Annotated in this window: 51 protein-coding genes and 4 pseudogenes (1 of these 55 only partly in view); 27 read left to right on the forward strand and 28 right to left on the reverse strand. The window is 71.4% G+C overall.

What is annotated here, in order from left to right:
* Positions 1-10: 10 nt before the first annotated feature.
* From ACFYXK_RS28255 to ACFYXK_RS28275, 5 genes are all read left to right on the forward strand, one after another.
* Positions 11-1,627 carry an MFS transporter gene (locus ACFYXK_RS28255; protein WP_389413661.1) on the forward strand — a complete coding sequence of 539 codons (1,617 nt, stop codon included), beginning with the start codon at positions 11-13 and terminating at the stop codon, positions 1,625-1,627.
* Between the two features lie 244 nt (positions 1,628-1,871).
* A complete protein-coding gene (locus tag ACFYXK_RS28260) occupies positions 1,872-4,160 on the forward strand; it encodes a nitrate- and nitrite sensing domain-containing protein (protein ID WP_389413662.1) in 2,289 nt (762 codons plus the stop codon).
* A complete protein-coding gene (locus ACFYXK_RS28265) occupies positions 4,157-4,579 on the forward strand; it encodes a roadblock/LC7 domain-containing protein (RefSeq protein WP_389413663.1) in 423 nt (140 codons plus the stop codon). Before ACFYXK_RS28260 ends, ACFYXK_RS28265 begins: the two co-directional genes overlap by 4 nt.
* On the forward strand, positions 4,519-4,950 hold the full coding sequence (locus ACFYXK_RS28270; RefSeq protein ID WP_389413664.1) for a DUF742 domain-containing protein: 432 nt from the start codon (positions 4,519-4,521) through the stop codon (positions 4,948-4,950). Before ACFYXK_RS28265 ends, ACFYXK_RS28270 begins: the two co-directional genes overlap by 61 nt.
* Positions 4,937-5,536, forward strand: a complete 600-nt coding sequence (locus ACFYXK_RS28275) for an ATP/GTP-binding protein (RefSeq protein WP_389413665.1) — start codon at positions 4,937-4,939, stop codon at positions 5,534-5,536. The genes ACFYXK_RS28270 and ACFYXK_RS28275 overlap by 14 nt, the downstream gene beginning before the upstream one ends.
* Positions 5,537-5,582: 46 nt before the next feature.
* On the opposite strand, the gene ACFYXK_RS28280 is transcribed toward ACFYXK_RS28275, so the two are convergent.
* Positions 5,583-6,410, reverse strand: coding sequence for an alpha/beta fold hydrolase (locus ACFYXK_RS28280; protein WP_389413666.1), 828 nt, complete (start codon positions 6,408-6,410; stop codon positions 5,583-5,585).
* 78 nt (positions 6,411-6,488) lie between these two features.
* Here ACFYXK_RS28280 and ACFYXK_RS28285 point away from each other — a divergent pair, with 78 nt between their 5' ends.
* Positions 6,489-7,091, forward strand: a complete 603-nt coding sequence (locus tag ACFYXK_RS28285) for a sigma-70 family RNA polymerase sigma factor (protein WP_389413667.1) — start codon at positions 6,489-6,491, stop codon at positions 7,089-7,091.
* A 19-nt stretch (positions 7,092-7,110) separates the two neighbouring features.
* On the opposite strand, the gene ACFYXK_RS28290 is transcribed toward ACFYXK_RS28285, so the two are convergent.
* Positions 7,111-9,534 (reverse strand): SpoIIE family protein phosphatase, encoded by a 2,424-nt coding sequence (locus ACFYXK_RS28290; RefSeq protein ID WP_389413668.1) that lies wholly within the window; start codon positions 9,532-9,534, stop codon positions 7,111-7,113.
* On the reverse strand, positions 9,531-13,550 hold the full coding sequence (locus ACFYXK_RS28295; RefSeq protein WP_389413669.1) for a HAMP domain-containing protein: 4,020 nt from the start codon (positions 13,548-13,550) through the stop codon (positions 9,531-9,533). Before ACFYXK_RS28295 ends, ACFYXK_RS28290 begins: the two co-directional genes overlap by 4 nt.
* Before the next feature lie 324 nt (positions 13,551-13,874).
* Here ACFYXK_RS28295 and ACFYXK_RS28300 point away from each other — a divergent pair, with 324 nt between their 5' ends.
* A complete protein-coding gene (locus tag ACFYXK_RS28300; protein ID WP_389413670.1) occupies positions 13,875-14,252 on the forward strand; it encodes an ATP-binding protein in 378 nt (125 codons plus the stop codon).
* Between the two features lie 41 nt (positions 14,253-14,293).
* Here the strand turns inward: ACFYXK_RS28300 and ACFYXK_RS28305 are convergent, their stop codons facing one another.
* Entirely contained in the window at positions 14,294-14,641 is a 348-nt protein-coding gene (locus ACFYXK_RS28305) for an STAS domain-containing protein (RefSeq protein WP_389413671.1), read from the reverse strand.
* Between the two features lie 223 nt (positions 14,642-14,864).
* On the opposite strand from ACFYXK_RS28305, the gene ACFYXK_RS28310 reads away from it, so the two are divergent.
* The 7 genes and pseudogenes from ACFYXK_RS28310 (at position 14,865) to ACFYXK_RS28340 (ending at position 20,666) form a co-directional block, all read left to right on the forward strand.
* Positions 14,865-15,791: a SigB/SigF/SigG family RNA polymerase sigma factor gene (locus tag ACFYXK_RS28310; protein WP_389413672.1), complete on the forward strand. Its 927-nt coding sequence runs from the start codon at positions 14,865-14,867 to the stop codon at positions 15,789-15,791.
* A 9-nt stretch (positions 15,792-15,800) separates the two neighbouring features.
* Positions 15,801-16,235, forward strand: coding sequence for an STAS domain-containing protein (locus tag ACFYXK_RS28315; RefSeq protein ID WP_389413673.1), 435 nt, complete (start codon positions 15,801-15,803; stop codon positions 16,233-16,235).
* Complete coding sequence (locus tag ACFYXK_RS28320; RefSeq protein ID WP_389413674.1) at positions 16,232-17,179, forward strand: anti-sigma factor RsbA family regulatory protein; 948 nt, start codon at positions 16,232-16,234, stop codon at positions 17,177-17,179. Before ACFYXK_RS28315 ends, ACFYXK_RS28320 begins: the two co-directional genes overlap by 4 nt.
* 157 nt (positions 17,180-17,336) lie before the next feature.
* Positions 17,337-17,801, forward strand: coding sequence for an ATP-binding protein (locus tag ACFYXK_RS28325; protein ID WP_389413675.1), 465 nt, complete (start codon positions 17,337-17,339; stop codon positions 17,799-17,801).
* Positions 17,802-17,909: 108 nt separating this feature from the next.
* On the forward strand, positions 17,910-18,032 hold the full coding sequence (locus ACFYXK_RS28330; protein WP_389413676.1) for a hypothetical protein: 123 nt from the start codon (positions 17,910-17,912) through the stop codon (positions 18,030-18,032).
* 28 nt (positions 18,033-18,060) lie between these two features.
* Positions 18,061-18,680, forward strand: a pseudogene (locus tag ACFYXK_RS28335) (NAD(P)/FAD-dependent oxidoreductase); the annotation flags it as partial.
* A 132-nt stretch (positions 18,681-18,812) separates the two neighbouring features.
* On the forward strand, positions 18,813-20,666 hold the full coding sequence (locus ACFYXK_RS28340) for a SpoIIE family protein phosphatase (protein WP_389413677.1): 1,854 nt from the start codon (positions 18,813-18,815) through the stop codon (positions 20,664-20,666).
* Here the strand turns inward: ACFYXK_RS28340 and ACFYXK_RS28345 are convergent.
* A pseudogene (locus ACFYXK_RS28345) lies at positions 20,663-20,875 on the reverse strand (iron-containing redox enzyme family protein); the annotation flags it as partial. The gene ACFYXK_RS28340 and the pseudogene ACFYXK_RS28345 sit on opposite strands and share 4 nt — an antisense overlap.
* Before the next feature lie 281 nt (positions 20,876-21,156).
* Between ACFYXK_RS28345 and ACFYXK_RS28350 the strand changes: the two are divergent.
* The gene (locus ACFYXK_RS28350; RefSeq protein WP_389413710.1) at positions 21,157-21,885 is read left to right on the forward strand and encodes a VOC family protein; all 729 of its coding nucleotides are present in this window, start codon (positions 21,157-21,159) and stop codon (positions 21,883-21,885) included.
* On the opposite strand, the gene ACFYXK_RS28355 is transcribed toward ACFYXK_RS28350, so the two are convergent.
* Positions 21,867-22,121: a hypothetical protein gene (locus ACFYXK_RS28355; protein WP_389413678.1), complete on the reverse strand. Its 255-nt coding sequence runs from the start codon at positions 22,119-22,121 to the stop codon at positions 21,867-21,869. The two genes, ACFYXK_RS28350 and ACFYXK_RS28355, sit on opposite strands and share 19 nt — an antisense overlap.
* Positions 22,122-22,218: 97 nt before the next feature.
* Positions 22,219-22,722 carry a hemerythrin domain-containing protein gene (locus ACFYXK_RS28360; protein WP_389413679.1) on the reverse strand — a complete coding sequence of 168 codons (504 nt, stop codon included), beginning with the start codon at positions 22,720-22,722 and terminating at the stop codon, positions 22,219-22,221.
* Positions 22,723-22,902: 180 nt separating this feature from the next.
* Between ACFYXK_RS28360 and ACFYXK_RS28365 the strand changes: the two genes are divergently transcribed.
* The gene (locus tag ACFYXK_RS28365; protein WP_389413680.1) at positions 22,903-23,445 is read left to right on the forward strand and encodes a hypothetical protein; all 543 of its coding nucleotides are present in this window, start codon (positions 22,903-22,905) and stop codon (positions 23,443-23,445) included.
* Position 23,446: 1 nt separating this feature from the next.
* Positions 23,447-23,929 carry a hypothetical protein gene (locus ACFYXK_RS28370; RefSeq protein WP_389413681.1) on the forward strand — a complete coding sequence of 161 codons (483 nt, stop codon included), beginning with the start codon at positions 23,447-23,449 and terminating at the stop codon, positions 23,927-23,929.
* An 89-nt stretch (positions 23,930-24,018) separates the two neighbouring features.
* Here the strand turns inward: ACFYXK_RS28370 and ACFYXK_RS28375 are convergent, their stop codons facing one another.
* Positions 24,019-24,198 (reverse strand): CsbD family protein, encoded by a 180-nt coding sequence (locus ACFYXK_RS28375; RefSeq protein WP_389413682.1) that lies wholly within the window; start codon positions 24,196-24,198, stop codon positions 24,019-24,021.
* A 259-nt stretch (positions 24,199-24,457) separates the two neighbouring features.
* Between ACFYXK_RS28375 and ACFYXK_RS28380 the strand changes: the two genes are divergently transcribed.
* Both ACFYXK_RS28380 and ACFYXK_RS28385 read left to right on the forward strand, forming a co-directional pair.
* Entirely contained in the window at positions 24,458-26,893 is a 2,436-nt protein-coding gene (locus tag ACFYXK_RS28380; protein WP_389413683.1) for a SpoIIE family protein phosphatase, read from the forward strand.
* 175 nt (positions 26,894-27,068) lie between these two features.
* Positions 27,069-27,431: an STAS domain-containing protein gene (locus ACFYXK_RS28385; protein ID WP_389413684.1), complete on the forward strand. Its 363-nt coding sequence runs from the start codon at positions 27,069-27,071 to the stop codon at positions 27,429-27,431.
* Positions 27,432-27,504: 73 nt separating this feature from the next.
* On the opposite strand, the gene ACFYXK_RS28390 is transcribed toward ACFYXK_RS28385, so the two are convergent.
* Together ACFYXK_RS28390 and ACFYXK_RS28395 are read right to left on the reverse strand one after the other, a co-directional pair.
* On the reverse strand, positions 27,505-27,879 hold the full coding sequence (locus ACFYXK_RS28390) for a PRC-barrel domain containing protein (RefSeq protein WP_389413685.1): 375 nt from the start codon (positions 27,877-27,879) through the stop codon (positions 27,505-27,507).
* 162 nt (positions 27,880-28,041) lie between these two features.
* On the reverse strand, positions 28,042-28,197 hold the full coding sequence (locus ACFYXK_RS28395) for a DUF6131 family protein (RefSeq protein ID WP_383517336.1): 156 nt from the start codon (positions 28,195-28,197) through the stop codon (positions 28,042-28,044).
* 202 nt (positions 28,198-28,399) lie between these two features.
* On the opposite strand from ACFYXK_RS28395, the pseudogene ACFYXK_RS28400 reads away from it, so the two are divergent.
* A pseudogene (locus ACFYXK_RS28400) lies at positions 28,400-28,627 on the forward strand (DUF4230 domain-containing protein); the annotation flags it as partial.
* Positions 28,628-28,721: 94 nt separating this feature from the next.
* Here the strand turns inward: ACFYXK_RS28400 and ACFYXK_RS28405 are convergent.
* Both ACFYXK_RS28405 and ACFYXK_RS28410 read right to left on the reverse strand, forming a co-directional pair.
* Positions 28,722-29,078, reverse strand: a pseudogene (locus ACFYXK_RS28405) (VOC family protein); the annotation flags it as partial.
* Entirely contained in the window at positions 28,990-29,610 is a 621-nt protein-coding gene (locus tag ACFYXK_RS28410) for an RICIN domain-containing protein (RefSeq protein ID WP_389413686.1), read from the reverse strand. The pseudogene ACFYXK_RS28405 and the gene ACFYXK_RS28410, both read right to left, overlap by 89 nt.
* A gap of 295 nt (positions 29,611-29,905) precedes the next feature.
* Between ACFYXK_RS28410 and ACFYXK_RS28415 the strand changes: the two genes are divergently transcribed.
* The gene (locus ACFYXK_RS28415; RefSeq protein ID WP_266671714.1) at positions 29,906-30,946 is read left to right on the forward strand and encodes a vWA domain-containing protein; all 1,041 of its coding nucleotides are present in this window, start codon (positions 29,906-29,908) and stop codon (positions 30,944-30,946) included.
* A gap of 71 nt (positions 30,947-31,017) precedes the next feature.
* Here ACFYXK_RS28415 and ACFYXK_RS28420 read toward each other — a convergent pair whose 3' ends face one another.
* Positions 31,018-32,358 (reverse strand): lipase family protein, encoded by a 1,341-nt coding sequence (locus ACFYXK_RS28420; RefSeq protein WP_389413687.1) that lies wholly within the window; start codon positions 32,356-32,358, stop codon positions 31,018-31,020.
* 243 nt (positions 32,359-32,601) lie between these two features.
* Here ACFYXK_RS28420 and ACFYXK_RS28425 point away from each other — a divergent pair, with 243 nt between their 5' ends.
* The 3 genes from ACFYXK_RS28425 (at position 32,602) to ACFYXK_RS28435 (ending at position 35,523) form a co-directional block, all read left to right on the forward strand.
* Entirely contained in the window at positions 32,602-33,876 is a 1,275-nt protein-coding gene (locus ACFYXK_RS28425; protein WP_389413688.1) for a PucR family transcriptional regulator, read from the forward strand.
* 85 nt (positions 33,877-33,961) lie between these two features.
* Positions 33,962-34,486, forward strand: a complete 525-nt coding sequence (locus tag ACFYXK_RS28430) for a VOC family protein (RefSeq protein ID WP_389413689.1) — start codon at positions 33,962-33,964, stop codon at positions 34,484-34,486.
* 185 nt (positions 34,487-34,671) lie between these two features.
* Positions 34,672-35,523 (forward strand): aminoglycoside phosphotransferase family protein, encoded by an 852-nt coding sequence (locus ACFYXK_RS28435; RefSeq protein ID WP_389413690.1) that lies wholly within the window; start codon positions 34,672-34,674, stop codon positions 35,521-35,523.
* An 858-nt stretch (positions 35,524-36,381) separates the two neighbouring features.
* On the opposite strand, the gene ACFYXK_RS28440 is transcribed toward ACFYXK_RS28435, so the two are convergent.
* Complete coding sequence (locus ACFYXK_RS28440; protein ID WP_389413691.1) at positions 36,382-37,020, reverse strand: SRPBCC family protein; 639 nt, start codon at positions 37,018-37,020, stop codon at positions 36,382-36,384.
* Positions 37,021-37,278: 258 nt separating this feature from the next.
* Between ACFYXK_RS28440 and ACFYXK_RS28445 the strand changes: the two genes are divergently transcribed.
* Positions 37,279-37,884, forward strand: a complete 606-nt coding sequence (locus ACFYXK_RS28445) for a hypothetical protein (RefSeq protein WP_389413692.1) — start codon at positions 37,279-37,281, stop codon at positions 37,882-37,884.
* 306 nt (positions 37,885-38,190) lie between these two features.
* The gene (locus tag ACFYXK_RS28450; protein WP_389413693.1) at positions 38,191-40,020 is read left to right on the forward strand and encodes a glycoside hydrolase family 15 protein; all 1,830 of its coding nucleotides are present in this window, start codon (positions 38,191-38,193) and stop codon (positions 40,018-40,020) included.
* Here ACFYXK_RS28450 and ACFYXK_RS28455 read toward each other — a convergent pair.
* From ACFYXK_RS28455 to ACFYXK_RS28515, 13 genes are all read right to left on the reverse strand, one after another.
* Positions 40,013-42,244, reverse strand: coding sequence for a sulfatase-like hydrolase/transferase (locus tag ACFYXK_RS28455; RefSeq protein ID WP_389413694.1), 2,232 nt, complete (start codon positions 42,242-42,244; stop codon positions 40,013-40,015). The two genes, ACFYXK_RS28450 and ACFYXK_RS28455, sit on opposite strands and share 8 nt — an antisense overlap.
* Positions 42,245-42,320: 76 nt before the next feature.
* Positions 42,321-43,463, reverse strand: a complete 1,143-nt coding sequence (locus tag ACFYXK_RS28460; protein WP_389413695.1) for an LLM class flavin-dependent oxidoreductase — start codon at positions 43,461-43,463, stop codon at positions 42,321-42,323.
* Between the two features lie 10 nt (positions 43,464-43,473).
* Positions 43,474-44,520, reverse strand: coding sequence for an LLM class flavin-dependent oxidoreductase (locus ACFYXK_RS28465; protein ID WP_389413696.1), 1,047 nt, complete (start codon positions 44,518-44,520; stop codon positions 43,474-43,476).
* Positions 44,517-45,896: an NtaA/DmoA family FMN-dependent monooxygenase gene (locus tag ACFYXK_RS28470; RefSeq protein WP_389413697.1), complete on the reverse strand. Its 1,380-nt coding sequence runs from the start codon at positions 45,894-45,896 to the stop codon at positions 44,517-44,519. Before ACFYXK_RS28470 ends, ACFYXK_RS28465 begins: the two co-directional genes overlap by 4 nt.
* Before the next feature lie 23 nt (positions 45,897-45,919).
* Positions 45,920-47,152 (reverse strand): LLM class flavin-dependent oxidoreductase, encoded by a 1,233-nt coding sequence (locus ACFYXK_RS28475; protein WP_389413698.1) that lies wholly within the window; start codon positions 47,150-47,152, stop codon positions 45,920-45,922.
* 152 nt (positions 47,153-47,304) lie between these two features.
* Complete coding sequence (locus tag ACFYXK_RS28480; protein WP_389413699.1) at positions 47,305-48,114, reverse strand: GNAT family N-acetyltransferase; 810 nt, start codon at positions 48,112-48,114, stop codon at positions 47,305-47,307.
* Positions 48,115-48,157: 43 nt separating this feature from the next.
* The gene (locus ACFYXK_RS28485) at positions 48,158-49,174 is read right to left on the reverse strand and encodes an ABC transporter substrate-binding protein (protein ID WP_389413700.1); all 1,017 of its coding nucleotides are present in this window, start codon (positions 49,172-49,174) and stop codon (positions 48,158-48,160) included.
* 53 nt (positions 49,175-49,227) lie between these two features.
* Positions 49,228-50,004, reverse strand: coding sequence for an amino acid ABC transporter ATP-binding protein (locus ACFYXK_RS28490; protein ID WP_266671684.1), 777 nt, complete (start codon positions 50,002-50,004; stop codon positions 49,228-49,230).
* On the reverse strand, positions 50,001-51,005 hold the full coding sequence (locus tag ACFYXK_RS28495) for an amino acid ABC transporter permease (protein ID WP_389413701.1): 1,005 nt from the start codon (positions 51,003-51,005) through the stop codon (positions 50,001-50,003). The genes ACFYXK_RS28490 and ACFYXK_RS28495 overlap by 4 nt, the downstream gene beginning before the upstream one ends.
* Before the next feature lie 159 nt (positions 51,006-51,164).
* Positions 51,165-52,274: an aryl-sulfate sulfotransferase gene (locus ACFYXK_RS28500; RefSeq protein ID WP_389413702.1), complete on the reverse strand. Its 1,110-nt coding sequence runs from the start codon at positions 52,272-52,274 to the stop codon at positions 51,165-51,167.
* Positions 52,275-52,298: 24 nt separating this feature from the next.
* A complete protein-coding gene (locus ACFYXK_RS28505) occupies positions 52,299-53,294 on the reverse strand; it encodes an ABC transporter substrate-binding protein (protein WP_389413703.1) in 996 nt (331 codons plus the stop codon).
* Between the two features lie 52 nt (positions 53,295-53,346).
* Complete coding sequence (locus tag ACFYXK_RS28510) at positions 53,347-54,063, reverse strand: ABC transporter ATP-binding protein (protein ID WP_389413704.1); 717 nt, start codon at positions 54,061-54,063, stop codon at positions 53,347-53,349.
* Positions 54,060-54,839, reverse strand: coding sequence for an ABC transporter permease (locus ACFYXK_RS28515; RefSeq protein ID WP_389413705.1), 780 nt, complete (start codon positions 54,837-54,839; stop codon positions 54,060-54,062). Before ACFYXK_RS28515 ends, ACFYXK_RS28510 begins: the two co-directional genes overlap by 4 nt.
* Before the next feature lie 136 nt (positions 54,840-54,975).
* Between ACFYXK_RS28515 and ACFYXK_RS28520 the strand changes: the two genes are divergently transcribed.
* On the forward strand, positions 54,976-55,545 hold the full coding sequence (locus ACFYXK_RS28520) for a helix-turn-helix domain-containing protein (protein ID WP_389413706.1): 570 nt from the start codon (positions 54,976-54,978) through the stop codon (positions 55,543-55,545).
* Between the two features lie 50 nt (positions 55,546-55,595).
* Here the strand turns inward: ACFYXK_RS28520 and ACFYXK_RS28525 are convergent, their stop codons facing one another.
* Positions 55,596-55,598, reverse strand: partial view of a winged helix-turn-helix domain-containing protein gene (locus ACFYXK_RS28525; RefSeq protein ID WP_389413707.1) — the final stretch only. It continues 549 nt past the right edge of the window; the window shows 3 of its 552 coding nt (coding positions 550-552); its start codon lies beyond the right edge, outside the window; the stop codon is at positions 55,596-55,598.

Here is a 55,598-nt window from a genome sequence, read left to right on the forward strand (position 1 = left end):
GGAGGTCTTCATGTCGGAAAGCGGCGCGCCTCGGGTCGACGCTCCGCGCGAGGCCCCGGCCCGCGCGTCGCTCGTCCTGGCGTCCCTGATCATCGTTGCCGCGGTGGCCAACCTGAACCTGTCGGTGGCCAACGTGGCCCTGCCCGCGATCGGGAAGGCCTTCGACTCGTCACAGACCACGCTGAACATGATCGCCGTGGGGTACTCCCTCGGCCTGGCCGCATCGGTGCTCTACCTCGGGGCGGTCGGCGACCGTCACGGGCGCAAGATGCTGCTGCTCCTCGGCATCGCGCTCTCCATCCCCGCCTGTCTGCTCGCCGCTTACGCGCCGAACGACACCGTCCTCGTGGCGGCCCGGGTCCTCGGAGGACTCTCGGCCGGCATGGCCTACCCGACCACCCTCGCGCTCATCACCGCCCTGTGGGCGGGGCCGGGGCGCACGAAGTCGATCGCGCTGTGGTCGGCTCTGGGCGGAGGCATCTCCATGCTCGGGCCGGTGGCCGCGGGCGCGCTGCTCCAACACTTCTACTGGGGGTCGGTGTTCCTGATCACCCTGCCCCTCGCCCTGGTCGCGCTGGTCATGGCTCTGCTGTTCATCCCCGCACACGCCAACGAGTCGACCGAACCGGTGGACAACCTCGGCGGCATCCTGTCCGTCCTCATGGTCGCGGGACTCATTCTGGCCATCAATTTCGCCGCCGTCCCCAACCAGGAGGCGCTGGTCGTAGGGCTCGCTGTGATCGCCCTCGCTGCCGGAGCGGCGTTCTTCTGGCGTCAGCGCCGGGCTCCCAACCCGTTGTACGACCTCCACATCGCCGGCCGGCGAACCTTCTGGGTCGCTGCCTGCGCGGGAATCATCGTGTTCGGCTCCCTGATGGGGTCGGCGTTCGTCAGCCAGCAGTACCTGCAGAACGTGCTCGAGTACGACGCCGTCGCAGCGGGGGCCGCCATCCTGCCCCTCGTCGTGATGATGGTCATCGTGGCACCGCGGTCCGCGAAGCTGGTCGAGTCACACGGCGCCCGCACGACTCTGCTGATCGGGTATGTGTTCCTCTTCCTCGCCTTCGGCTGGATGCTGCTGTTCTGGGGCGAGCACAGCAGCTACTGGCAGATCGGCCTTGCCTACGTGTTCACCGGCATCGGCGTCGGCTTCGCCGGGACGCCCGCGTCGCACTCGCTGACAGGGTCGGTGCCCGTGCGCAGGGCAGGTATGGCCTCGGGCACCGCGGACCTGCAACGGGATCTCGGTGGGGCCATCATGCAGTCCATCATGGGCGTGCTGCTCACCGCCGGCTACGCCTCGGCCTTCAGCTCGGCGATCGCCGCGTCTCCCGAGAGCAAGGACGTGTCGGACCAGGTCCAGGGCGAGCTGACGAAGTCGTTCGCGTCCGCCGAGCAGGTCGCCCAGCAGCACCCCCAGTACGCCGACCAGATCGTCGCGGCGTCGCGCCAGGCGTTCCTCGACGGCGACGACTGGGCGTACACCGCCGGCCTCACCGCGATCGCACTGGGGGCGCTGCTGGTCTTCTTCATGTTCCCGCGCCCGGACGCCGAGCAGGAGCTCCTTCGCCGCTACCACGCCGAGGACTCCGAGTCCGCCGCCGGGGGGACATCTCGGCGCCGGTGAGGTATCGGCCCCTTACCACGCATCAGCAGGGAAGTAAGCTCTCCGTTTATTCGGACTGGCTGGATATGATCGGCACCCTCACCCCACGGGGCCGCGTCGGCAGTTCCCCCATGCCCTCTCCCGAGGACTGTGCTCAACCGTCCGTGGTCCCCCGTTCTGCCGCTCCCGAGGACCGATGCCTCCGATGGAACCCGAAGGTCCACCGAGCCCGCCGCCGCCGGCCGTTCGGCGCCGCCGCCGCACCGTGCGCCTCCGTACGATGCTGGTCTGCCTGGCCGTCGTCCCGACCGTGGCGATGGCCGCCCAGGTGACCGTGACCGCCCAGCGGTTGCTGGCCCAGTCCGAGCACCTGCGCGCCGACGTGGAAGCCGGCGAGCGCATCGGCGTACCCCTGGTCGGGCTCATGACCCAGCTGCAGGCGGAGCGTGCGATGACGGCGGCGCGGTGGGCGGGCGGCTCCGTCCCCGACGAGGGCCTGCGCGAGCAGCGGGCGGCAACGGACCGTGCGGCGGCCGAGTTCCGGCGGGTCTCGGGCATCGGCGACAGCGGCGGTGCGCAGCCTTCGGGGCAGACCGGCGGCCATCTCGACGAGGTGGGCGTCCGGCTCGACCAGCTGACCGCGTACCGCAAGCGCGCCGATGCCCACAGCGGCAGCGCCGAACAGGTGGTCGGCTACTACACCGGTACGGTCGGAGACATCATCCGTGCGTACCAGGATGAATTCAGCCACGCGGAGGACGCCGAACTCTCCCAGGAGAGCAGGCCCGCCGTCGCCCTGTACTCCGCGGCCGAGATGGTCGCGCGCGAGGACGCGCTCCTCGCGCTCGCCGGGCCGTCCAAGGAGCTGGCCTCCACCGGTTTCTCGGAGCTGCTCGAAGCCGTCGGCACCCACCGGTACCTGTACGACACCTGGATCGTGCCGTACCTGTCACCCGCGGAACAGGACTCGTACGACAAGCTCACCGCCTCGGATGCCTGGCGCACCAAGATCCGCATTGAGAACGCCGTGGTCAGCAACCACCAGGACACCGCGTCCGGGGCGAAGCTGCCGGCCGATGTCGGCGGCTGGCGTGCCGCGCACGAAGCGTTCGCGCCGCAGTTGGCCGCACTCAACGCGGACCGGTCGCGAAGCGTGCTCGCGCACGCCGAAGCGAAGGCCTCCGACCTGGAGACCGAGGTGTACTGGCTGGTCGGGGGCAGCGGCGGCGCCCTGCTGCTGGTCACCGGGGTCGTGGTCCTCACCACGCGGTCGGTGCTGCGCAGGCTGAACCGCCTGCACACCCGTACGGTCGCCATCGCCGAGCAGACACTGCCCGAGGTGGTGGCCCGGCTCCAGCGCGGGCAGGCCGTCGACGCCGAGGCGCTGCCGACCGTGGGCGGGCACCAGGACGAGGTCGGGCGGATCAGCGACGCCTTCGCCCGGGTCGTCGCCGTGTCCGTCGAGGGACACCGGGAGCTCGCGGCCGAACGGCACGGTTTCGGCCTGTTCGCCTCGGGCATCGCCTCACGCACCGGAAACCTCGTCAGCCGCCAGCTGAGCCTGACCGAGGACATCCAGGACGCCTTCGGCCACGACGAAGCGCTCCTGGCCCAGTTGATGCGGTCCGACCAGTTGACGGTGGGAATGCGGCGCCAGATCGAGAACCTGCTCATCCTCGCCGGTGGCGAGATCCCGGACCCGCACACCGAACCCATGCGCCTCGCCGACTTGCTGCGAGAAGCTGCCGCAGAGGTCGAGGACTTCCGGCGGATCGAGCGCCAGGCGCTGGACGAGGCGAGCGTGCAGCCGCACGTGATCAGTCAGATCAGCCACCTGCTGGCGGAGCTGCTGGACAACGCGACCCGGTTCTCGCCGCCGCGGTCGAAGGTGGTCGTACGCGCCGAACTGGCGGCGGACGGGCTGTCGATCGAGATCGAGGACCGCGGACCGCGTGTGGCGGCCGCCGGGTACGAGGAGATGAACCGGCGACTGCACACGGCGCCGCCGTACTCCGTCCTCGCGGAGAACGCGCACCGGCTGGGCCTCTTCGTGGTGGGCCACCTGGCCGACCAGCTCCAGGCCCGGGTCACGCTGCGGCGCTCGGTGTACGGGGGGACGGCGGCCGTGGTGATCCTGCCGAGCGAGCTGCTCGCGCCGACCGAAAGGAAGGCCGAACGGAAGGGCGAGCGGGTGCCGGTGCCTGCGGCGGAGCCCGGGCCGGCCACCGACCGGGATCCGGAGCCGGCCGCCGTGCTCACGCCCGTACCGGGGCCCGCCCCCGAGGTCCGGCCGGTCCCCGCCCCCATGCCCGTACGGCTGCCGACCGGGCGGGCGCTGCCCGCTCGCTCCGGATCCGGCGGCGGCGGCGCGCGGCCGGCCCTGCCCGAGCGCGTCCCGCAGACCCACCTCACCCGGCAACTCCGCGTGCCCCACGCCCCGGAGCCGGACGCGGACCGGGACTCGGCGACACCCGAAGAGGTGGCCGACGCCTGGGCGGACTATGAAGAGGGGACCCAGAAAGTGGAAGCAGAGCTCAGACAGGATCAGCCATGACCACGACAACCAACGACATGATCTACAGCGTCCTGGACAACAACCTGAGCAGGATCGCCGGCATCCAGGGAGCCGTCCTCCTGTCCAACGACGGGATCAAGCTCAGTGCCTACCTGCTGGAGCGGGACCAGGCGGAGCGCATCGCGGCCGCGTCCTCCGGTATCGCCGCCACGATGAAGGCGATATCGAGGGAGGTCGGCGGCGGCGGGGTCATCCGCCAGCTGGTGGAGATGAACGACCGCTACCTCTGCATCGTCGGATGCGGTGAGGGCAGCACGCTCATCGTGGTGACCTCCCGCAAGGCACGGCTCGGAGAGCTGGGGGGCGAGGCGGTGCGCACCGCCCAGGCGCTCGGCGAATGGCTGGGCACCCCCGAGCGCACGCCGGCGCCGACGTCGACACCGGCGCCGACCTCGTAATGCCGGACGAGCCGCAGCGCCGAAGCCTCCGCCGGACCCGGCTGTACGCCTTGACCGACGGGCGTACGGCCGCCGCTCCGCAGACCGTCCTCACCATGGACACCACGATCGTGGGGGCGGTCACCGAGGACGAGGCCCTCAGCGGCCTGCCCACCGAATGGCGGACCATCCTGGCCCTGTGCGCGCCGTCGGGCGGACTGGCGGTCGCCGAGATCGCCGCGCGGATGCACATGCGCCTCACCCCGATGACGCTTCTGCTCGGCGAACTCGCGGACCGCGGGCTCATCCACCACCGCCCGCCCCTGGAGGGCGCCGAGACCACCAATGTCCACCTGCTCATGAAAATCAGGGACAACCTTGCCCGGATATGACACCTCAGATGCTCCCGTCCAGGAGGCGTCCCCTGTCAAGATCCTCATTGCCGGTGGATTCGGAGTCGGCAAGACGACTCTGGTCGAGGCGGTCTCCGAGATCGAGCCGCTGCGGACGGAGGAGCGCCTCACGAGCGCGGGAGTCGGGGTCGACGACCTCGACGGCATCGAGTCCAAGACACTGACCACCGTGGCGATGGACTTCGGCCGGATCACCCTCGCCGACGCCGGAGTCGTCCTCTACCTGTTCGGCACACCCGGCCAGGAGCGGTTCTGGTTCATGTGGGACGACCTGCTGAACGGGGCCCTGGGGGCACTCGTACTCGTCGACACGCGGCGTCTGGACCGCGGCTTCCCGGCCATCGACTTCTTCGAGAGCCGGGGCCTGCCGTTCGTGATCGCCGCGAACTGCTTCCACGGCGAGCAGCCGTACACCGCCGAGGAGATCGCCGCCGCACTGCACCTGCGCGACCCGGCCACGCCCGTCCTCCTGCTCGACGCCCGCTCCCGTACGGACGCCCGCGACGCCCTGCTGACCCTGCTCGACGTGGTCATCGCCGAGGCGCGGACCGCGGCGAGCGCCTGATCGGGCATCAGGAGAGGCGCCTGCGGCAGCGGGCGCGAACAGGTCCTCAGCCGAGGAATGCCGCAGCCGTCGCCACGAAACGGTCGGCGTCGTCGACCCAGGGATAGTGGCCTGCTCCTGACTGCAGGACGAGCGTGGCATCGGGGAACAGCGCCGCGAACCGGGCCATCGCGGCAGGCGGGCTGTTCAGGTCGAACTCCCCCGCGAGCAGCAGGACAGGGGTCTGCCAGGCGCCGAGGGCGGCACGCGTCGGCTCCGGAGCGAAGGCCCCCTCCGCCCCGAAGAGAGCGACGGCCTCGTCATTGCCCGGCCGGGCGGTCGCCTGGTGCCGGTGCGCCTCGGTGTCCCACCGGCCGTAGAAGAAGGGGTTGATGGCGTCCCAGTCGGTGCCCGTGCCCTGGGTGATCGCCTCCAGGGCACTGAACGCCGCCGGGAACCAGGGCTCGTTCTGCCGGCGCTGCGCGAGCTCTCGCCTCATGTCCCCGGGGATGGGCAGGCCGACCGCTCGGGTACCTGGGGTGATCAGGGCGAGCTTGCGGACCCGCTCCGGGTGCCGGACCGCGTACTGGATCACCAGGTTCGCACCGGCGGAGTGGCCGAGCAGATCCATCCGGGGGAGGCCGAGGTGTTCACGCAGGGCCTCGACATCGTCGACGAGGCGGTCGCAGCGGTAGGAGGAGGCGTCCTCGGGAATCGCGGACCGGCCGGTGCCGCGAAGGTCGAGGACGATGAGGCGGCGGTGTGCGGACAGGCCGCCGAGGTCGCCGAGGTAGAGGGAGTCCGCGGGACCGCCCGGGATGCAGACGAGGGGGTCCCCTTCGCCGTGGGTGCGGTAGGCGAGCCGGGTTCCGTCGGGCGCGGTGAAAGTAGGCATGACACTGGATCATGCCAACCACAACCAAGTTGTACAACCGGGTTATGAAGGCGGGGTGGCTTCGTGTATAACCGAGTCATGGAAGGCGAAGTGACCACACATCAGCAGCCCGAGGCCCTCACCGAGCAACAGGCCGAGCGGATGCTCGCCGTCATGAACGAGGTCATTCGCGCCGGCGAGGAGATGCGCAGGCTGCGCGCCGAGATGATCAAGGTGTTCCTCGGCTTCGGCTGGACCCAGGACAAAATCGCCCGGCTCACGGACATGAGCCAGCCCGCCGTCTCCAAGCAGGTGACGAAGGCCAAGGCCGACGCACCTGAGGCTCCGATGGGACTCGCCCTCGACCAGTACGACGTCCCCTGGCTGGAGGGACGCCTGTGGGGCCTTGCCGAGGAGATCTCCGAGACCCTCGACACGGCCCGCTGCACGCGCTACGTCCACGCCCTCGCCCGAGGGAAGAAGCGCCTCACACCCCAGAACGTCGACGAGTTGCGGCGCCTCGTCGAAGAGGACCTGAAGCTCCACCCCCAGGAGTGCCCGAGCGCCTTCCGGCATGCGTACGACGAGATCAGCCGTGCCCTCGACGTTCCCGCCAAGGCCGCCGCCTCCCCCGCGCCGGCCTCGGTGCGCCGCGCCCTCGCCTGTCAGGTCCAGCGCGACCGGCTCAGGAACGCCACCTGACCCGACCCGGCCGCGGACGTCAGCCGACCTGGATGCCGATCAGGCACGTGTCGTCGTCCGTGTCGGACCGGCTCTCGGCGAGGAGCCGGTCCAGCTGCCCGTCGAGATCCCCGGCTCCGGCGCCCGCCGCGTTCACGAGATGGCGGAGCGAGTCCTGCACCGAGGAGTCCCGACGCTCCACCAACCCGTCCGTGAACATCAGCAGGGTGTCATCCGGTTCGAGCTGCACCTCCCGCTCGACGTACGTGACGTCGGGCAGGGCTCCGAGGAGCAGGCCCTCGATGAGGGGGAAGGCGTCGGCCTCTCCCCCGCGGACGAGTACGGGCGGCAGATGGCCCGCGCGCGCCCAGCGCATCACCCTGGTGTTCGGGTCGAAGAGGCCGCAGACGGCGGTGGCCGTCACGTGCTTGGCCAGGTGATGGGTGACCGTGTTCAGCCAGGACAGCAGCTGGGCAGGGCCCGCACCCGTCACGGCCAGGCCGCGCAGGGCGTTGCGCAGCACGACCATGCCGGTGGCCGCCTCGATGCCGTGACCGGCGACGTCACCCACGGACAGCATGATCAGCCCGGAGGGCAGCACCACGGTGTCGTACCAGTCGCCGCCGACGAGCGACTCGGTCTCCGCCGGCCGGTAGCGGACGGCGACCCGCAGGCCCGGGGCCTCGACGGCCTGCGGGGTGGGGGGCATGATGGCGTGCTGGAGCTGGAGGGCCAGCCGGTTGCGTTCGGCGGACTCGGCCTCGGTGTGGGCGAGCTGGTCCCTGGTCGCGGCCAGCGCGACCTCGGTCCAGTGCTGGGCGGAGATGTCCTGGTAGGCGCCGCGCACGGCGTACAGCCGCTGGTCCGCGTCGAGGACGGGCTCGGCAACGACCCGGATGTGACGGGTGATTCCGTCGGGCCGCTGGAGGCGGAGATTGACCGACGCGGGACGGCGGTGGCGGAGCACCGCCCGCAGGAAGCGGCCGAGGGCGGCGGAGTCGTCCGGGTGGGCGTAGCCCGGCAGCTCCTGGAGCCGTACCGGGGGCGCGGTGGCCGGGAGTCCGTGCAGCGCGTAGAGCTGCGCGTTCCACGTGGTCTCTCCGGTGGCCAGGTTCTCCTCGAAACCGCCGATCCGGCCCAGGCGCTGGGCGTGCTGGAGGAGGTTGGCCAGCCGGGCCGTCTCGTCCTCGATCCGCCAGATGAGCAGGACGGCGGCGCCGTGACGGCTGACGCTGATGTCGGCGACCGAGGTGAGCGGGATCTGGTCGACGAGCGCGGTCAGGCTCATGCGTTCGGCTCTGAACGGCTCGCCCGTCGCGTGCACGCGCTCGATGATGTCGAACAGCCCGCTCTCCCCGGCGGCCGTCGGATAGGCCTCCAGCAGCAGGGCGCCGTTGACGTCGCCGCGCGGCCGTCCGACCGGGTCGACGAACCGGCTGCCGGCGTGCCGGATCCGGAAGTCGCTGAGGCGGCCCTCGGGATCGAGGACCGGGGTGAGCACCACGGCGGGGTCCTGGAGTCCCTCGGCGAGGTCGATGAGCTCCGCGACGTCCGGGAGCACCGTCTCGGTGGTCGTGAGGTCGCGCGGGGGCGAGGCGTCCATGGTGTGGGCGCACAGGTCGGCGAGGGCCTCGACCTGGCGCTCGATCTGCGGTGGCTGCGGTGCCAGGGGCTGCGGCCAGCAGATCTCGAGGACGCCGTGGATCCGTCCGCCCGTGCCCGTGGGTACGGCCATCCGTCCGCCGTCGGGCCACTGGAGGTGGCCGATCGAGGGCAGCCCTTCGCGTGTGAGGCTGGCGAGGGTGACCAGTCGGCGCTCCTGCAGGGCCAGGCGGGCGACGGTGGACACCCCCGGGGGTACGTGGCGCCAGCGGTCGGCCTCCCCGGGGCGGAATCCGGCGTGACCGGCGAGGGCCAGCGAGCCGTCGGGCACCGCGGTCCACACGGCGACGGCGACCGCTCCCAGCGGGCCCAGGGCGTTCGTCAGGAGGGACTCGGCCACTGCCTGGGTGTCGGCGGCTGCGGCGAGCACGCCGCTCTCGGCGGTGCGCAGCCGGACCGACACCGCGGAGTGCTGCTCTGCCGGGTCGCCGGCCGCACCGGCGCGCTCGACGAACTCGGCGGCGATCTCGCTGACGTGGTCCCGGGACGCCTGGTTGACGATGTCGGCGGCGAGTTCGAGGGGGGACATCCCGCTGTCGCGGCACAGTACGTCGAGCTGCCGTGCCGCCGCGGCCGGGGTGCAGTGCAGTTGCCCTATCAGAATGCCCTTGGCCAGTTCGATCAGGGCCCGGCCGTCGGCGGCCGCCTGCGCCTCCAGCACCTCCCGGCGCAGCCGTTCGACCGTGGCGACGAGGCGCCCCAACGGGGTCGGCGCCTGGTGCGGGACGGCGCGCGCGGGCCGGTCGCCGACCGGCGCGCGCTGCGGGCGCACATCGTCGTGCTGCTGCGTGTCGCCGGTCATCGCGTGAGCCAGTGCCGGACGCGGGCGATGAGGTCGTCGGCATCCACCGGCTTGGTCACGTAGTCGCTGGCTCCCGCGGCGAGGCTCTTCTCCCGGTCCCCGGGCATCGCCTTGGCGGTGACCGCGATGATGGGCAGGCCCTTGTACGCCGGCATCCGCCGGATCTCCGCGGTGGCGGCGTAGCCGTCGAGTTCGGGCATCATCACGTCCATCAGGATGAGGTCGACACCCGTGTTGTGGGTGAGGGCGTCGATGCCCTTGCGGCCGTCCTCGGCGTGGAGCACGTGCATGCCGTGCAGTTCCAGGATCCCGCTGAGGGCGAAGAGGTTGCGTGCGTCGTCGTCGACGACGAGGACGGTGCGTCCGGCCAGGTCGCCGTCGAGCACGTGGGCGGGCTGCTGCCGCTCCGTGGCGCCGTGTCCGGGGGGCAGCACGTCCCCCGGCTGCTCGGCGGAGAGGTGGAGCGCGATGCGTTCCCGCAGCTCGTCCAGACTGGACAGCAGTTCCACGTGGCGTGATGCGGACCGTTCCCGCAGGGTCTCCTCCTGGCCCGTTCTGACCCGGGGGTTGTTGTGGACGAGGACGGGGAGCGAGGAGAGGGCCGGGTCCCCGTCGAGCGCGTCGAGGAAGTGCAGCGCTTCGCCGTCGGGCATGTCGAGTTCCAGGACGACGCAGTGGAAGGGGTCGGACGCCAGGGCGGCGGCGGCCTCGCGCGAGCTCGTGGCGTTGACCACCTGGATCCCGCCGCGCTCCTCCGCCGCCTCATGGCGGGGCGCGAAGTCCCGGGCGGCGCTTTCGGCGACGAGGGAGAGCAGCCCGTTCGGCCGTTCCTCCATGACCAGCAGGCGGCGGGCCCGCCGCTGCGCCGGGAGCGCGGGCGTGCCCGGGCGGCCCGGAGCGGCCGCCCCGGACGTGCCGCCGGGCGGGAGCGGCACAGGAGCGTCGGTACGGGGGGCGTCCTCGTAGTCGGCGCGGCTGACCGGCAGGTAGAGGGTGAAGGTACTGCCCTGGCCGGGTGTGCTTTCCGCGACCACGGCCCCGCCGAGGAGCTGGGCGATCTCGCGGCTGATGGACAGGCCGAGGCCGGTCCCGCCGTACTTGCGGCTGGTGGTGCCGTCGGCCTGCTGGAAGGCCCCGAAGACGGACTCCAGCTGCTGCTCGGGGATGCCGATGCCCGTGTCCCGAACGCGGAAGGCCAGTATGGGCCCGCGTCGGGGAAGACCGGCGGGGATCTCGGTGGCCGTCGCCGGTTCGACACGGAGCTCGACGCCGCCGCGCTCGGTGAACTTGACGGCGTTGGACAGCAGGTTGCGCAGGACCTGGCGCAGCCGCGAGTCGTCGGTGAGCAGGTCGTCGGGGGCGCCCGGGGCGGTGGTGACGGTGAAGTCGAGGCTCTTTTGCGTGGTCATCGGCCGGAAGGTGGCATCGACGTACTCGAGCAGCTGGGGCAGGTCCACCCGCTCGGGATTGACGTCCATCTTTCCGGCCTCGACCTTCGACAGGTCGAGGATGTCGTTGATCAGCTGGAGCAGGTCCGAACCGGCCGAGTGGATGATGCCCGCGTACTCGACCTGCTTGGGGGTGAGGTTGCGCGCGGGGTTCTGTGCCAGCAACTGGGCCAGGATGAGGAGGCTGTTGAGCGGGGTGCGCAGTTCGTGGCTCATGTTGGCCAGGAACTCGGACTTGTAGGTGGAAGCCAGTGACAACTGCTGTGCGCGGGTCTCCAGTTCCTGCCGGGCCTGCTCGATCTCCAGGTTCTTGGCCTCGATGTAGCTGTTCTGGCTGGCGAGGAGGGCGGCCTTCTCCTCCAGCTCCGCGTTGGAGCGCTGGAGTTCCTCCTGCTGGACCTGGAGTTCCTCCGAGCGCGCCCGGAGTTCGCCGGCCAGCCGCTGGGACTCGCCGAGGAGCTCGTCGGTCCTGGCGTTGGCGACGATCGTGTTGACGTTGGCGCCGATGGTCTCCATCAACTGGGTGAGGAAGTCGCGGTGTACGGGCGTGAAGGCGCTGAAGGAGGCGAGTTCGATCACCCCCAGGACCTGGTCGTCCACCACGATCGGCAGGATGATCAGGCTGCCCGGGGTGGTGTGGCCCAGCCCGGAGGAGATGACGTAGTCGCCGGGGACCTGGTCGGTGGCGATGATGCGGTGGCTGCGGGCCGCCTGCCCGACGAGGGACTCGCCGAGGGTGAACCGGGTGCCCACCTCGGCGTCCGCGGGACGGCCGTAGGAACCGACGAGGGTGAGCACGGTACCGCCGGGGCGGTCCTCGGCGAGGTAGAAGGCGCCGTACTGGGCGGCCACGAGCGGCGTCAGTTCGTCCATGACGAGTTCGGCGACGGCGGCGAGGTCCCGGTGGCCCTGCATCAGGCCCGAGATGCGGGCCAGGTTGGACTTGAGCCAGTCCTGCTCCTGGTTGGCCCGGGTGCTCTCGCGCAGCGAGCCGACCATGGAGTTGATGTTGTCCTTGAGTTCGGCGACCTCGCCCGAGGCGTCGACCGTGATCGAGCGGGTCAGGTCGCCCTCGGCGACCGCGCTGGCGACCTCGGCGATGGCCCGGACCTGGCGGGTCAGGTTGCCGGCCAGCTCGTTGACGTTCTCCGTCAGGCGCTTCCAGGTGCCGGAGACGCCCTCGACCTCGGCCTGCCCGCCGAGCCGGCCCTCGCTGCCGACCTCGCGGGCGACCCGGGTGACCTCGGCGGCGAAGGCGGAGAGCTGGTCGACCATCGTGTTGATCGTGGTCTTCAGCTCCAGGATCTCCCCGCGGGCGTCCACGTCGATCTTCTTGGACAGGTCGCCGTTGGCGACGGCCGTCGTGACGAGGGCGATGTTGCGGACCTGGCCCGTGAGGTTGTTCGCCATGGAGTTGACGTTGTCGGTGAGGTCCTTCCAGGTGCCCGCGACATTGGGCACCTGTGCCTGGCCGCCGAGCCGGCCCTCGGTGCCGACCTCGCGCGCCACCCGCGTCACCTCGTCGGCGAACGCGGACAGCGTGTCGACCATGGTGTTGATGACGCCGGCCAGCGCGGCGACCTCGCCCTTCGCCTCCACCACGATCTTCTGCGAGAGGTCCCCGCGGGCGACGGCGGTGGCCACCTGGGCGATGGACCGCACCTGTCCGGTGAGGTTGGAGGCCATGACGTTGACGTTGTCGGTGAGGTCCTTCCAGGTGCCGGAGACCCCGCGTACGGTGGCCTGGCCGCCCAGGTTGCCCTCGGTCCCCACCTCGCGCGCCACACGTGTGACCTCGTCGGCGAACGCGGAGAGCTGGTCGACCATCGTGTTGATGGTCTCCTTCAGCTCGAGGATCTCCCCGCGCGCGTCCACCCGGATCTTCTGCGTCAGATCGCCCTGGGCCACGGCGGTGGTGACCTCGGCGATCGAGCGCACCTGGGCGGTCAGGTTGTCGGCCATGACGTTGACCGATTCCGTCAGGTCCTTCCACGTACCGGAGACGCCCTTGACGTCCGCCTGACCGCCGAGCCTGCCCTCGGTGCCGACCTCACGGGCCACCCGCGTGACCTCCCCGGCGAACCCCGAGAGCTGGTCGACCATCGTGTTGATGGTCTCCTTCAGTTCCAGGATCTCCCCGCGTGCGGTGACGGTGATCTTCTGTGAGAGGTCGCCCTTGGCCACGGCGGTGGCGACCTGCGCGATGGAACGCACCTGGGCGGTGAGGTTTCCGGCCATGAAGTTGACCGAATCCGTGAGGTCCAGCCAGGCGCCCCCGACTCCCGGTACGTCGGCCTGGCCGCCCAGTGTCCCCTCGGTGCCCACCTCGCGGGCCACCCGCGTCACCTCGGAGGTGAACAGCGACAGCTGGTCGGCCATCCCGTTGAAGACGGTGGCGATCTCCCCGAGCAACCCGTCGGCCGTATCCGGCAGCCGGGTACGGAAATCCCCGTCCCGCACGGCTGTCAGTCCGGCCAGCAGCAGGCGCAGCTCCGGTTCGCCGATCCCGCCCTCGCCCGGCAGCCCCGACGACCTGCCCAGTGATTCCGTGACCGTCCGCTCAGCCATCCGCCAACCTCACTCTAGGAAACGACCGTGCCGGCGCGCGGGACAGGAACTCGGCACGCGAGCGCACCGGATCCCGTGGCCCGGGCGCAGGTTCCGCTTTCGCCGCGCGGCCGGCCGATGAAGGCTATCGCCGCCGAACGGACCACTAGGCACGGACGACCAGTCTGAAGCAGCGATTCCGCACAGTGGTGCGCAAGCCGCGGGGTGTTTGCGAAAGCGGCGGGTAGACGAACCGGTGACGAACAACACATCGGACGAAGTGGGGTGAGGGCATTGGCGGTCAAGGCAGTGGGCTGGGCACGTTCGTTTCCGATTTCGAGGGGGGTGCGGGCGGCACGGCAGTGGACCGCCGTGCACCTGGCGTCGCTGCCGTGGAACAACTGGGCTGCGGACACGGTGCATTCGGTGCTCCTCAGCGTCTCCGAGCTCGTCACGAACGCCCACCTGCACGCGGCCGGCACGGCTCATCTCGTCCTCACGTGGGACGGTGTGTGCCTCCATGTGAGCGTCGCCGACTCCGATCCCCGCCTGCCCAGCCCGCGGGAGAGCGATGCCGAGGCCGATGCCGGCGCCACGTCCGGCCGGGGGCTGGGCATCGTCACCACACTGGCCGACTCCTGGAACGTCCACTCATGCCACGGCGGCAAGGCGATCACGGCCTGCTTCCGCCCCCGCGGCGGACCCGGCCCCCACGCCGGCTGACGACCGCCCGGGCCGAGCCGCTCCGCGCCGAGCCGTGCCGGTCACGACTCGCCGAGGGCGTCCTCGACGGTCGGGTACAGGGAGAGGACCGTATCGGCGCCGGTCAGGGCGAACAAACGGCGCAGCTGCTCGCAGGGGGCGGCGATCCGCAGCGTGGTGAGGTGGTGCAGCCGCAGCAGCAGGTTCAGGAACGACGAGTCGCCGAAGGTGACGGAGCCAGCGTCCAGCACCACCAGCCGGTGCTGATCCGCTGCAGAGACGAGCGCCTCCTCGAGCGGGGCCAGCGTGTCCTGGTCGAGTTCCCCTTGCGCGGCCACCACCCACCCGGCCCCGGCCGGGTAGCTCTCGCCGACCACGCCTTCGTGGTACGCGTCCCGTGCTCCGGTCATGTCCGCCTCCCCGTGTCGTCGCCAGTACGGCCTCCGCAAGGGAGTATGCCTGCTCACCGACCGTACGGGGGACGCCGAGACCGCGGCACGCGCACAGGTGGCCGAGACCGCCTCCCCGGCCGGGAGGCGGATCCGAGAGATGCGACAAGGTCCTGTGTAAGACCGCGAAGTCCGGGCAGGAGCGCCCAGGCAGCCGTCAGTCAATCGGGAGGGAACGGCCACCATGTCTCGCTCGGCCACCGCCGTAAGCCCCATGCCTGCAACAGACGCGCAGATCACGCCCGCTCCGGTCGGCGTCGTGGGAGCCCCCTCGCAGGACGTGGACCTGTTCCACGTGGAGAACGCCCGCGAGATGGCGCCCGCCGACGCACGCGAACTCTCGAAGGTCTTCTTCGCGAGGCTCCGCTCCTTGGAAGAGGGCACGCGCGAGTACCAGTACGCCCGCAACACGCTGATCGAGATGAACCTCTCCCTCGTGCAGTTCGCGGCGCGGCGTTTCCGCACCCGCGCGCTGGGCGGCAGTCTGGACATGGACGACATCATCCAGGTGGGGACCATCGGCCTCATCAAGGCCATCGACCGCTACGACCCGGAGCGCGGGGTCGAGTTCTCCACCCTCGCCCTCCCCTACATCACCGGTGAGATCAAGCGGTACTTCCGCGACACCACCTGGGCCGTCCACGTCCCCCGCCGACTCCAGGAACTGCGTACGGAGCTCGCCAAGGCCCGGGAGGCGCTGACCGAGGTCCTGGGCCGGGCACCGACGGTCAAGGAGGTCGCCCAGCACCTCGAACTCACCGAGGAACAGGTCATCGACGGGCTGGTCGCCGCGAACGGCTACACGAGCGGCTCCCTGGACACCGCCGCCGCCGAAGGCGACGAGCCGTCGACGACGAGCCGGACGACTCGGCCGCTGGCGGACCAGCTCGGTGAACTCGACCCCGCCATGGAACTCTTCGAGGAGTTCCACACCCTCGCACCCCTGCTGGAGCAGCTGGACGACCGCGACCGGCTGATCCTGCAACTGCGCTTCGGCCAGGAGAAGACCCAGGCGGAGATCGGCGCCGAACTCGGCATCACACAGATGCAGGTCTCGCGTCTGCTGTCGCGGACCCTGACCCGGCTGCGTGCCGGAATGCTCCCGGCGTAGGCAGCCGGCATGCCCTCCCCCGGCCGGCACGACCGGTCCGTCCCGCCCGACGGTGCCCACGCGCTCTACGACGACGTGGTGTGGGCGGACGCGGTCGTGCGGTGTGCGACCACAGGGACGAGCCCGGATGCGGCGCCGACGCTGACCGCCCGGCCGCTGCGCGACCGCCCCGGCGCCCTGCTGAGCGGCAGCTGCGACCTCGACACACGGCCGATCCTCCGCGCGGCGCTCGGCGTCGTCACCCGGATCCCCGGCCCGGTCGTCCATCTCGATCTCTCCGCCGTGGCCTTCCTCGACACGGCGGCGGTCGCCGCGCTGTTGCAGGCCGCCGCCACCGTGACCGGGCAGGGGCGCCGCCTGCTGCTCCACCACCCGCCGTACTCGCTCCGCAAGGTAGTGGAACTGTTCCCGGACGAATGTGCCGCGCTGGAGGTCGCAGCATGATCAACCTTCCTGCGCCCGCAGCCCCCGGGGCCTTCGTCCACCCCGCCCTCTTCTACCAGGGGCAGGAGGAGTACCTGGCAGGGGTGGGAGGGTTCGTACGTGCCGCCCTCGCGGCCGACGAGCCGGTGCTCGTGGCCGTACCCGGCCCACGGCTGAGCGCTCTGCGCGAGAGCTTCGGCGCCGGCACGGCCGAGGTCACCTGGACGGACATGACGCAGTTGGGCCGCAACCCCGGCCGGATCCTGGCCGCCTTGCAGGATTTCGCCGACCGGCACGCGGGCCGCCCGGCCCGGATCGTGGGCGAGCCGATCTGGCCCGGCCGCTCGGAGGCCGAGGTGCTCGAGGCCACGCGCCACGAGGCCCTGATCAACACCGCCTTCGCGGGGCGGCGGGCCACCGTCCTGTGCCCCTACGACGTCCTGGGCCTGCCGGCCTCGGTGGTGTCCGATGCCCGGCGTACACATCCCACCTTGATCGAGAAGGGCAAGGACCTGCTCAGCCCGGACTACGCGGACGCCCCGTCGGTCTGCGCCGACTGCGATCACCCCCTGCCCGAACCCGACGGCGGTGCGCCCTGGCTCGAGTACGCCCACGGGGACCTGGGCGAGGTGCGCGACCACACAGAGGCCTGGGCCCGGGGCACGGCCCTGAGCGCGGCGCGGCGCGGCGATCTGATCCTCGCGGTCAGCGAGGCCGCCGCCAACTCCCTGTCCCACGGGGGCGGGAGGGGGGCGCTCCGGCTGTGGAGCACCGGCGCCGGGATCGTGGCCGACATCCGCGACGGCGGTCACCTGGCCGACCCGCTGGCGGGGCGTCGCCGGCCCTCCCTGGCGTCGGCCAACGGCGGCCGCGGTCTGTGGATGATCCATCAGCTGTGCGATCTGGTCGAGATCCGCGCCTCGTCCAGTGGGCTCACTCTGAGACTGCACATGGCCACCCTTTGAAGCCGGAGCTCCCCTAGACTGTCGCGGGCACGCGCGTTGTCCCGGGTCCCGGGAGAGCGTACGGAAGGTGCAGGACACCGACCGTGAAGAGGCCGGCGGGACCGCAACGGTGCCCGCGAACAGAGACCAGCATCAACGGCGGGGGTGAGAGTCCACAGTGGAAACCATCGGACCGGAGACCGGCGATCCACTGCGTACCGGGCTCTCCGTTGCCGGGCAGCGCCGCCGGCTCGCCCTGTCCGGCGTCCGCGGCCACGTGGCCAAGGGCCGCGACTTCACGCGCCGGGCCTTGCAGGACTGGGGCTGGGACGGGAACGCGACCGCCGAGGACGCCCTGCTCCTGGTGTCCGAACTGCTGACCAACGCGTCGCTGCACGCGGGTGGTTGCATCGAACTCGCGCTCACGGCCGGTGAGGTCCTGCGGATCGAGGTCTTCGACGGCACGACGACGCTCCCCCGCCGCCACCCCTCCCCGCAACGGGGCCTCCCGGGCGGCCACGGCCTGTACATAGTGGAGCGCCTCTCCGATCGGTGGGGCACCGCCACCCACGAGAACGGCAAGGCCGTCTGGGCGGAGATCGAGGCGTCCCGGCTGACCTCGGGCAGGTCCACGGGCCGGTGATCCGGCCGGGTCCGTCCTGAACCTCGACGCGGTCGCACGGACCGGCCGCCCCGCACCTGCATCCCCGTACGGGCGCGTGATCGCGGCACACGCGGGCAGGCGCGCGGTATGACCTCGAATCCGCTCGGCTCCCTGGCCCTGGCCCCGACGCCCGGCCCCGCCTGGTTCCACCTGGCGGTCATCGCCTTCGCCCTCCTCGTCCTGGTCCACACCCTGGCCCGGCACCGATAGGAATGCCCGCTCCGGGGCAGATGCGCAGGTCGAGGTGTCGCTCGGCGTCTCCGTCTCCAAGGCCGGGCCGGACGAGGTGACGCTGACCGACGGCCGCGTCCTGCGCAGCCGCACTCCGATCTGGACCGCAGGGGTGACCGCCAGTCCCCTCATCGACCGGCCTTCCGGGAGTCCTCGCGCTCGGCGACGCGGCAGCGGTGCCCGACCTCGCCGCGGGCGGGGAAGGGGCGGTTTGCCCGCCCACCGCGCAGCACGCCCAGCGGCAGGGGCGCAGGGCAGCCGACAACCCCATTGCCGCCTTGCGCCACCAGCCGCTCCTGCCGTACCGGCACCAGGACCCGGGACTGGTGGTGGACCTGGGCGGACGTGACGCCGTCTCCAAGCCGCTCGGCATCGAGCTGCACGGCCTGCCCGCGCAGGCGGTGGCGCGGGCGTACCACTGGGCGGCGCTGCGCACCGATGTGGCGAGGACGAGGGTACTGACGAACTGGATCCTCACCGCGGTGGCGGGCGACGAACTTCGTCCGGACGGGGTTCCAGGCCTGGAGGCCGTCGTCCTCGCGGGAGTTCGAGCACACCGATGCGTACCTGACGCCCGAGCAGGTCCGCGAGCACACGGCCTCGCTGCGCGCGGGACGCCTTCCGTAGGGGCCGGGTTGCTCCCCTGCCGATCGACCGCCGGAGTGATCTCGGCGGCCCGTTCGGCAGATGACCGGCGGTACGATCCTCCCTGTCCTACGATTCCGTTGAGGACTTCGGGACCGTGGGACCGGAGGGCAGATGCCGGAGCAGGGCCGGGAATCCGGAGCGGACCCGGGCAGCGCACAGCGCCGGGCCATGAGGCTGGCCGGTCTCTCGGCGGCTTCCGATGCCGGGATGGACCGGTTCGCCCGGCTGGTTTCACGACTGCTCCGCGTGCCGGTGGCCTTCGTTTCCCTGGTCGAGGACGACCGGCAGATCCTGCCCGGGCTGATCGGCCTGCCGGAGCCCTGGGAGCAGAGGCGGGCGCTGCCGCCGTCGCATTCGCTCTGCCGCTACGTGGTGGCCTCCGGGCAGCCCCTCGTCGTGCCCGACACCCGCGCCGACGAGCGGTTCCGTACCACCCCGTCCATCGCGGACCTCGGGCTCGTCGCGTATGCCGGAATGCCGCTGACCGACGCCGACGGGCTCGTCCTGGGCTCCCTGTGCGCCCTCGACCGCGAGCCCCGTACCTGGGGTGACGGCGAGCTGTCCGACCTCGAGGATCTGGCTGCCGCCTGCTCCGCCGAGCTGTGCCTGCGCATCCTGTCGGCGCAGAGCCGGTCCGCGCAGAAGGTACTGGAGACCGCGCGGGCCGCCGCCGAGCGCGCCCGGAGCGACGCACAGCGCCTGGAGCAGGAAGCCCAGGCCGGGCTGGACCATGCCGAGCTGCTGCTCAGGGCGTCGGAGGAGCTGGCCCAGACGTCCGGGCTGGAGGACGTCCGGCGACGGCTGCGGGACCTGTTCGGCGGCGCCGGCAAGCCCTCGTACGTCGGCCTGCTGGTCGCCGACAAGGACGAACTGCACCGGATTCCCGACCCGGACGTCGCCCACTCGGCGGAACGGGAGGTCCTCACCCTGTCGGTGGACGCGGCGTTCCCGAGCACCCGGGCCATGCGGGAACGGCGGCCGATCTTCGTACCCGACCGCGAGGCGCTCGTCGCCGACTACAGCCCCGGGGCGGTCGGCTTCGCCGACCGCATGGGCTTCACCACCGTGCTGTGCCTGCCGCTCTGGGGCAGCCACGCCCTGCTGGGCGTCCTCGCGATCTGCTGGGCCAAGCGGCACGAGGTGGGCGTCACCGAGCGTGCCACGCTCACCGCCGCCTCCGGTTACATCGCGCAGGCGGTGGAGCGCGCCCTGTACCTGGACGAGCGGATTTCCGTCGCCCGCCAGCTCCAGGAGGCGCTGCTCACCGATCTTCCCGTAGCCAACGGCATGGAGATCAGCGCCCTGTACCAGCCGTCCGCGGACGGCGACATGATCGGCGGGGACTGGTACGACGCCTACCACCTGCCGCCCGCCTCATCCGGCGAGCCCGCCGCACTGATGGTCACGGTGGGCGACATCACCGGCCACGACATGCACGCCGCCACCGTGATGGGCCAGATCCGCAGCATGCTGCGACAGGCCACCCTCGACCACCCCCCGTACAGCCCCGCCACAGCTCTGAACGCCCTCGATGCAGCGTGCTCGGTCCTGCCCATCGAGACCGGCGGCACCATGGTCCATGCCCGCCTCGACCTCGCCGACGGCGGTCCCGGCTGGACGCTGACCTGGTCCAACGCCGGCCACCCGGCACCACTGCTCCGTACCCCCGACGGCCGGGTGACCGCCCTGGCGGAGCACGACATCCTCCTCCACCCGGCGCTCGGGCCGTTCCGCCGCACCGAGCACCGGCGTGGCCTTCCTCCGGGCTCCACGGTCTTGCTCTACACCGACGGGCTCATCGAGCGCCGTGGCCAGGACATCGACGACTCCGTTGCACGACTCGTCGCCCTGTTCGCCCGCCACGGCGACCGTCCGCTGGCCGATCTGCTCCGCCTGATCAGCAGCAGGCTGGCGGACCCGGATCCCGGAGACGACGTCGTCGTGCTGGCACTGCGCGTTCCGTGACGGCGCGGCCGGCGCGCGGTGGAGAACTCGTCGTACTCGATGGCCACCATCGCGGCCTTGGCACGACCGGTGAGCCGGGGGACGACCCAGGCGTGGGGGTCCGCCTCCTTGCGGTGTTAGAGCGAGCGCAGGGCCGCGTACTCGGGCAACTGCCAGAGCTCACCGTCGCTTTCCAGGCGGTGGCTGAGGCTGTCGCAGGGGTCCACGGGCCCGTCGCCGAGGAAGATCTCGACCGGCGCCTCGACGAGGACGGGGCCCTGCGGGTCCACGGACACCCGGCGTACGGGCGGCGCGGTGAAGATCCGGCACCCGGACGCCCCGGCCCGCCGTCGACTGCGGCGCGCGCGGGTGCCCCGCTTGCCGGGCCGTGGCCTCCCGACGGAACTACGGTGAGGGTGTCCCGTACCAGGCGATCAGCGAACGAGGCAGGCTGGAAGCTGTGTCCACGTCAAGCCATGAGGTCCGTGGGGCACCCTGCTGGGTGAGCCTGCTGACCCAGGACCCCGACTCCGCGCAACGGTTCTACGGTGCCGTGCTGGGCTGGACCTTCCACCGGACCCGGCTCGGCGAGGGGCTCTCCCTCGCGTTCCGCGGGGGCGCTCCGGTCGCCGGGATCGGGACTCTCGCCGAGGGCCCGTCGCTGCCCGCCGCCTGGACTCCGTACTTCGCCGTCGACGACGCCGATGTGACCGCCGCACGCATCCGTGAGCGCGGCGCCACCGTGGCGGTGGGCCCGCTGTCCTTCGGAACGGGCCGTGCCGCCCTGGCCGCGGACCCCGCAGGGGCGGTCTTCGGACTCTGGCAGGGCCAGGTCATCCGGGGCTGGAGGGTGGGCCGCGGCACCGCCCCCGCCTGGCTGGAACTCCGTACGCGCGACGCTTTCGCAGCCGCCATCTTCTACGGGGAGGTCCTGGACTGGGCCGCGCAACCCCCCGGGTGCTGCGTGGTGGCCTACGAGCAGGAAAACGTCGTCCTGCGCCACGGCAACGACGTCGTCGCGCAGATCAGCAGCGGTGCGGTGGACGAGGATCCCGACCCGCAGATCCGTCCGCGCTGGCACGTCCACTTCCGGGTCGGCGAGCTGGAAGCCGCCGTGGCGGCGGCGACCGGCGCCGGCGGGAGGATCATGTCCGCGGTCGAGACCTCCGGCGCGGGCCGATGGGTCGCCCTCAGCGATCCGGAGGGCGCCTTGTTCACCGTCTACGCCCCGCTGGACTGACCCCGCGGGTCCTCGCCACCCGACGGTCGCGGGCCGTCCGGGCGCGCCTGCTCCTCGCGGCCGATGCCCGGGCGCTGCCGCTTGGCCGCATGACCCCCGGCATCCGCGTCACCCTTGCCCGAACGCCGTACCACGGCGTTCTCCGCCTGCTCCCGGGCCTCGCGGTCTCCGCTCTCCCCCACCGCCTCCGACGGGGTGGTACGCGGGTGGCCCCGGGACTTCTCGTGAGCCGTCATCTCGTCCTCCTTCGGTGGTGCCGGCCGTCTGCGGTCGAGGGCGGGGTCGGCGGCTTCGCCTGAGCCCCGATCAGGCCCCGACGCCGCCGCGTTGCCGTCATCCCCCTACGACGGCGCGCACGTTCGCGATGCTGCCGCAGTCGGCTTCGAGCTGCCGCTGCCGCTCCTGCAGGAACGCCGCCCCGAGCTCGGCCCTCCGCTCGTCCGGCACGTTCTCCCGGGCGCCGTTGAGGATCGTCCGCTCCTCCTCGTCCAGGTGGTGGGAGACCGCCTTGACCAGGTCCTCCAGGCGCGCGTCCCACTCGTCGGAACCGACCTCGGGCACCTCGAGCAGCGCCAGGAGCGCCTCGTTGCCCTCGGCGTGCTCCTCGCTGCCGTGCTCCACTTCCTCGTTGTCGACGTCCTTGAACCTCTTCAGCGCGCCGTACACCTCGGACTCCTCGGCCTCCCCGTGCGCGATGAGGAGGGCGGAGAGCTTCTTGAGGGCGTCCGCCCGGTCCGCCTCCACACTGCGCATCCGGCGAAAGAGGTCCTCCATCGTCCGGTGGTCCTTGAGGATCACCGCGACGACGTCCTGGTTCTGCTGCTTGTCCGCGGCCATGCCGGGTACCTCCTGCTCTCGATCTGCCTGCTCTCGCTCTCGCTCTCTCGCTTCGGCGCCTGCTCGTTGGCGGTGAGTTCAAACCCGGCTGCCGTGGTCGGCGCCGCCCGTACGTGTTTCCACTGCGTCCGCCGGGGCAGCCGCGTGAAGAGGGAAGAGCCCCCGGAACGGAGGCCGGAGATGTCAACCAATTCGCTGATAGCCGTCATCGTCGTGGCGGTGGTCGTCGTGCTCGCGCTCACGGCGCTGCTGTGGACGCTGGCCCGGCGGCGCCACCTGCGCGAACAGTTCGGGCCGGAGTACGACCGCACCGTCGAGGAGCGGGGTGACAAGCGCTCCGCCGAACGGGATCTGCGCGCCCGGGAAGAGCGGCACGACCGGCTCGACATCAAGGAGCTGTCGCCCGAGCGCCGACACCAGTACGCGGACGAGTGGACGCGTGTGCAGCAGCAGTTCGTGGACCGGCCGGAGGGTTCCGTGACACAGGCCGACGAGCTCCTGACCCGGCTGATGGGTGAGCGCGGCTATCCCACCGAGGGGTACGACGGGCAGTTGCGCGACCTGTCGGTGGAACACGGGCGCACGCTCGAGGAGTACCGGGCCGCCCATGCCGTGAAGGTGCGCAGCGGTGCGGGAGAGGCCACGACAGAGGAGCTGCGCGGGGCGATGGTGCACTACCGCGCCCTGTTCGAGGAGCTGCTCTCCGACCAGAGGAGCCGATGACATGCGTGACGACGAGGAGAAGGCGGGACGGGAGTCCGAGCCCGTCCTGACGACGGAAGACCTCGCACGTCCGGCGCCGCGCCGTGACCGGGACGCGGCCGTCTACCCGGGCGAGGCCACCGGCGGTCAGAACGACGCGACGCAGGTGGCGGCTGACCAGCCTGCCGGTGGGCAGGAGCAGGAGCCGGAGCCGGGTCGCGAACCCGAGGGCGAGGAGGAACCGCTGCTGGGCGCAGCGGAGGCCGAGCGGTACCGCACCACGTGGAGCGAGATCCAGGGCCGGTTCGTCGACGACCCCCGGGAGGCGGTCCGGTCGGCGGACGCCTTGGTGGCGGAGGTCATGCAGAGGTTCGCGGGAACCCTCTCCGAACACCGGAGCGGGCTCGAGAAGCAGTGGGACCGCGGGGAGCAGGTGGCCACCGAGGACCTGAGGCAGGCCCTGCGGGCCTACCGTTCGCTGGTCAACCGGTTGCTCGCCACCTGAGCCGCACCTCAGGGCCCCCGCCGGGCCACTGCCCGGCGGGGGCCCTCTGCGTGGATCGCAAGCCGTACGAGACCGGGGCGGGCAGCAGGTCAGGACCTGCCCGTGGCCTTCTTCGCCTTGTCCGAGGCCTTCGACGTCATCTCCTCGGCCTTGCCGCTCATCCGCTCGGCCGCCCCTTCCGCCTGCATGCCCTTGTCGTCCATGGCGCTGCCGGCGGTCTCCTTGATCTTGCCCTTGACCTGCTTGGCCTTCGCCTTTGACTTGCTCACGGGGTTGTTCCTTTCCTCGAGGGGATACCGCCCGCCCACCCTGCTTCCGTGTCAGGCGTCCCGCAATCCGTGCCGGAGCGCCCGGCATCAGGCGTCCGGCGGTCCGGGATGCCGTGCCGAATGCCGTGCAGACGGGGCCGAGGCCGGCCGGCCCGCGGGCCGGCGGCCAGGGTCGGGGCGCCGCGTTGCACACCCGTACGGGCTCGTCCACCCGGGTGCTGCGAGGCCGCGCCGTGCACGGCCGTGCCATGCTCGAGGCATGAAGGGCGACGCCGCGGGTGAGGGCGCCGCACCCGAGGTGCTGGCGCTCGCCAAGGTGGTGGCCAGGCTGCGGTCGGAGATCGTGGACCTGGAAGGCGTCGCCGCGACCACGGCCGTGGTCGAACGGGCCAAGGGCGTGCTGATGGCCCGGGCGGGGGTGTCCGCCGACACGGCCTACGAGATGCTCCTCGGCCGGGCCGGTGAGCGGGGCTGCACCCTGTTGGAGGAGTGCTGGATCGTCCTGGGGCGGATGCACTCGCAGCCGCCGCCCGGGCGCGCACCGTCCGACCCGCCCGCAGCCCCCGCGGCGGTCGTCGCGGGCAACGAGCCGGCCGCGCGGGCCTCCGGCGCCCCACGCCATCTCGTGGGCGGCTCGGCGCTGCGCCCGCTCCTGGCCCGGCTCGCCGACGGCCTGGCGACGGCCCGCGGGGGTGACGACGTCGCGGAGCTGCTGCGGACCGTGCTCGGCGGGGACGCCGGCGTGGATGCGGTCATGATCTACTCGCTGGCCTCCGCCGGAAGCCTGGAGCTGACCGGTCGCGCCGGCATCGACGAGGAGCTCGCCGAGCAGTGGCACCACATCCCCCCGCTCAGCGGCGTCGCCGCCCACGAGGCCATCGCCGGGCGCCGGGCCCTGTGGCTGGAGGACCCGGCCGAGGACGCCCGCCGCTACCTGCTCATCGCGGAGCCGCCGGACCGGTGGCCCTCGCGCGCCTGGCTCCCCGTACCCGCCGACGGGCCCCCGGCGGCCGCCATCGGCTTCCTGCGCACGGAGCCGGGCCCCTTCGCGCCCGACACCCGGGCGCTGCTGCGGCGGGCCGCCCGGTTGTGCGCGGGCCCGCTGGGGGTGGCGGACCGGCCCCGCGACGCCCACGCCGACGCCGAGGGGACCCCGGGCGCCATCGAGGTGGCGTCCGTCCAGCGCATGCTGGACGCGCTGGCCGGACCCGCGATCCTGCTCACCCCGCTGCGCTCGGAGGCGGGCCGGGTGGAGGACTACCGCATCGACGCGGCGGCGCCCGAGTCGGTGGACGTGGCCGGGCGGCGCGGCAAGGAACTCGTGGGCCGCCGGATCCTGGAGACGTACCCGACCATCGCGGGCACCTCACTGTGGGACGGCTACCTGGAGACCCTCACCACGGGAACCAGGTACGAGGGAGAGCCCTTCACCTACGAAGAGGTGATCGCAGGCGTCCCGCAGCGGTCCGTCTACTCGGTCCGGGCATCCAGGCTGGGAGACCGCCTGGTCGTCTCATGGATCCGCCACGACACCGGCGAGCGCGAGGCTCGGCGGCTCGCCGACATGCAGCGGCTGGGCAACCTCGGCTGGGCGGGCTGGAACCTGACGACGGACACCGTCACCTGGTCCGATCAGGTCTACGAAATCTTCGACCGCGATCCCCGGGACGGGCCGATGACACTGGAGGAACTGCCACGGCACCTCTTGCCCGACGACGTGCCAAGACTGGGCTCGGCCGTCGAGCGGCTGCTGAGCGACGGGGAGGCCCTCGACCAGCAGTTCCGCATCGCCACCGAGTACGGCGTGCGGCACCTGCGGATCGTCGCCGAGGCCCAGACGGATGCCGACGGCACCCCGGTCGAGGTGCACGGCTTCTTCCAGGACCTCAGCGCGCAGCGCGGCGCCGAACTCGCGCTGCTCGAGAGCGAGCGCGCCGTCCTCCTCCAGCGCGGCATGCTCCAGGCAGAACGGGCGCTCGCCGCACGTCTCCAGGAGACCCTGCTGCCGATTCCCGAGCAGTCCCTGGAGCTGGCCGGCCTGTGCATCGACGTCGCCTACGTACCCGCAGACCGGGGAGTCAACGTCAGCGGCGACTGGTACAGCGCCATCGAACTACCGGATGGAAGTGCCCTGTTCGTCGTCGGGGACGTGGCCGGCCACGGTCTGGCGGCCGTCGGAACCATGGCCCAGCTGCGGTTCACCACGAAGGGCATGACGATCACGGGCTCGCCCCTGCCCGACGTCCTGCGCCGGCTCAACACGCTGCTGCTCCATACCGCTTCGGATCCGTCCGGCGGCGCCAGCGCCACCATGGTCATGGCCCGTTACCAGCCCTGGGACCGGCGCCTGATCTGGGTGCGGGCGGGTCACCTGCCCCCCTTGCTGGTCCGCGGCGACCGGGCGAGCTTCCTCGAGCAGCCTCCGGGCACGCTCCTCGGCGCCACGTTCGACAGCTCCTACGGGCAGGCCGTCATCGACCTGATGCCCGGCGACCACCTGCTGCTCTACACCGACGGACTCGTGGAGGAACCGGGCGAGGACCTCGGCGTCGGACTGGACCGGCTCGCGGCGACCACCCTGCGGCTCCTGCGGGAAGGGCGCGGCGAAGCCCTCGCCCGTACGCTCGCCGCGCTGTGCCCGGGCAACCGCGACGACATCTGCGTCCTGGACATCCACGTCCCGGACGACCCGTGATCCGGCGCACCCGGGCGCGCCCGGGGCCTTGAGCCGCCTGCACCCGCGTGCGCCCCGTGGCTTGGGCGACGGGCAACGGGGTAGGCGCAGTACACCCCCGAAAATCCCGGACGGGAGACGCCATGACAACCTCAGCGGTTCATCTGAGCGGCCAGGCAGAGGGGGTGTGCACGTGATGTCCACGGCGAGCGGAGGGCGTTTCACCGTCGAGGCGCAGTCCCTCCCCGGGGCAACGGTCCTGGTCACGGCGGGGGAACTCGACCACGACACCGCCGAGCCCCTGCGGCAGGCACTCGACGCGACGTGGCAGGACGGCGGGAGGCTGCTGGTCGACCTGAGCCGGCTGGACTTCTGCGACTCCACGGGATTGAACGTGCTGTTGCACGGCCGACTCGCGATCCGGCAGGCCGGTGGCAGCCTCGAACTGGTCGGGCTGCACCCGCCGGTCGCACGCATGTTCCACATCACCGGTGCGGACCGGCTGTTCCGGGTCCACACCGATGTGGAAGCCGCGCTGGCACACCCCCGGCCCACGTAGCGGAGGAGCAGCCGTGGAACCGGCGGTCGGCGGGCCCGGACTCCCCGAGTCCGGGCCCACCGGCCGCAGGCGGTCAGGCGAGCGGGGCGCCGAAGGGGCCTCCCCTGCCCGTGCCGTAGTAGGTGCCCAGTTCCTCTCGGTACCGGGCGTCACCGAGGTGCTCGTCCCGGTGGAACTCGGGGGCGTCCTTGATCTGGCCCTTGGTCCGGTCGATGAACACCTTCCGCTCCTCCGGGTCGATGCTGACGACGGTGCTCGCCGGCATCAGGACCTCCTTGCCGAAGATCCAGACCCCGGTGTCCACCACCAGGTAGGCGTCACCGACCTCGTCGGAGTGCTTGTCCACCTTGCCGATGCCGCCGTCGGTCGCCTCGACCTTGTAACCGGTCAGATCGGTACCGGCCAGGTGGCCCGAGGTCGACTTGTAACTCCACACGTGCTCAGTCACGCGAAAACAACTCCTCCGGTAAACAGGTGAACAGAGGACTGCAAGGAAATTCCGTGCTGCCGCCCTCCCCTTTCTCCGTTCGTCGTGCCGGGCGGTCTTCGCTCTCCGCCCGAACTTCGCCTGCCCCGCTCCCGCTGCTTCATTCGCGGGGCCACACAGCGGCTACCAGTAGTGGCGGCGGCCGCCGACCGCGTGCCCGACGGAGCCCAGGACCCACAGCACCGCGCCCACCACGAGCAGGATGACCCCGATGGTCCACAGGATGGAGATTCCGGTCAGGAATCCGATGAGGAGGAGGATGAGCCCGGCGAAAAGCATGGTTGCCCCATTCTCGTGTTGGGAATTCTGCGGAGCGGTTGAATCTGCCGCAGTGCCTCGGCTGGCGTGTACCCGAGAACCTCGCCCTCATCGATGCGGGAAGGGATTTCGTGCTGGAGCCGCGTCCACGGGTATCCGCGCGAGTATGGGATCCTCTTCGGATCGGCCGGGCGGCTCGCGGCGCCCGTGGTGGGGGCGGATCGCCGTCGGCAATTTCCAGGTGGTCGTCGACCTGGAGAAGGACGCGGCGTTCCTGCCGGATGCCATCCGTGGAACCCACACCCTGTACGTGGGCGCCGGCACGGTCAGCGGCTACGTCGACCTGGGCGCACTGGGCGAGCGGGGCCTGCTGGACCGGATCGGCGATCTGTTCTCCGACAACCCGGCCGGTGAGCAGGCCGTACAGAAGCTCGCCGCGCAGCACATCGGGCTTCCGCGAAGTGACGGTCATGTACGGCTGATGCGGTGGGGGTTGGACCCGAGGAGGTCGTACGGCCTCGGGCCGTCGCCGCCGGGTCGGTGTACCGGCGCAGCGTCGTGCGGCTGTCCGGCCGGGTGCCGTCCTCCTCCGCCGCCACGGGGCGTGCCCCGAGGGCCACGGCCTCGCGCTCGGCTTCGTCGAGGGAGTCCGCCGCCACCAGGATCCGGAGATGGACCCGTTGGGAATCTTCCGGCGGCGGCCAGCTCGGCGGCAGATGATCCGGATCGCGGCGGACCCCGAGCACCACGCCGGACCGGCCGGCGACGAGGATCAGTTCTCCGTTGTCGCCGGCCGGTCCAGTGGCCCGTCCGTCAGTCCGTCCAGACGTCCCACCACTGCTGCGACTGGAAGTTCTTCTGCCACAGTTGGATGCGGGCACCGTTGCCGAGGACGTTCGCATCGCGGTCCATGACGATGTTCCCGCCGCTGTAGAAGCGGGCGTTGTAGAGGGCGCGGTCGCCCGACGGGTGGGACCAGCTCTGCTGCGGGCTGTTGTTGCAGTCCCAGATCTGCACCTTGGTGCCGTTGCGGCCGCCGCCGTTGAGGTCTGCGTCCAGGCACTTGCCGGGGAAGCGGTAGCTCTCCAGGGCGCCGTTGTTCCAGAGGTACCAACGCTGCTGGGTGGTGCCGTTGCACTGCCAGATCTGGACGACCGTGCCGTTGCCGCCGCCGTTCGCGTCCACGTCCAGGCACTGGGTCGTGGGGCGTTTGGCGAAGTCGTTGGTGATCCGCACGGGCTGGTTCAGCAGTCGCTGAGGTGCGGCGGCCGTCACGCCCTGCGGCTGTGCGGTCCAGTGGACGGGCCGGGGGGCGGCTTGGGCCGGGGCGGCATCGGCGCTGATGGCGTCGGCACCGGCGGTTCCGGTCAGGGCGGTGGCGAAGGCCACGGCGGTGACCACGGCGACCGCGGCCGATCGGGCGATGCGGGGCATGTTCCCTCCAGGTTCCCGGGTGCAGAAGGACCGTGCGGCGGCACGACGAGGACGCACCCGGTGTGGGTGCTGGTCCGTCAGATGCCGGGAGACAGCTCAACACAGCCCGGTCCGTCCGCGTCAGAGCGCCGATCCGGCCACGGGGGCCTCGGACCCTCCGAGCCGTCTCGTCGCGGCCCGCGTCGGGCCCGTCGATCGCCGATCGTCGGTGGTCGACGGCGCCCGGAGCCCAAGATCGATTGTCAGTGGTGGGTGGGAGGATCGAAGCATCAAGTCGGAAACAGGGGGAGCGGCCATGTCCGGAAACCAGAACTACATCAACCACGTTGCTCTCGTGCTGGATGCCAGTTCGTCCATGTCACAGCTGAGTCGCAAGGTCGTCGAAGTCGCCGACCAGCAGATTGCCTACCTGGCCCGCCGATCGCAGGAACTGGACCAGGAAACCCGCGTCACCGTGTACGTCTTCTCGGACAAGGTGGAGTGCGTCATCTACGACAAGGACGTGCTGCGCATGCCGTCCCTGAAGCAGCTGTACCGCGTCGGTGGAATGACGGCTCTGCTGGCGGCCACGCTGAAGTCACAGCGGGAGCTGGCGCAGACGGCCCAACTGTACGGCGACCACAGCTTCCTGACGTTCGTACTGACCGACGGCCAGGAGAACGCGAGTCATCGCTGCCCCGACGCCCCTGCCCGGGACCCGCGTGCACTGGTGCGGGCAATGGCCACGATGATCGAAACGCAGGAGGACAACTGGACCCTGGCCGTCCTCGTACCGGACCAGATGGGCAAGCGCGAGGCCATGCAGTGCGGCTTCCCGAAGGACAACATCGCCATCTGGGACGCCACGAGCACGCAGGGTCTGGAGGAGGCCGGGCAGGTCATCCGGGAGGCCACCGAGAAATTCATGGTGGGCCGCGCCAAGGGCATCCGGGGCTCGCGAGCGGTGTTCTCCACGGGTGCAGAGGCAGTGAACAAAGACCGCATCAAGGAAGCCGGTCTCACCCCGGTGGACCTGTCGCAGTACCAGCTGATTCCCGTGGCCCGCGAAGCGGCGATCCGGGACTGGGTCATCGAGTGCGGGCACACGTACCGTACCGGCTGCGCCTACTACCAGCTGAGCAAGTCGGAGAAGATCCAGGCGCGAAAGCAGATCGCGGTGCTGGAGAAGAAGACGGACCGCGTCTACACGGGACCGGAGGCCCGGGCGCTGCTCGGCCTGCCCGACACGGAAGTGCGCGTCAAGCCGGACCACAACGACGACTTCACGATCTTCGTTCAGAGCACCAGCGTCAACCGGAAGCTGGTGTCGAACACACGACTGCTGCTCATGACCTGACGGTCCGGCGCGTGCGGCACCCGGGCGAGGTCCTGCCGCGCGGATTCGGCGCGGCAGGACCTCGCGCGGCGTCAGGACAGCGACGCCGGCTCCTCCGGCGCCAGTGAATTTCCCGTGGGGATGCGGCCGCAGTCGGACGGGGCCGGCCTGCCGGCGAAGCGGTCACCCAGCCAGCCCAGCGCGGCAGGCGCCCAGGCCACGGACGCGCCCGTGTGGCTGAACAGCTCGTACTGGCTGTACTTGACGGCGGAGTTGCCGGTGGCGCAGTACTGCCGGGCGAGCGACCGCACGTCACCGGAGACCATGACGCCGTCGCCAATGCCGATTCCCGGGTGGTTGCCGAAGGTCCCTTCCAGGACGCCCGCGTTGCCCTGGGCGATGAATCCGGGGATGGCGGGGGTGGCGGCCGAGCCGAGGTTGAGCTTGTTCATCGCCTCCACGAACGCGGGGATCGAGTTGGGGTCGGCGTACTGCGACTTCGCCATCTTCTTCCAGGTCAGCCCCGGGTAGTGACCGATGGCGTCGATGATGGAGCCGTGCTCCAGCTCCTCGTACACCTCCAGGCCGTAGCCGTTGAGATAGGACTTGAGGTCGATGCCGTAGGAGCGGGAGACCCCGATGACCGCCATGGGGATGACGCCCGACCACACCAACGAGCCGTCCACGTACTTCAGGTTGTGTGCCGGGTCCACGAGCAGGCCGCCCTCGGCGTAGCCGACCAGCTTGCGCTGGACGTCCGGCGCGTAGCTCGGCGCGAGCGCGGCGGCCCAGTTGGTTGCGACGGAACCGCCGGAGTAGCCCATGAGGCCGAATGCGGTGTCGGAATTCAGTCCGGTCTGGGCCGACTTGGTCGCGGCGCGGATCGAGTCCAGGGTGTTCGTCCCGTACTCGGGTCCCGCAGCGAAGTGCGCCTGCTGTCCTTCGGTGTCCGGGATGACGACGTCGTAGCCCTGCGTCAGCAGCGGCGCCAGGAAGACGGCCTCGACGTTCGGGATGATGCCGCCCAAGGAGACGTTGCCGGCGATCGCCCGGGACGGCCCGTCCTCCGGGCTGAGCGAATCGTAGAACGACTGGTAGGACACCGCCTTGCTGCGGTCACCCGTCGGGCTGCGCACCACCGTGGTCACGTTCGCGGCCGGGCGGCCCTGGGCGTCGGTGGTGCGGTAGAGCAGTTGGACTGCCTTCAGGGGGGTGGAGATGCCGACGACGTGGTACTGCAGGGTGCGGGTGTTCAGCACGGTGCCCGGCGCGAACGCGGACAGGGGTTCGCTGCCGCCATAGGCGTAGAACGGGTCGCTCGTCGTGGTCGTCGCTGCTGCGGGCGCGGACGGGGCGGCGGTGGCCGCCGGCGCGGCGGTCATGGCCGCGGTGGCGACAGCGACGGCGATGAGGCGAACGGCTGCCTTGGACATGCGTTCCTCGATTCCTGGGTGGGGGCTGACGCTCCGGCACGAGGTCGCTTGCATCGGCACGTCAGGCCGGGGCGGGCGGCCCCCGGCAGGGGATTGCGGTGATCGATGCGGCCGGGGTCCGCCACATCTGGCCATCCACCGGCCAGTCGTGTTACCAACCAGTAGGTGATGTCCCGGAAACATCATGGGGCCGGTAAGCGGCCGCGTCTCCGGGGTGGGGAACAGAGATGTGCGAGGTGGATTGTGACCGGATCCAACGCGGTGGGACGGGAATCGGTGCCGCAGTTCGGCGGCGTGCCGGTCCACAAGCGGCTTCAGGACGCCGCCGGGGCGCTGGAACGTGCGGTGATGGTCCGGCTCGTCGAGCGGCTGCCGGTCTACGGAACGTTGTCGGCGGAACACCTCGGCGGTGACATCGCCAAGCAGGTGACCCGCGGCATCCGGAGCTTCGCCGCGGTCCTGCGCACCGGCGAACTGCCGGGGCAGGCCGAGGCGGCGGCGATCCGCGAGTCCTCGGCCCGGCGCGCCGACGAGGGCGTGCCGCTGGAGGCGGTGGTCGGTGCCTATCACCTGGGTGCGGAGGAGTGCGCCGCCCAGGTCTTCTCGGCGGCCGAACCGGGTGACCTGGGCGACGTGCTGCTGGTCCAGCGCCAACTGCTCGCGTACCTGCGACTGGTGAGCTGCGAGGTCGCAGCCGGGTACGTACAGGAGCGGCAGACGGCGCTCAGCGACCAGCAGGTCGCCCTGCAGTCGCTGCTGTCCCGGCTGCTGGAGGGCGGCAGCCCGCAGGTCGCGGCCGACCGCGCGGGCATCCGTCTGCCGCCCTGCTACCTGGTGCTGAGCATCACCGTGGGACCGCACCCGGACGAGCTGGTGCCCGGTATGAACCATTCGGTCGCAGCGCGCCGCAAACTCCGGCGGCTGCGCAACGAACTGCAGCGCCAGACCAGGGGCGTCCCGCTGTCCGTGCTGTCCGGCGACGGCGGGCTGGTGCTGATCCCGTACGGGACGCCGGCCGCCGACTTCGGCCGTACGGGCCGGGACCGGCTCGCCCTGCTGGTCGAACAGCTCGGCCGGATGTGCGGCGCCGAGGTGCTGGCTGCGGCGGCGGCCGCGGCACCGGAAGGCGTTGCCGAGGCCGCCCGGCTGGCCGGCGAGGTACGGGAGGTGGCGGAGGCGTCCGGCCGGGCGCCCGGGCTGTACCTGCTCGACGACGTGCTGCTCGAGTACCAGCTCAGCCGCCCGAGCCCGGCCAGGGACGGGCTCGCCGCGCTGCTCGACCCGCTCGATGCGCGACCGGAGCTGCTCGTCACGTTACGCGTCTTCCTCGCGTGCAGCCTTGACCGCCGCCGGGCCGCCGCCCGGCTCCAGGTCCACCCGAACACGGTCGACTACCGCCTGCGCAAGGCGACCGAGTTCACCGGTCTGGACGCTGCCCGCGGCGCCGATGCGCTGACGCTGCGCGCCGCACTGGCCGCCCACGATGCCGTACGGCAGGGAAAGCCAGACGTGGGCTGACACCACCCACGAACTAGGACGAAACCTGACCTACTCAGGCCCTACTGTCGTCACGTCAGCAGGAACCGGCAGACAGGACGTACCGATGAAGCACACCGCGCCCGAGGGCTACACCAGCGTCGCACCGTGGGTCGTCACCGACGACACCGGTGCGCTGCTCGACTTCATCACCGCGGCGTTCGACGGCGAAGAGCTCGCTCGGGTACCGCTCGAGGACGGCACCATCGGACACGGCGAGATCCGCGTCGGCGACACGGTCGTCCTGGCCTTCGACCGGCGGCCCGACTGGCCCGTGATGCCCGCGCTGCTGCGCCTCTACGTCCCCGACGCGGACGCGGCGATGGCCGCGGCCGTGGCGCACGGGGCAACGGTCGTCACCGAGGCCATTGACAGCGCGTGGGGCGACCGGGGCGGCAGGGTGCGCGACCCGTTCGGCAACATCTGGTGGGTGACGAGCCGGGTCGAGGACATCGCACCGGACCGGGCCTGGCAGCGGATGTCCCAGCCGAAGTACGCGGAGTCGATGCGCATCGCCCAGGAAACGCTGGACGCCGAGCTCAGCGGGCGGGAGTCCGGGGTGGCCAGCGCCCCACGACACCCGGCCCCCTGAGCCCCGCCGTATCGATGCGCAGTCGTCACACGTCGATGATCATTGGTGGGGTCGACCACGAGCCCCGGTTGACCCCACCGGCACGATCGCCGTCGACGACTGGAGAACTCATGACCGACTTGCGACAGGCCCACGATGCCGCTCGCGAGATCGCCTCAGCGGCATTGGGGCGCGATCCCGGCCCCATGACCACCGCTGAGAGCAGCTCCCACCACGTCTACGTCGGCTCGGACGTCGTCGTGAAGATCATCGACGCCGCCGGCCACTCACGACTGGATCGGGAGATCGCTCTCGCGCCCCACCTGCCCGCCGGCCTCACGGCCCCTCTGCTCGACAGCGGGCTCCGCCGGCTGGGTACGCGCGACGTTCGCTACGCCTGCTACACCCGCGCGCCGGGGGCGGCTCCGGGCATGGGCATGTCCGGCATGGACGGCGTGACCGCGCGCGCGTTGGCGCAGGAGGCAGTCCAGCAGCTCGACCGACTGCACAGCTGGATACCTGCGGGCCACATCGACCAGATGCTGAGGGAACCTCTCGACCACGGCGGGTTCACCAGCCGGGCCGCGCTCTTCGCCGAGGTGGAGAACCTCGCCGCCCTGGACCGGCACGGGACCATCCCCCGCCGCCTCATCGACGGCCTGACGGCGATCGCAGAGCACGCACCGCTCCAAGCGCGAGCGGTCGTCCCGGTTCACGCGGACTGCCACTGGGACAACTGGCTCGTTCACGGTCCGCGCGTGACGGCCCTGCTGGATTTCGAGTGGGCCCGCTTCGGCGAACCCGCCGACGACTGGTTCTTCCTGGCCCGGTTCAGCGGCCCGCACACGCAGACCGTTCTCGACGTCATCTCCCGGGCGACGCCGACCCCCCTGGAAACCCTGCGAGCACAATGCGAGGTTCGGGAAGCGGCCTACCTCGCCTCCGACCTCTGCATCGCACTCAAACACCCCGACACCTCTTCGCGGATGGCCGCGGAGAGGCTCCACGCGCTCGAGGAGCTCATCGTTGAGCGTTACTGGTGGCGCCACACGCGGTGATGCCGCCTCGTGTGGCGGCCGTCAGCGGGTGCGTCGGGGGCCACCGCGGTACGGGCGGCGGCGGGAGACGGCTTCGGGAGCGGCGTCGGGGGACGAGAAGCCGCCGGCCACTGCCACACGTGCCGGAGCCGATGAGGCGGGGTGGGGTGCAGCAGGGGCCGATGCCGCGGAGGGACGAGGGGGCGCCTGCTGCTGGGCGCGGCCGAGGACGGCGGTGTGGGAGATCAAGGGTGCGCAGGCCTGGCAGATCTCGGCGAGGGTCCAGACCTGGCCGACGGCCGGGTTGTGGATGAGGACGAGCAGCGGGGCGCCGGTACATGAGGATCTGGTGTCCTCGTGGAATCCGCATTCGGCGGCCCGGCAGGCGCACGCCGCGTTGGGGCGGACAGTGACGAGGCGGGCGTGCGCGCGGGCGTGCTCGGCGGCGAACCGTCGCATGGCCGCCGTGTCCTTGGACCGGGGCGGCATGCGGCACGCTTCGGTGGTGCAGGTGACGGAGACGGTGTGGTCACCGTGGCCGGTCAGACGGACCGTCCAGGTCCGCCCCGGGACACGGGATCCGGGAATCGTGGTCAAAGGAGAGTTGTCCGTTCACATGAGTGCGGTGGTGTGTGCCCACTGTTCGACAGTCTCGCGTGTGGCGACAGTGGATTTTCACGCGGCCCCGGTGTCGGCACGGGCCCCGTACGGGTGGCCCGGTCACCCGGAGATCCGCACTTCAGGTGAGGAGACCGACCGAACCCATGGGGTCTTTGTCGCACGCCGTTCGGCAGGTGTCAACGACACGCCGCCACATCCATGCCCTCCCGGTGTCCACGGCCCGCGCTGAACCGCGCGGTTGCCGGTGCGGGACGTGGGTCAGTCCGGCCGGTGGTGGGCCCGGGCCTCGGCGGTGACCTTGAGGTCGTTCAGCCATTCTTCGAGTCCCTGACGGAGGATGGCGGTCGCGGTGGGGACGTCCGCGTCGACCTGAGGGCCGGTGTGGGTCTCCTCGGTACTCACCTTGACGCCGGCCCGGGTCTCGGTGAAGTTCCACACGTGGACGCCGTCGATGTGCAGTCCCTCGCCGGTTGCCGGGCCCGTCCAGCGGATGCAGGACTGTTGCCTGAGCTGTTCGACGGTCGAGGTGATCTCCAGGCTGGTGGCCGGAGTCGGGTTGGGGGGTACCGGGGTTGTCCACCGGAAGGCCGAACCCCGGCGGAGGGGGCCGTGGTCGAGGCGTTCCGCGGTGGTCACCGGAGCCTGCCAGGACGGCCAGCGCTCGACGTCGGTCTGCAGCTTCCAGACCGTGCGCAGCGGTGCGTTGATGAGGATCTCGGCCCGGTGGCGGACACGGGCGGCGGGGTCGACGCCGGCGCCGCGGCAGGTGAGGGACGTGGCGAGCCCGCGGCCGGGGAGGGCTGCTGCGCCGGCGGGTAACGCGGCGGCGCCGAGGAGGCCGATGGCGAGCGGGATGGTGAACAGGGCGTGGCTGCGGGTGCGGTGGATGCCGGGCATGGGGTTCCCCTTTGTGTGCGGCGGGTGGGCGTCGCCGTGCGCAAGAGCATCAAGCTTTCATGAGAGGTTATAACTCGACCGAGTGAGGGGCAATAGGTTGCGTGACACCTTCTAACTCACGTCCGCGCGGCACTCTTGGCCGACGGGACGGCCGGCGCGTACGGTCGGCAGTGGGCCTGGCTCGCCGTCACGGCTGTCGCCCTTCGTCCGGTGGGAGACCGGTCCCGTCCGTCATGGCGCCGGAACAGGAGCACGCCGATGCGTCTTTACGCCCAGACTCGAGCACGTCGTTGCCGGCAGGTGCTCGCCGACGTCATCGCCGTCGTCCTGGTGGCGGTCGCGGTGAGGTTCGCGCTGGCGGTCCACGACGGGATCATGCTGCTGGCCGAGCCGGGGCGGACGGTGGAGGACGCGGGCAGCAGTCTTGCTTCCGGCCTCGGCGATGCGGGGGATGCGGCCTCGAACGTGCCGCTGGTCGGGGGCATCCTGAAGAAGCCGCTGCAGTCGGCCGCCGAGGCCGGGACCGGGCTCTCCGATGCCGGGCAGTCGATGCAGGACATGGTGGGCCGCGTGGCCGACCTGACCGCATTGGTCCTGATCGTCACCTCGGTGGCGATCGTGCTGGCACTGTGGCTGCCCCCGCGCGTGCGCTGGATCCGGCGCAGTGCCCGGATCCGCGCTCTTCTCGACGCTCCCGGCGGTGCCGATCTGCTTGCCCTACGCGCCCTGACCGGGCCGGTGCGCGACCTGGCATCCGTCTCCGTTCCGCCGGAGGGTCTCGCCGATGCCTGGCGCAGGGCAGACGAGCAGGTCATCGGCGACCTGTCCCGGGTGGCGCTCAGGCAGGCCGGCCTGCGCCCCTGAAGGCACAGGCTCCCCCGGCGAAGTCGTCCGGCGCGGGGTCGTGCCGGCCGGGCTCAGCCGTCCGGGGCGGCCGGCGCGAAGTCCGCGGATCCCCAACCGCGGGTCTCCTGAAGGAACTTCGCTCGCCGCAATCGCGCACCACCCCCGGCGAGGGATCGTAGGCTCCGGACGCCGCACCACGCCCGCGATCATGTTCTCGCTCCGCGACGCCGCAGAACCGTCGAAGCTGCAATGGCAGCCACGACCGTGAAGATCTACCATCGCCTGTAGGACCATGCGCCCTGCCGTGGTAGGGAGGCCGGTATCGTGAACGCCGGATTCGGACGAACGGGCCTCTCGCGCTATCTGCCGATCGCAGAACACGGCCTCATCGGTGATCTTCACAGTGCGGCGCTCGTGGGCACGAACGGCACCATCGACTGGTACTGCTGCCCGCGCTTCGACTCACCGAGCGTGTTCGCCTCCATTCTGGACGCGGACCGGGGCGGATCCTTCGAGCTGGCCGCCGACGTGCCGACGCGGACCCGGCAGTTCTACTTTCCCGACACGAACGTCCTCATCACGCGGTTCTTCGCCTCCGACGGGGTGGCCGAGGTCCAGGACTTCATGCCGATCACCGACGACTCGGGCGCACCGGCCCGGCACCGGCTGATCCGGCGGGTGATCTGCGTGCGGGGATCGCTTCCCTTCACGGCGCACGTGGCGCCCCGCTTCGGGTACGGGGCCGAACCGCACTCCGCACGGGCGCAGGGCGACCACACCGTGGTCTTCCGCTCCGGGAGCCTGTCGTTGGCGCTGACCACCACCGCACAGCTCGAGTGCGACGGACTCGACGCGCGGTCCCGCTTCAAGCTCCTCGAGGGCGAGTCGGCGGTGTTCGCCCTCGACCCGGTCGTGGACGACGTGATCCCGCGGGCCTGCCCCCAGGCCGAGGCCGAGCAGCAGTTCGAGACGACGGTCAGGTTCTGGCGCGACTGGCTGGCCGGCTCGCGCTACCACGGACGGTGGCGGGAGATGGTGCACCGTTCCGCCCTCGTGCTGAAGCTGCTCACGTACGCCCCGAGCGGTGCGATCGTGGCCGCCCCGACCACCAGCCTGCCCGAGCAGATCGGCGGCGAACGCAACTGGGACTACCGTTTCGTATGGGTCCGTGACGCCGCGTTCTGTGTGTACGCCATGCTCAGACTGGGTTTCACCGGCGAGGCCGAGGCCTTCATGCGCTTCCTGTCCGAGCGGGGCGTCATGCGGGGCAGCGACTCCGCGGGCCCGCTGCAGATCATGTACGGGATCGACGGGCGCAACGAGCTGCCCGAACGCGTACTCCCCCACCTCGAGGGTTACCTGGGCTCCGCCCCGGTACGGGTGGGAAACGCCGCCACGGGGCAGCTCCAGCTGGACATCTACGGAGCACTCATCGACTCCGTGTACCTGTACGACAAGTGGGGACAGCCCATCAGCAGCGACCGGTGGGAGGAGCTCGGCGTACTGGTCGACTGGCTCTGCGACCACTGGGACCAGCCCGACGACGGCGTGTGGGAGACACGCGGGGGACGGAAGAACTTCGTGTACTCCCGGCTCATGTGCTGGGTGGCGATCGAGCGGGCCATCCGGATGGCGAACCGGCGGGGGCTGCCCGCCGACCTCCCCCGCTGGCAGCGGAGCCGTGACGCGATCTACCGGCAGATCATGCAACGGGGCTGGTCGCCCGAGCGAGGGGCGTTCGTCCAGCACCTCGACGACGTCGTGCTCGACGCCTCGGTGCTGATGATGCCGATGGCCAAATTCATCTCGCCCACCGATCCCAAATGGCTCGCCACCCTGGATGCGCTCACCGCAGACCTGGTGTCCGACTCGCTGGTCTACCGCTACGACCCCCAAGCCAGCCCGGACGGGCTGAGGGGCGCCGAGGGCACCTTCTCGATCTGCTCCTTCTGGTACGTCGAGGCACTCACCCGCGCCGGACGGCTGGAGGAGGCGCGGCTCGCCTTCGAGAAGATGCTCACCTATGCGAACCACGTCGGCCTCTACGCCGAGGAGATCGGGCTGACCGGCGAACAGCTCGGCAACTTCCCGCAGGCCTTCACCCATCTGTCGTTGATCAGCGCCGCGTTCAACCTCGACCGCGCTCTCAGCTGATCCGGGGCACGGTCACCCGGGCGAGGGCCCAGGAGGTGTGGTCGAACGCCGAGTTGGCGTTGGCGTCCTCGACGACCAGGTGCAGCAGCTTCACCCCGCGCACGTCGAGGTCCACTTGCACCGGACCGCCCGCGCCGGTCAGCTTGCCGCTGGTGAACAGCACCTTGCCGTCGCCCCGTACCGAGGCCTTCGTCGCGCCGGTGGCGGACTGCTTCGTCGAGAAGTCGTCGATGCCGACGAGCGCGGTGAAGCGGTCCGCCGCTGCGCCGAGGTGGTAGACGATCTCGGAGGGCGCGTGGACGCCGAGGCCCTTGGCGTAGGTCACTCCGCCGAACGAGATCGGCGTGCCGTCCCCGGCCGCCTGTCGCCCGTTGGACCGGTCGCGTTCCACCGGACCCCAGCCGTTGGCGGCCGACACCCATGCGAGATCGCTCAGGTAGGCGTCGGCGACCGGCGCCGGCGGCACGGTGGAAACCCGTTCCGTGGCGGAGTAGCGCAGCGGCCCGGTGGGTGACTCCGCGGTGCCGTCGAAGGTCAGCGGCCACTGCGTGGCGGGGGTGGCCGTCGCGGGCGGGGTGACCCGCCAGGACGTGGTCAGCGTGGCTCCGGCGGCCAGCACGTCCTGGCCGGTGGCGGTGGTCGCCTGGACCTGCCAGCCCGCCGGGGCGCTCAGCGCGAGGAGTGCGCGGGTCCAGGGCTTGCCCGATCCGTTGCCCAGGGTCGCGGTGACCGTGAAGGCCTGACCGGGCACGGCAGGCCCCTGGACATGCGCGCGGACTCCGAAGGGCCCCCGGACGTACGTGTCCACCCATGAGGAACGCATGAGGGCGACGAGGCCGGTCACCACGGACGGGTTGGCGGCGGCGACGTCGCGCTGCTCACCGGCGTCGGAGGCGAGGTCGTACAGCTCGACCTGCCACTGTGCGTCGGGCAGTGCGTGGTCCCTGACGGGCGCGAACCGCACGGCCTTCCAGTCGTCCTTGCGCACGGCCTCGGCGAGCCAGGTGGCGCGGCCGCCGTCCTCGTTGTTGGCGCGGCTGGTGACGCCGCGTTCGTCCCGGTACCAGTACAGGTGGTTGTGGCGTGCCGCGTTCGGGCTTCCGGCGAGCAGCGGGGCGGCCGACAGTCCGTCGATGTCGGCGGGTGCGGGTGCGCCGCCGAGTTCCGCCAGGGTGGGCAGTACATCGGTGAGCGAAGTGGGGCGGTCGGTGGTGCCGGCTCCGATCCGGCCCGGGGACCAGGCGATCAGCGGGACGCGGATGCCGCCCTCGTAGAGGTTGCGCTTGTAGCCGCGCAGCGGGCCGTTCGCGTCGAACAGGTCCGGGTTGACCCCGCCTTCCTCGTGCGGGCCGTTGTCGCTGGTGACGAGGACGACGGTGTTCTCGGCGATGCCCAGCGCGCGCAGCCGGTCGGTGACCTTCCCGACGAGCGTGTCGAAGTAGGTGATCTGGGCGGCGTGGCCCTTGTTCTGCTGGGTCCAGGTACGGGAGGCGTATGCGCCCACGTCGGGGATGTCGCTCGGTGCGTGCGGCACGGTCGGCGTGAGGAAGAGCAGGAAGGGCTCGGCGGCGTGGTCGCTGATGAAGTCCAGCGCGCGCTGCTCGATGAGCTGGGGAGCGTAGGCGCCCTGCGCGCCGCCCGCGTTGGCGGCGATCGTCTCCTTCGCCCCGTTGTGCCACAGGTACTGCGGGTAGTACTCGTGCGCGTGCCCGTGGTCGATGTATCCGTAGAACTCCTCGAAGCCGCGGGAGTTGGGGTGGCTGGGCTGGTTGCCCTCCTCCGGCCCGAAGCCCCATTTCCCGATCACGGCGGTCCGGTAGCCGCGGGCGCGCAGCACCTCGGCGAAGGTGGTGTCACCGGCCTTCAGCGCGCCGGGGGCGCCGTCGGGATTGGCCCGGACGGCGGAGTGCCCGGTGTGCAGGCCGGTCAGCAGCGAGCAGCGGGACGGCGCGCAGACCGCCGCCGTCGAGTAGGCGTCGGTGAACCTCAGGCCCTCGGCGGCGAGCCGGTCGATCCGCGGTGTGGTGATCAGCTTCTGGCCGTACGCGCCGAGGTCGCCGTAGCCGAGGTCGTCGGCGAGGATCACCACGAGGTTCGGAGTCGCCGTACCGGCGGTCGTGGCGCCCTGGGCTGCCCGAGCCGCCGCGGCCTCCGGTGCGGCGGGGAGCGCGGCGAGGCCGAGGGTGGCCGCGGACCCGGCGAGGAAGTGGCGGCGGGTGGGCATCAGGGGGCTCCTTGGCTCTCGCGGGACGGAATTCGATCATGCGGAGAGCGCCGGTCCGATGGCCATGCACAGGGCATTAAGAGCGTGTGACAGCTCGGCCGGCGCCGGAGCGGCGCTGCCACTCCTCGGCGAGCAGGCGGTAGGAGCGGACCCGGTCCGCGTGACCGTGCGTGATGGTCGTGATCAGCAACTCGTCCGCCCCGGTGGCCTCCTGGAGCCGCTCCAGATGGTCCGCCACGGTCTGCGCCGAGCCGACGAACTGGGTCTCCACCCGGTCGGCGACCAGTGATCGGTCCGCCTCCGTCCAGGGCAGGGCGCGCGCTTCGGCAGGCGTGGGGAAGGGGATGGCGCCCTCGGCGGTACGGATGCTGCGCACCCAGGGTGCGTATCCGGTGGCCAGTTCGCGGGCGGTCGCGTCGTCCTCGGCGACGACGACGTCGGCGGACACCGTCAGGTACGGCCGGTCCAGGTCGGCGGACGGCTTGAAGGCGGCCCGGTAGCCCTCGGCCGCCTCCAGCACGGAAGCGGGACTGACGTGGTAATTGGCGGCGAACCTGAGCCCGTTGCGGCCCGCGGTCTCCGCACTGACTCCGCCGCTGCTGCCCAGGATCCACACCTGTACGTCGGCCCCCTCCCCCGGGACGGCATGCGCCTCCACTCCCTCCGGGGAGCGGTAGTCGCCCCGCAGCAGCGCGAGCAGGTCGTCGACCTGCTCGCCGTACTCCTGCGGCTGGGCGCCGGGCAGGTTCAGCAGCCTCTGCTGGAGCGCGACCCGCGGATGGCCCAGCAGGTGCGCGAAGGAGAACCGGGCCGGGATGCGCAGCCCGTTCGCGGTGTACCCCTCGAACGGAGTCACCTGCGCGGCCCCGGGCTGCGGCCTGCCGGCCGAGCGGCCCAGGCCCAGGTCCAGGCGGCCGGGGTGCAGCGCGTCGATCAGGCCGAACTCCTCGACCGTGGACAGCGCGGTGCGGTGCCCGAGCTGGACGGCTCCGGAGCCGAGCCGGATGGTGGAGGTCGCGGAGGCGGTCAGTGCGAGGACGACCGCCGGGGAGGTCCCGGCGACCCCCGGATTGAGGTGGTGCTCGGCGAACCAGTAGCGGGCGTAGCCGAACGCCTCCGTCTGCCGGGCGAGGTCGATGCTGTGGTGCAGGGCCTCGGCGGCGGTGGAACCGGACGAGACCGGGACGAGGTCGAGGACCCCGAGGGGGATGCCGGACATGCAGGGCTCCTTACAGGTCGGGGAAGGCGGGGTCGGGGATCTCGCGGCGCAGCACCGGGGCGATCTGTGACTGGAAGAGTTCGAGGGAGGCACGGTGCTCCGCGGGGGTGAGCCCGCCCGGCTCCGCCTGGAGGTGCAGGGCCGTGTGGCCGAACGCCTCGTGGTAGCGGTGGACCTTCTCGATCACCTGCTGGGGGCTTCCGACCAGTGCCGAGCTCCGCTCGACGAAGTCCTCCAGCGTCGGGAAGACGGGATCCACGCCCTGCTGCTTGTGGAAGGCGAGGTACCGGGCGAACGCAGGCCGGTACCCCGCCACCGCCTGCTGCGAGGTGGGGGCCGCGTGGTAGCCGGCCGTACCCGCGCCGACGACGGCGTGCGCCGGATCGTGCCCGTAGTGCTCCCAGCGTTCCCGGTAGTGACGGATCAGCTCGGCGTACGGGCCGATCGGGTGGGTGACGTTCGCCGAGAAGAGCGGGTCTCCGTAGCGCGCCGCGAGGTCGACGGACTCCTTGCTGGTCGCGCTGCCGTGCCAGACCCGCAAGGCCGGCTGGAAGGGCCTGGGCAGCACCTCGGCGCCGGCCAGCGAGGGGCGGAAGCGCGGCTCGGCACTCACCTTGTCCTCGCTCCAGATCCGCCGGAACAGCTCGTAGGCCTCGGCGTTGCGCTCCCACTGGTCCTCGGGGGTCACGTGGAACAGCTCGCGCTGCGCCGTGCCGTTGCCCTTGCCGATCATCAGCTCCAGGCGGCCGTCGGAGAGGTGGTCGAGCGTCGCGTAGTCCTCGTACGCCCGCACCGGGTCCAGCAGGCTCAGGGTGGTCACGGCGGTGAACAGCCGGATCCGGCGGGTCAGGGCGGCGATGTGGCTGAGCACCACGGGCGGTGAGGACGACAGGAACGGCCTCTCGTGGCGCTCGCCGACCCCGAAGCCGTCGAAGCCGAGCTCTTCCGCGAGCAGCGCGGCGTCGACCACCTCGCGGAACCGTTCGCGGGTGGGTGTGGGGGCGCCCGTCACCGGGTCCGCGGAGTCCGTGATCAGGGTGATGGCCAGGAATTTCATGCGCCCGCGGCCTGCCTGCCGGAAGGCGCCTTCGGCACGGCGAGCCCGAGGTGGTCGCGCAGGGTCGTGCCGGCGTACTCGGTGCGGAACACCCCCCGCTCCTGCAGCAGCGGGACGACGGTGTCGGCGAAGACGTCCAGGCCGCCCGGGGTGATGTGGGGAACCAGGATGAAGCCGTCGGCCGCGTCCGCCTGCACCAGCGTGTCGATCTGCCCGGCGACGGTGGCCGCGGAGCCCACGAAGGTCTGGCCGGAGGTGGTGGCGATGACCAGCTCCCGGATCGAGAGGTTCTTGGCCTCGGCGAGCGCGCGCCACTGCCGGGCGGTTTCGAGCGGGTCGCGGAACTGGCGGACGCTCGCCCGCCCGAGGGCGACGGTGTTCTCGCCCGTCTCGGGATCGATGTCGGGCAGCGGGCCGTCCGGGTCGTAGCCGGACAGGTCCCGGTTCCAGACGTGCTCCAGGTACTTGATCGCGGTCTGCCCGCTGACCTGGAGGCGGCGCACCTCGTGGGCGAGCTCGTGCGCCTCGGCGTCGGTGTCGCCGAGGACGAAGGTGGCGGCGGGCAGGATCTTCAGCTCGTCGTGGCTGCGCCCGTACGCGGCCAGCCGGCCCTTGACGTCGGCGTAGAACGCCCGGCCCTCGTCGAGCGTCCCGTACCGGCCGAAGATCGCGTCGGCGGAGGAGGCGGCGAACTCGCGGCCCTCGTCGGAATCGCCCGCCTGGAAGATCACCGGGCGGCCCTGCGGGCTGCGCGGCACGTTGAAGTGGCCCTCGATGTCGAAATGCTGCCCCTGGTGGGCGAAGGCCCCGGCCCGGGCGTCGCGCAGGAAGGTGCCGGATCCGGCGTCGGCGACGATCTCGCTGCCGTCCCAGGAGTCGAACAGCTCGTGCGCGGTGGCCAGGAACTCCTCGGCCCGGCTGTAGCGCTCCTCGCGGGGCAGGAATCCGCCGCGCCGGAAGTTCTCACCGGTGAAGGCGTCCCAGGAGGTGACCACGTTCCAGGCGGCCCGCCCCTCGGACAGGTGGTCCAGCGAGGCGAACTGGCGGGCCACCTCGTAGGGCTCGTTGAAGGTGGAGTTGATCGTTCCGGTCAGTCCGAGACGCTCGGTGACTGCTGCCAGGGCGGCGAGCACCGTGAAGGTGTCGGGACGGCCGACGACATCCAAATCGTATATTTCTCCGCCCTGTTCGCGCAGTCGCAGTCCCTCGGCCAGGAAGAGGAAGTCGAACTTGGCGCGTTCGGCGGTCTGCGCGAAGTGGACGAACGAGTCGAAGTCGATGTGGCTGCCGGCCGCCGGGTCGCTCCACACGGTGGTGTTGTTGACGCCCGGGAAGTGGGCCGCGAGATGGATCTGCTTGAGCGGTTTGCTACTCATGACGGCTCCTTACGGGTCCGGGATCAGGCGGCGGGGTGGGCGGCGTAGCGGCCGGCCGGGCGCTGCAGGCCCAGCAGTCCGCGCAGGGTGTCCGCCTCGTACGCGCGGCGGAAGACGCCGCGCCGCTGCAGCTCCGGTACCAGCCCGCGGGTGATCGCGGGCAGGTCGTGGGCGAGTGCGCCCGGCCGCAGCCGGAAGCCCGACAGGCCGGCCGTGCGCCAGTCCTCGAGCAGGTCCGCCAACTGCGCCGTGGTCCCGGTGAAGATCGCCGTGTCACTGCTGTACGTGGCGCCCGCGAGCGCGTCGAGGCGGCTGCGGCGCGCATCGGCCGCCGGGGCGTCCTCGTCCAGGAACACGGTGAGGTCTGCGAAGAGGTGCAGCGGCTGCGCCGCGAGCCCGGCGGATTCCCGGGCCCGCCGGATCCCGGTGACCGCGGCGCGGGCCCCGCCGGCGTCGTGCACGGCGATGTACCCGACGTCCGTGGACCGGGCGATGAGGCCGTACGCCGCGCTGCCGTCGCCGGGCGCGCCTGCGGCGCCGGCCGCGGTGGCCGCGGTGATGACGGGTTGCCCCTGCGGCGGGCGGGGGGTGATCGACGGCCCCCTGACGCTGAAGTGACGGCCTTCGAAGTCGATGTGGTGCAGCTTGTCGCGGTCGATGAACCGGCCGGTGGCCACGTCCCGGATCTCGGCGTCGTCATCCCAGCTGTCCCACAGCCGCCGGATCACCTCGATGTGGTCGGCGGCCTCCTCGTAGGACTCCGCATCGGGGAGCGGGACCGCCCGGCGTCCGAAGTGCCGGGCCTCGTGGGCAGGTTGTGATACCTGGATGCGCAGGCCCGCACGTCCACGGCTGACGTAATCCAGGGTGGCGATCGCCTTGGATATGTGGAAGGGCTCGGTGTGGGTGGCGGTCACGGTCGGGACCAGTCCGATGTGCCGGGTGAGCGGTGCGACGCGGGCGGCGGTGAGTACCGCGTCCAGCCGCCCGCGGACCTGGTCCGTGCGCCCGTCGGGCCCGTCGGCGGAGGAGGACTGGAGGGCGAGGGAGTCTTCGAAGGTGACGAAGTCGAGCAGTCCTGCTTCGGCCTCGGCTACGGCATCGGCCCAGTAGCGGGCCGTGAAGAGCTCACCGGGCCGGGCGCCCGGCTCGCGCCAGGCGGCGGGGTGCCAGCCCGCGCCGTCGAGCGCGACGGCGAGGTGCAGCGATTCCGAAGATGCTGATGTGAAAACGGATGCAGGCGGGGATGAGGACACGTCGAATTGCGCCTTCCTGATCGGCCGTGCGAAAAGGAGGCCGATACGCGTCGCCGAATATGAGGACGTATGAGAGTGCGATGAGGAAGCCCGTCACCGATATCTCCTCGAGACGCTACGCCCGATAGCGGTGCCATACAATGACCTGAATATTAAGAGAAGTTGGCAGCGGTGTTGCCGGGTGCACGGACCGCCGTGAAGGACGGGCGGCGGCGCAGGGTGAAGCCGATCGACTCGTACAGCCGGATCGCCTTCGTGTTGCTCGCGGCGGTGTGGAGGAACGGGACGGCGCCGCGCTCCCGGATGCCCGCGGCGACGGCACGGACCAGCTGCGTCGCCAGCCCCCGCCCCTGGTGGTCGGGATGCGTGCACACCGCGCTGATCTCGGTCCAGCCGGGCGGCCGCAGCCGCTCTCCGGCCATCGCGATCAGCCGGCCCCGGTGCCGGATGCCGAGGTACGTGCCCAGCTCGACGGTGCGCGGCAGGAAAGGGCCGGGCTTCGTGAGCTCGATCAGGCCGAGGATCTCGGGTACGTCACGGGGACCGAGCCTGACCGCCTCGGGGGCGGGTTCGGCGCGCAGCGCGGTGTCGACCAGCTGGACGCCGGGGACCGAGCCGACGGTCTCCCAGCCGTCGGGCGGGGCCGGTACGCCGCTGAGCGCGGCGATCCGGCCGTCGCCGATCAGCCGGTGCAGGTCGGCCCACGAGTCCGGGTCGGCCGGGTCCGCGAGGGCGGCGAACGGCGAGACGTCCGGCGGATAGCGGGCGGCGCGGGAGGAGGCGGGGCCGGCCCCGGGCCGGGCCGCCCGCTCGGCGAAGGCGGCGTGCGCGCCGGACAACGAGGCCCAGGCGGGGTTGTCGAGGACGTGCGCGGACACCAAGGCGCCCAGGCCCGTGCCCGTACTCGTACTACTGCTCGTACTCGTGCTCGCGCTCGTGCCGGGAGCGGCGTTCGTGCTCATGGGGCGGGCTCTCCGTCCGTGGCATGGCCCGGGGGCCGGGGATTCAGGAGTTGGTCACCGGCAGGCCCGGCGGGTCGACCTCCGAGGTGGTGACGGCCTCGTTGGACAGGTTCCAGGCGGCGAGCAGCCGCGCGTACTGACCGTTCTTGATCAGGTGGTTGATCGCCTCCGCCACCGGCTTGGCGAGCCCGCTGTCCTTCTTCGCGGTCGCGGCGATCAGGCCCTGGAGGGATTCGCCCGCACCGGAGAAGGAGCCCGCGTTGCGGGTCGGGGCGTTACTGCTCGCCGTCTGGGTGATGTGGTAGGCGATGGACGGGTTCGGGCCGAAGCTGAGGTCGATCTTCTTGCCGCTCAGGGCCAGGTAGGTGCTGTTGGCATCGGGGAAGTACTTGACGGTGATGTCCTTGCCCTCGGCCTGGAGCTTCTTCTGCCACTCCAGCAGGATCTTCTCCTGGTTCGTGCCCGAGCTGACCGCGACCGTCCGTCCCGCGAGATTGCGGTAGTCGCCGCCGAAGTTCCACGGGTTGTCCTTCAGCGTCTCGAAGGCCAGGTTGTCCTGCCGGTAGGAGGCGAACTCGTACTTCTTCTTGCGCTCCTCCGTGACCGTGACGTTCGTGAAGGCCACGTCCACCTTGCCGCTGTCGATGCCGACGAAGAGGTTCTCCCAGGTGGAGTTCTTCACCACCGGCTTGAGCCCGAGCGTCGCGGCCACCAGGCGGCCGAGGTCCGGTTCCGCGCCGGTCAGGGTCTTCTGGTCGGTGCCGACGTACGCCAGCGGCGGGAAGCCGGCGGGCAGCGCGCCGACCCCGATGAGGAGTTCGCCGCGCTCGCGGACCTCAGCGGGCAGCTGGGCGCGCAGGGACTCGACCACCGGGGCGGACAGCTCGGCCTGCTGGGCGGCGCCGTTGGACACCGCGCCGACGGTGACCTTGCCGGAGTCCGGCCCGGTGGCCTCGGCCTCACCGCCGCACGCGGTGAGGCCGGAGGCGAGCGCCACGGTGGCGGTGGCGGCGCCGAGGCCGCGGACGAATCTGGTGCGCAGGGAGCGTCGGCGTTGCATGGTGTTCCTTTTCGGTTCGGAAGGGCCGGTGGGCGGGGTGGGGTGCGACGGTGTCAGAGCACCTTGCTCAGGAACTCCCGCGTACGGGGATGGGCGGGCCGGTCCAGCACTTGCTCGGGCGGGCCCTGTTCGACGATGCGGCCGCCGTCGAGGAAGACGATCTCGTCGGCCACCTCGCGGGCGAAGCCGATCTCGTGCGTGACGATGACCAGCGTGGTGCCGCCGGTGGCCAGGCCCTTGATCACGGACAGCACCTCGCCGACGAGTTCGGGGTCGAGCGCGGAGGTGGGTTCGTCGAAGAGGATGACTCCGGGCCGCAGCGCCAGGGCGCGGGCGATGGCCACGCGCTGCTGCTGGCCGCCCGACAGCTGTCGCGGATAGGCGCCGGTCCGGTCGCCGAGCCCGACGCGCTCCAGGAGTTCGCGGGCCAGGGCCCGGGCCTGCGGTCGCGGCAGCCTGCCGGTGGCCACCGGGGCGGCCGCGACGTTGTCGAGCACGGTCAGGTGCGGGAAGAGGTTGAAGTTCTGGAAGACGAAGCCGATGCGCCCGCGCTGGGCGAGGATCGCCCGCTCGCTCAGCTCCTTCAGCCGTCCGCCGTGCCGCGTGACGCCGATCGGCTCGCCGCCCACGCTGACGTATCCGGCATCGGGCTTCTCCAGGTGGTTGATGACCCGCAGCAGGGTGGACTTGCCGGAGCCGGAGCGGCCCAGGACCGCGGTGACCGTGCCCGGCCGCAGCGTCAGGCTCACCCCGTCCAGTACCTGCTGTCGGCCGTACCACTTGTGCACGTCGTGGACCTCGATCGCGGCGGCCCGCAGGGCGGTGGTCATCGCGCCGTCTCCTTCCGGAAACGGTCCCGGAGATCGCCCAGGCCCGTCCGGGCCCGCTGCAGGGGGGTGGGCGGTACGGTGCGCAGCGCACCGCGCGCGTAGTACCGCTCGACGTAGAACTGGACGACCGAGAGGACGCTGGTGAGGACCACGTACCAGAACGTGGCCACCAGCAGCAGCGGCACGATGTCGCCGGAGTAGGTGCTGCCGAGGCTCTGCACCGTGCCGAACAGGTCGAGCAGCGATACGTAGAAGACCAGGGAGGTGGCTTTGACCAGCCCGACCAGCTGGTTGACGTAGGCGGGGACGATGGAGCGCAGCGCCTGGGGGAAGACGATCCGGGCGAACTGGTACCGCTTGGGCAGTCCCAGTGCGGCCGCCGCCTCGTGCTGGCCCTGGTCGACGGAGAGCACGCCGGCCCGTACCACCTCGGCCGCGTACGCCGCTTCGCTCAGGCTGAGTCCCACGACCGCCACGACGATGTCGGTGGCCAGCCGCGATTCGTCGAAGGTGAAGAAGGCGGGCCCGAAGGGCACCCCGATGCTCAGGGTGGGGTAGAGGGCGCTGAGGTTGTAGAGGAAGAGCAGGACCACGATCAGCGGCACGGAGCGCAGCAGCCAGATGTACGTCCAGCTCACCGACCGCAGTACGGGGTTCGCGGAAAGCCGTCCGAGGGCGAGCAGGATGCCGCCCGCGAGGCCCAGGACCGCGCTGTACGCGGCCACCTGGAGGGTGATGAGCAGGCCCTCCAGGATGACCGGCCGGACGAACCAGTAGGCGAACCGGTCCCATTGGTAGAAGGGGTTGGTCAGCAGGCCGTGAGCGGCCTGGGAGACCAGGAGCAGCACGACGGCAGTGGCGATCCACCGCCCGGGCCGGCGGAGCGGGAGGACCCGTTCCGCCGGCGCCGCCGGTCCCGGGGGCGCGGTGAGGACAAGCGATCCGGTCAAGGACACTCCAGCAGCATTCGATGAATCGAGGAATCGAAAAGCAGCCGTCATGTCGAAGAGAAGAGGCCGCTGATGTCGTTATCTGCGGCGTAAGCTAGGCAGTTCGTAGAAGGGCTGTCAACGGCCCTGATATCGGAATCCGCGAAAGCGTGCGGCAATTTCATCCGCCGTACACACAACGCCTTCCGGTGAAATGAACCGGGCTGTCGTTCACAGCCAGGGAAGCTGATCGGCGGAGTACCGGTAGGCGCGGAAGACGGAGTTCTGGGCGCCGGCCGAGGACTCCAGGCCCACGCCCTCGCCGAAGGACCGGAACTGCGGGACCACGAACTCCCACACCACGTCCCCGCCGGGGGTCACCTCGAAGAGCCGCCCGAAGGAGCCCTCGGCGATGAAGGTGTTGCCGTTGGGGAGCCGCTGCGCGCTGGACATGTACGGGCTGTAGAAGTTCTGCGGCGGGTTGTCCTCGTAGGCCCACACCTCCTTGCCCGTGCGCGGGTCCAGCTCCAGCACCCGCGAGTACGGGACGGAAGTGGTGTCGCGGTAGGTGCCGTTGTCGAAGACCAGGATGTTCCCGCCCGCCAGCTCGTGCGGATGGTGCTGCTGCGCCAGGACGTCGGGGCCGATGTGCCACAGCACGGACCCGTCGGCGCGGTCGACGGCCACGGTGGAGGACACGCTGCGGAAGCCCAGGACGATCGAGCCGTCGGCGCGTTCGTTGACGGTGTTGGCCATGGGCCAGTGCTCCCGGGCGAAGTGGGGGTCGAGCGGGAACTCCTCGGGGTCGAGGTGCTCGATGGCAGCCCAGCGCCACACCTCTTCCCCGTCCCAGGTCAGCTCGTACACCACGTCCCCGTAGATCACCCCGCCCGGGGCTTCGGAGCCCGGGATGCCGCCCCGGATGCGGGCGGCGTCGGCCGGGTCCAGGGGTTCGACGACGGTGATGATGAGGTTGCCGTTGCGCAGGATCGAGGCGTCGTGGTGGTGGAAGGGGTGCCGGACCTCGCGCAGGACCGTGGAGTCGGGGGCCAGTTCCTGGAAGATGCCGCCGTGGTAGACGTCCCAGATGGGGAAGAGGGTGGGGCTGGCGGTGTCCTTGGCCGCGTAGAAGAGGTTGCCGCCCGGGAGGAGCTGGGCCTGGCGGCCGGGCGGGTACGGGGAGTTCCAGGTGTGGACGGGCCGGCCCTCGATGTCGACGAGGTGGATCTCGCCGGCGCTGGTGATGGGCGTGTAGAGGGTGTAGCCGCCGTAACTGCGGGCGGGGTCATGGGCGATCAGGCCGACGCCGCGGCGGCGCAGGGTGTTCTGGTCGACGGTCATGAGGATCTCCTGTCGGGGCGTGGCTCAGTGGACGGTGACGGCGGCCGGGTCGGCGGCCGTCAGGGGTGCGGGGTACAGATGCCGCAGCAGCGCGGCGTGGTCGGCGGAGCCCGGCAGGCTCTGGGCTGCCTTCGCCCAGCCGGCCTCCTGGTCCAACTGGGCCAGCAGCTCGGGTGAGAGGGTCGCGCCGTAGCCGTAGCGGGGTTGGAAGGCGTCCACGTAGTCGGCCTGGAGGGCGCCCTTGGACTGGGCGACTACGGCCTTTCGCGCGGCGGCCGGGTCGGCGGCGATCTCGCGCTGGGCCTTCAGCAGAGCCCGGAGGACGGCCGTGGTCGTCTCGTCGGTCGCCTTCGGGCCCGCGACGAGCAGGGTCCGTGCGGTGTAGCCGGTGAAGGGGAGCTCTGCGTAGCGGTCGCCCAGGGTGGTGCGGGCGGCGTCGTAGAAGCTGGGGAAGGTGACCCCGGCGTCCACGTCGCCGCGGGCCAGCGCCGAAGTGACCTGGTTCGGGGCGAGGTTCACCACGGTCACATCGGCGGCCGTCAGCTGCACGGAGGCGAGCATGCGTGACAGGGCGTACTCGACGTTCGTACCCTGCGGGACTCCGACCTTGCGCCCCTTCAGCGCGGCGAGGCCGGTGATCTGCCGGTCGGTCCGGGTCAGCAGGCGCCAGTCGGAGAACCGGGACAGGTCGGCGACGATCCGCAGCTCGCGCCCGCTCAGCGCGGCGGTCACCGCGGGCAGGTCGCCCACGACGCCGAGCTGCGCCTGACCGCCGAGCACGGCGTTGAGCGCGTCGCGCCCGCTGGGCTGGGTGGTCACGGTGGCGTCGATGCCCTCGGCGGACCACAGCCCCCGCTCCTGGGCCACGTAGACGGGCGCACCGCCGAGGAGGTCGCTTCCGGCGAGGGAGACGGCGGGGTGGCCGCCGCCCGCAGCGCCGGAGCCCCCGGCACAGGCAGAGGCGAGGGCGCAGAGCAGGGCCGCCGTCAACAGTGCGGCCACTGCACGGGGTCTGGGCATGACGGGGAGTCCTTCCGGGGACGGAGGTGGGAGCAGGGAGGAGTCGGGGGCTTCAGTCGGAGCCGAGGTGACGTGAGATCAGCGAGCGCAGGTCCGGGTCGGGCGGCCCGGCGGGCACGGCGTGGTCGGCCAGCACCCGCCCGGGGGTCCCGCCGAGGACGACGACCCGTTCGGCGAGGGCCAGCGCCTCGTCGATGTCGTGCGTGACGAACAGGACGGTGGTTCCGCGGCGCCGCCACAGCTCCCGCAGCAGGGTCTGCATCCGGGTCCGGGTCAGTGCGTCCAGGGCTCCGAACGGCTCGTCCATCAGCAGTACTTCGGGCTCGGCGGCCAGGGCGCGGGCCAGTGCGACGCGCTGCTGCATGCCGCCGGACAGCTGCGCCGGGTACTTCTCGGCGCCGTCCGCCAGCCCTACCTCGGCCAGTGCCGCGAGGGCGCGCCGGCGGCGCTCCGGACGCGGCAGGCCGAGCCGCTTGAGCGCGAATTCGACGTTGCCGCGGGCGGTGCGCCAGGGGAACAGCGCGTAGTGCTGGAAGACCACGCCCCGCTCCGGGCCCGGCCCGTCCACCGGAGCGGAGCCCGCCGTCACCCGCCCTTCGGTGGGCCGCACGAACCCGGCCACCAGGTTGAGCACCGTGGACTTGCCGCACCCGCTGGGCCCCAGCAGCGCCGTGAACGATCCTGCCGGAAGCTCCAGATCGGTGCGCTCGAGCACCGGGGCGGCCCCGTAGTGGACCGACAGCCCCTCCAGCCGTACTGCCAGGCTCATGAGGCGCTCCAGTGCACGAACCGGCGGCCGACCGCGGCCAGTACGAGGTCGACGGCCACGCCGAGCAGTCCGAGCACGAGCAGCCCCGCGAACATCCGGTCCACGCGCAGGAACTGGCCGTCCACTTGGAGCCGGTACGCCAACCCGCTGTCCGCGCCGCCCAGTTCCGCAGCCACCAGGGCGAGCAGCGCCACCGAGGCCCCGTAGCGCAACGCGGCGAGCAGTGCGGGCGCGGCGGCGGGCAGCAGCACCTCGGTGAACCGCCGGTGCAGCGGCGCCCCCAGCGACCGGGCCGCCCGCAGATGGGATGCCGGCACCCGGGACACCCCGTCGTGTACGTACAGCCAGACGGCGAGCAGCACGGCGTACGCGATGAGCAGGCGCTTGGCGGTTTCCCCGATGCCGAACCAGGCGGTCGCGAGCGGGACCAGCGCGATGGCCGGGATGGGGCGCAGGAAGGAGACGACCGGGGTGACGGCGGCGGACAGCCGGGGCAGATAGCCGGTGGCGAAGCCCAGCGCGCCGCCCACGAGGGCGCCGAGCGCGAAGCCCTGCCCGGCGCGGGCCAGGCTGGCGCCGAGATCGGCGGCCAGGATGCCGCTGCGGGCGCTGTCCGCGAGCGCGGCCGCGGTCTCACCGGGCGTGGGCAGCAGTCCCGGGGCCACCGCACCGGACCAGGCGAGCAGGCTCCACAGTGCGAGCACGGCGCCTGCCGCGGCCAGGGCCGGGCCGAGCCGGCCGGGGCTCCGGCCGGGCGGTGAGGGGGTGGCGTGCACGGGGCGGCTCCTCGCTGGGTTCCTCGTCGATAAGTGAGGTCAATAATTGACCACGCTTATGACGGGAGTGTTGCGGCAGTACGAAACCTCGCCGGAGCCCGCGGTGCTCGATCGGTGATGAGGTACGTTCACCAGCGTGTCTCGACCTGAACCCACGCCCGAGGCGATCGAGGTCGGACGGGTGATCCGGAGCTGCCGCAAACAGCGCGGCGTCTCCATGGCCGTCCTCGCCACGCTCTCCGGCCTCTCCCAGCCGTTCCTCAGCCAGCTCGAACGCGGCCTCGCCACCCCCAGCCTCAGCTCGATCTACCGGATCGCGGAGGCGCTGGACGTCACCCCGGGAACCTTCCTGCGGCCGCCCGCCCGGCCGGGTGCGGTCAGCCACGAGAGCGATCCGCAGGTGATCCGCGTCAGCGAGGCCGCCGGGCAGATCGCCCGGGTCCTCATCCCCGGCGGGCGCAGCGCGCTGATGGAGGCCTACGAGCACCACTTCGAGCCCGGCCAGGGTGAGCGGGGCTGGTTCGAGCACCCCGGCGAGGACTTCCTCTACGTACTGGAGGGCGAGATCGTCCTCGAGGTCGAGGGCGAGGAACCACTGACCCTGCGCGCCGGCCAGAGCGCCCACCACCGGGGCGAGGTCCCGCACCGCTGCCGCCTGACGGGCCCGGCCTCCGCCCGCACCCTGCTGGTCATCGCGAACGCCTGAGGAACCCCCGGCGGTGGCGGCGGAGGTTCCACGCCCGGTCGGCCGGGGGGCTA

The sequence above is a fragment of the Streptomyces sp. NPDC002209 genome (assembly GCF_042890265.1).
GTDB lineage: Bacteria > Actinomycetota > Actinomycetes > Streptomycetales > Streptomycetaceae > Streptomyces.

Excerpts from the sequence above, each read along its gene's own strand:
- ACFYXK_RS28385 (WP_389413684.1), top strand. The coding sequence starts at position 27,069 with ATGTCCACGGCGAGCGGAGGGCGTTTCACCGTCGAGGCGCAGTCCCTC.
- ACFYXK_RS28370 (WP_389413681.1), top strand. The coding sequence starts at position 23,447 with ATGCGTGACGACGAGGAGAAGGCGGGACGGGAGTCCGAGCCCGTCCTG.
- ACFYXK_RS28465 (WP_389413696.1), bottom strand. The coding sequence starts at position 44,520 with ATGAAATTCCTGGCCATCACCCTGATCACGGACTCCGCGGACCCGGTG.
- ACFYXK_RS28340 (WP_389413677.1), top strand. The coding sequence starts at position 18,813 with ATGCCGGAGCAGGGCCGGGAATCCGGAGCGGACCCGGGCAGCGCACAG.
- ACFYXK_RS28380 (WP_389413683.1), top strand. The coding sequence starts at position 24,458 with ATGAAGGGCGACGCCGCGGGTGAGGGCGCCGCACCCGAGGTGCTGGCG.
- ACFYXK_RS28500 (WP_389413702.1), bottom strand. The coding sequence starts at position 52,274 with ATGACCGTCGACCAGAACACCCTGCGCCGCCGCGGCGTCGGCCTGATC.
- ACFYXK_RS28485 (WP_389413700.1), bottom strand. The coding sequence starts at position 49,174 with ATGCAACGCCGACGCTCCCTGCGCACCAGATTCGTCCGCGGCCTCGGC.
- ACFYXK_RS28435 (WP_389413690.1), top strand. The coding sequence starts at position 34,672 with ATGACCACCGCTGAGAGCAGCTCCCACCACGTCTACGTCGGCTCGGAC.
- ACFYXK_RS28295 (WP_389413669.1), bottom strand. The coding sequence starts at position 13,550 with ATGGCTGAGCGGACGGTCACGGAATCACTGGGCAGGTCGTCGGGGCTG.
- ACFYXK_RS28510 (WP_389413704.1), bottom strand. The coding sequence starts at position 54,063 with ATGAGCCTGGCAGTACGGCTGGAGGGGCTGTCGGTCCACTACGGGGCC.
- ACFYXK_RS28415 (WP_266671714.1), top strand. The coding sequence starts at position 29,906 with ATGTCCGGAAACCAGAACTACATCAACCACGTTGCTCTCGTGCTGGAT.
- ACFYXK_RS28320 (WP_389413674.1), top strand. The coding sequence starts at position 16,232 with ATGATCAACCTTCCTGCGCCCGCAGCCCCCGGGGCCTTCGTCCACCCC.
- ACFYXK_RS28285 (WP_389413667.1), top strand. The coding sequence starts at position 6,489 with ATGGAAGGCGAAGTGACCACACATCAGCAGCCCGAGGCCCTCACCGAG.
- ACFYXK_RS28420 (WP_389413687.1), bottom strand. The coding sequence starts at position 32,358 with ATGTCCAAGGCAGCCGTTCGCCTCATCGCCGTCGCTGTCGCCACCGCG.
- ACFYXK_RS28505 (WP_389413703.1), bottom strand. The coding sequence starts at position 53,294 with ATGCCCAGACCCCGTGCAGTGGCCGCACTGTTGACGGCGGCCCTGCTC.
- ACFYXK_RS28305 (WP_389413671.1), bottom strand. The coding sequence starts at position 14,641 with ATGACCGGAGCACGGGACGCGTACCACGAAGGCGTGGTCGGCGAGAGC.
- ACFYXK_RS28330 (WP_389413676.1), top strand. The coding sequence starts at position 17,910 with ATGACCTCGAATCCGCTCGGCTCCCTGGCCCTGGCCCCGACGCCCGGC.
- ACFYXK_RS28430 (WP_389413689.1), top strand. The coding sequence starts at position 33,962 with ATGAAGCACACCGCGCCCGAGGGCTACACCAGCGTCGCACCGTGGGTC.
- ACFYXK_RS28360 (WP_389413679.1), bottom strand. The coding sequence starts at position 22,722 with ATGGCCGCGGACAAGCAGCAGAACCAGGACGTCGTCGCGGTGATCCTC.
- ACFYXK_RS28440 (WP_389413691.1), bottom strand. The coding sequence starts at position 37,020 with ATGCCCGGCATCCACCGCACCCGCAGCCACGCCCTGTTCACCATCCCG.
- ACFYXK_RS28270 (WP_389413664.1), top strand. The coding sequence starts at position 4,519 with ATGGCTGGGCACCCCCGAGCGCACGCCGGCGCCGACGTCGACACCGGC.
- ACFYXK_RS28460 (WP_389413695.1), bottom strand. The coding sequence starts at position 43,463 with ATGTCCGGCATCCCCCTCGGGGTCCTCGACCTCGTCCCGGTCTCGTCC.
- ACFYXK_RS28255 (WP_389413661.1), top strand. The coding sequence starts at position 11 with ATGTCGGAAAGCGGCGCGCCTCGGGTCGACGCTCCGCGCGAGGCCCCG.
- ACFYXK_RS28455 (WP_389413694.1), bottom strand. The coding sequence starts at position 42,244 with ATGCCCACCCGCCGCCACTTCCTCGCCGGGTCCGCGGCCACCCTCGGC.
- ACFYXK_RS28480 (WP_389413699.1), bottom strand. The coding sequence starts at position 48,114 with ATGAGCACGAACGCCGCTCCCGGCACGAGCGCGAGCACGAGTACGAGC.
- ACFYXK_RS28310 (WP_389413672.1), top strand. The coding sequence starts at position 14,865 with ATGTCTCGCTCGGCCACCGCCGTAAGCCCCATGCCTGCAACAGACGCG.
- ACFYXK_RS28445 (WP_389413692.1), top strand. The coding sequence starts at position 37,279 with ATGCGTCTTTACGCCCAGACTCGAGCACGTCGTTGCCGGCAGGTGCTC.
- ACFYXK_RS28495 (WP_389413701.1), bottom strand. The coding sequence starts at position 51,005 with ATGACGGCTGCTTTTCGATTCCTCGATTCATCGAATGCTGCTGGAGTG.
- ACFYXK_RS28365 (WP_389413680.1), top strand. The coding sequence starts at position 22,903 with ATGTCAACCAATTCGCTGATAGCCGTCATCGTCGTGGCGGTGGTCGTC.
- ACFYXK_RS28355 (WP_389413678.1), bottom strand. The coding sequence starts at position 22,121 with ATGACGGCTCACGAGAAGTCCCGGGGCCACCCGCGTACCACCCCGTCG.
- ACFYXK_RS28490 (WP_266671684.1), bottom strand. The coding sequence starts at position 50,004 with ATGACCACCGCCCTGCGGGCCGCCGCGATCGAGGTCCACGACGTGCAC.
- ACFYXK_RS28315 (WP_389413673.1), top strand. The coding sequence starts at position 15,801 with ATGCCCTCCCCCGGCCGGCACGACCGGTCCGTCCCGCCCGACGGTGCC.
- ACFYXK_RS28395 (WP_383517336.1), bottom strand. The coding sequence starts at position 28,197 with ATGCTTTTCGCCGGGCTCATCCTCCTCCTCATCGGATTCCTGACCGGA.
- ACFYXK_RS28410 (WP_389413686.1), bottom strand. The coding sequence starts at position 29,610 with ATGCCCCGCATCGCCCGATCGGCCGCGGTCGCCGTGGTCACCGCCGTG.
- ACFYXK_RS28470 (WP_389413697.1), bottom strand. The coding sequence starts at position 45,896 with ATGAGTAGCAAACCGCTCAAGCAGATCCATCTCGCGGCCCACTTCCCG.
- ACFYXK_RS28280 (WP_389413666.1), bottom strand. The coding sequence starts at position 6,410 with ATGCCTACTTTCACCGCGCCCGACGGAACCCGGCTCGCCTACCGCACC.
- ACFYXK_RS28265 (WP_389413663.1), top strand. The coding sequence starts at position 4,157 with ATGACCACGACAACCAACGACATGATCTACAGCGTCCTGGACAACAAC.
- ACFYXK_RS28290 (WP_389413668.1), bottom strand. The coding sequence starts at position 9,534 with ATGACCGGCGACACGCAGCAGCACGACGATGTGCGCCCGCAGCGCGCG.